Source organism: Afipia sp. OHSU_II-C1, assembly GCF_000497575.1.
Classification (GTDB): Bacteria; Pseudomonadota; Alphaproteobacteria; order Rhizobiales; family Xanthobacteraceae; genus Afipia.
The window spans coordinates 343,605-401,275 of record NZ_APJI01000013.1 but is presented as its reverse complement, the minus strand read 5'-3'; the positions used below and the strand labels follow the sequence as shown (position 1 = coordinate 401,275).

The following is a 57,671-nucleotide window of genomic DNA, read 5'->3' as shown; positions in this document are numbered from 1 at the left end:
CGTCTCGGTGACCTTGGTCTTGTAGGAAATGCGTTCCTTGTCGAACACGCACAGCGCACGCACCTGACCGGCGCGCCAGACTTCAAGATTTTCCGACGGGTTGTTGACGTTGGCTTCGGTGTGATTGCCGACGAGCTGGGTCGCCGCCTCGCCGCCCGACTTGTAGGGCAGATAGGAGAACTTCGCGCCGGTCTTCTTTTCCATGAAGACGGTGAGCACGTGGTCCTCACGCTTTGAGCCCGTGCCGCCCATCTTGAACGGCGAGCTTGAGGCCTTTGCGGCAGCAATGAAGTCCTTCACGGTCTTCGGGCCAGAGGCGTTGTCCCACAGCACGAACTGGTCCATCGCGATCACCGAGACCGGCGTGAGTTCGCGCCAGTTGAACGGAATCTTGGCCGACAGCGGCAGCATGTAGATCAGCGAATATGCGATCAGCACCTTGTTCGGATCGCCGTCGCTGCCCTTCATGTACATCAGGGCTTCGGCACCCGATGCGCCGCCCTTCAGCGACACGATGATCGGCTGCTTCATCAGATTGTTCTTCTGGATCGCAGCCTGCATCATGCGGGCCATCTGGTCGGAGGCGCCGCCGGCGCCGGCTGCAACCACGATTTCGACCGGCTTGGCCGGCTCCCATGCGAGAGCTGGCGTTGCCGCCAGCAGCGCAAGCACACTTGTCGCCTTGATGAGATTCTTCATGCAGTCTCTCCCTGTCGCATTTGTGAAGCCCGGCGCTGGCCGGACCTTGTTTTGGTTTCCGCTATCCTGCGGATTTTGAATTCAGATCGCAGACGCCGCCAACGCGGCGTTACGCCACTGCCGTCTTCGCCTGCGATGCCTTCGCATCGCGTCCGGTCAGAACACCCATCGCGGACATCACACCGCCCGAACGATGCGGCACTTTCGCGAGATCGAGCGCCATCTCGACGCCCGCCAGCGTGCCCATCAGCATCAGGTCGTTGAAATGGCCGAGATGGCCGATGCGGAAGACCTTGCCCTTGATCTTGCTGAGACCTGCGCCGAGCGACATGTCGAAATTGTCGAGCGTGACCTTGCGGAACTGGTCGGCATCATGCCCTTCGGGCATCACCACCGCGGTCAGGATCGGCGAATATTCGCGCGGATCGAGACACAGGTTTTCGAGGCCCCAGGTCTCCACCGCTGCACGCGTCGCCGCCGAATAGCGCTTGTGACGGGCGAACACATTGTCCAGCCCCTCTTCCATCAGCATCGCAATGGCTTCCTTCAGGCCATAGAGCATGTTGGTCGCGGGCGTGTAGGACCATGAACCGCCCTTGTTGGCGCCGATGATCTCGTGCCAGTCCCAATAGGACCGCAGCGAGGTGTTCTTCTTCGAGGCTTCCAGCGCCTTGTCGGACACGGCGTTGAAGCCGAGACCCGGCGGCAGCATCAGCCCCTTCTGCGAGCAGGACACGGTGACGTCCACGCCCCACTTGTCGTGCTCGTAATCAATCGAGCCGAGCGACGAAATGGTGTCGACCATCAGCAGCGCCGGATGTTTCGCGGCGTCGATGGCCTTGCGGATGTCGTGAATGCGGCTGGTGACGCCGGTGGAGGTCTCGTTGTGGACCACCATCACCGCCTTGAAGCTGTGGGCCTTGTCCTTCGACAGGCGGGCCTCGATGTCTTCGGGGGACGCACCATGACGCCAGTCACCCGGCACGAACTCGACATCGAGCTTCAGCTTGTCGGCCATCGCGCGCCACAGCGTCGCGAAGTGGCCGGTCTCCACCATCAGCACCTTGTCGCCGGGCGACAGCGTATTGACGATGGCGGCTTCCCACGCACCGGTGCCGGACGACGGATAGATGATGACGGGGTTCTTGGTCTTGAAGACCTTCTTGGAGCCTTCGATGACCTCGAGGCCGAGCTGCGCGAATTCAGGCCCGCGATGATCGATGGTCGGCATGTCCATCGCTCGCAGCACGCGATCGGGAACGTTGGTCGGCCCCGGAATCTGGAGAAAGTGCCGCCCGGTATGGACTGAGGCGTTGGACATCGATCGGCGCTCCCTCAAGATCTCGTTTACAATTTTGCATGCAATAAATTGTGCACCGCAAGATTTTCTTGAAATGGATTGTATTCAAAATTTCCTTCTTCACAACAGAAAAATCGAGTATCAATACACTTATCGGCACAAAGCGTGTCGCTGCTGGCTGATTTGGAATGAAATCCAGCTTGTCACCTCTCTGGAAGGCTTTGGATTTTGAATAATCTTTTGCGAACCAAGTCGCTGGAAATCGTCGAGACCTCGCCGGCCTCGCTGCACGACGACCTGCTGGGCCAGATCCGCGACTTTATTGTCGAGGGGCATCTGGAGCCGGGCAGCCGCATCCCCGAGCGCGAACTGTGCGAGCGCTTCGACGTATCGCGCACGCCGCTGCGCGAGGCATTGAAGGTGCTGGCATCGGAAGGGCTGATCGAACTGCTGCCCAACCGCGGCGCGCGGGTCCGCCAGTTCTCCGAGCAGGACATCCGGCATCTGTTCGAACTGATCGCCGGGCTCGACGCCCTCGCCGGCCGCGCGGCCTGCGAACGGATCTCGGACGAGGACATCGCCGCCATCGAGCGCATGCATCTGGAGATGTACACCCACTATATCCGCCAGGAACTGACCGACTATTTCCGCCTGAACCAGAAAATCCATCAGGCCATCGTCGATGCCGCGGCGAATCCGTTCCTGAGTTCGAGCTACGCCACCGCGAACGCCATGGTCCGCCGTCTGCGCTACTCCGCCAACCTTCTGCGGCGGGACCGGCTCAGCGACGCCATGCGCGAGCATGAAGCGATGGTCGATGCCCTGCGTCGCCGCAACGGCGAGGAACTCGGCAAGCTGATGTTCGATCACATGCGCGGCAAGTGCGATGCCGTGTGCGAGTACATGCGCGAACATCAGCCAAGCGGACGTGCGGTTGCCGAGGTGTCGGCGTTGCGCGAAACGACCTAAAGTATTTTTGTCATTGCGAGCGAAGCGACGAAGGCAGACAAACTCCCTCTCCCCGTCGGGGAGAGGGCCGGGGGTGAGGGGCTCTAAATGTCCAAATTGAAAATCGATCCCTCCTTACTCGATTCGCTTCGCTCACCGACCTCTCCCCGATGGGGAGAGGTGAAGAAAGAGCGAGTTCGCTTCGCTCGCAATGACGGCTTTTAGGGCCACCCAGAGTACCGAGAACCAAATGGCTCAGCAGAAGGCCGCAACCGGAAACGCCACCGCGCAGGACAGCGCCCTCGGCGCACGCCTCAGGCGCGAAGTCAGCGGCGATATCCTGTTCAATCCATTCGATCGCGGCCGCTACGCCACCGACGCGTCGTTCTACCAGATCAAGCCGCTCGGCGTGGTCGTTCCCCGCACCATGGACGACGCGCTGCGCGCCATGGCGATTGCGCGCGATGACGGACGCATCGTGACGCCGCGCGGGGGCGGCACCTCGCAATGCGGCCAGACTGTCAACAGCGGCATCGTGGTCGATGTCTCGAAGTATCTGAACAGAATCATCTCGCTCGATGTCGAGAAGCGCACCTGCGTGGTCGAGCCCGGCATTGTGCTCGACGATCTCAACCGGCAACTGAAGAAACACGGCCTGTGGTTTCCGGTCGACGTCTCCACCGCCTCGCGCGCCACCATCGGCGGCATGGCCGGCAACAATTCCTGCGGCGGCCGCTCGCTGCGTTACGGCACCATGCGCGACAACACCATCTCGATGGATGCCGCGCTGGCCGACGGCACCCTGCTGCATTTCGGCGAAGTACCGCGCGACATGGCTTGGCAGAACACCGAGATGCCGGGCCGCGATCTTTTTCGCGACATGCTGGCGCTCGGCGAACGCGAAGCAGCGGAGATCGACGCGCGGTTTCCGCATGTCCAGCGCCGGGTCGGCGGCTACAACCTCGATGCGCTGACACCGCAGCCCGTCAACAACATGGCGCACCTGCTGGTCGGCTCCGAAGGCACACTTGCCTTCACAACCCGCGTCGAGCTGAAGCTGTGGCCGCTGATCGGCGCGAAGGTGTTCGGCGTCTGCCACTTCGGCAGCTTCTATGAAGCAATGGACGCCACGCAGCATCTGGTGAAACTGAAGCCGATTGCCGTCGAACTCGTCGACAGCACCATGATCGCGCTCGGCCGCGATATCGCGATGTTCAGGCCGACTATCGAAGCCGTGGTGAAGGGTGAGCCGGAAGCGCTGCTGGTCGTCGAATTTGCGGAGGCCGATCAGGCCGCCAACCTCGCAAAGCTCAAGCAACTCGCCGACCTGATGGGCGATCTCGGTTTCGGCTGGGATCAGCCAAAGCGCAAATGGGGCGGTGTGGTCGATGTGATCGAGCCCGCAATGCAGGCGGCGATCACCGACTTCCGCACCTCCGGCCTCAACGTCATGATGTCGATGAAGCAGGAAGGAAAGCCGGTTTCCTTCATCGAGGACTGTGCAGTGCCGCTGCCGCAGCTCGCCGACTATACCGACCGGCTCAACCGGATTTTCGAGAAGTACGGCACGCGCGGCACCATGTATGCCCACGCCTCCGAAGGCTGTCTGCACGTCCGCCCGGTGCTGAATCTCAAGCTCGAGCACGACGTCAAGACCATGCGCGCCGTCGCCGAAGAGACCTTCGCGATGGTGCGCGAATATAAAGGCTCGCATTCCGGCGAACACGGCGACGGAATCGTGCGCTCGGAATTTCACGCGCAGATGTTCGGCGAGCGGATCGTTCATGCCTTCGAGGAAGTGAAAGAGCGCTTCGATCCCGGCAACACGCTCAATCCCGGCAAGATCGTGCATCCGCCGAAGATGGATGACCGTTCGCTGTTTCGTTATGCGCCCGGTTACAAGGTCGCGGACATCAGGACGGTGATGGACTGGTCGGCGTATCCCGGCGCGGCTGGCGGTTTCCAGAGCGCGGTCGAGATGTGCAACAACAACGGCGCCTGCCGCAAGCTGGAGGGCGGCGTGATGTGCCCGTCGTATCGCGCCACCCGCAACGAGAAGGACGTGACCCGCGGCCGCGCCAACACGCTGCGTCTTGCCATCTCCGGCCAGCTCGGTCCCGATGCGCTGTCGTCGGATTCCATGATGGAGACGATGAAGCTTTGCGTCTCCTGCAAGGCCTGCCGTCATGAATGCCCGACCGGCGTCGATATGGCGAAAATGAAAATCGAGGTGCTGGCCGCACGCGCCGCGAAACATGGACTCACCCTGCGCGACCGGCTGGTGGGTTACCTGCCGCATTACGCTGCGCTCGCGTCCCGTTTCGCCTGGCTGGCCAATCTGCGGAACCGCAGCGGCATTCTCCGTACCCTGTTCGAGAAAATCGCCGGCATCAGCGCCAGGCGTGATCTGCCGGAATTCCGCAGCGATGTGTTCGCGCCGGCTGGAATTGCCTTTGGCCCGGAAAATGGCCGCGAGGTGGTGCTGTTTGCCGACACCTTCAACCGCGCCTATGAGCGCGAAAATCTCGATGCCGCGCTGCGCGTTCTTGTCGACGGTGGCTATCGCGTTCACCTGCCCCGCGCGCTCGATGGCGGACGGCCGCTGTGCTGCGGCCGCACCTTCCTCTCGGCGGGGTTGGTCGAGAATGCGAAGGCCGAACTCACGCGCGTGGTCGAGACGCTGATCCCGTTTGCCGCGCGCGGCGTGCCCATTGTCGGCCTTGAGCCAAGTTGCCTCCTGACCCTGCGCGACGAACTGCTGTCGCTGCGCTCCGACGATGCCGCGAAGAAGGTCAGCGCTCATGCGCTGCTGTTCGAGGAATTCCTGGTGCGCGAGGCCGAGACCGGCCAGTTGAAACTGCCACTCGGCGCCATCGACAAGAGCGCGCATGTGCACGGCCATTGCCACCAGAAATCGTTCGGGGCGTTCGCGCCGGTGGAGAAGATTCTGCGGCTGGTGCCCGGCCTGAAAGTGGAAAAGATCGAGTCGAGCTGTTGCGGCATGGCCGGCGCGTTCGGCTATGGCGCCGACACCTATGACGTGTCGATCCAGATGGCGGAAGCATCCCTGCTGCCCGCTGTGCGCAAGGCTGCCGATGACGCGCTGATCGTGGCGGACGGCACCTCCTGCCGCCATCAAATCAAGGACGGTTCAGGCCGCGGCGCATTGCACGTGGCGCGCGTCCTTGCCATAAGTCTGGACAACGGCGCGGCGAAAGCCTCCGCTTCTTCCTGATCCCCTCCTCAAAGGACATATGATGACCGCCCTGACTCTTGACGTTGCCCGCAAGATTTCCGATGCCGCCCTCGCCAAGTGCCGGGAACTGAAACTAAAGCCGATGGCCATCGCGATCCTCGACGCGCGCGGCGCGCTCAAGACGTTCGTGGCGGAAGACAATACCAGCCTGCTGCGCGGCGAAGTCGCCCATGGCAAGGCTTACGGCGCGCTGGCGCTGGGCATGGGTTCGCGCGCGATCTTCAAGCGCGCCAACGAGCAGCCCTATTTCGTCGACGCCATCAACACCATGGCGCGCGGCGCGCTGGTGCCGGTACCCGGCGGCGTTCTCATCAATGACAAGGACGGCAACCTGCTCGGCGCCATCGGCATCAGCGGCGACACCTCCGACAACGACGAAACCGCGGCCCTCGCCGGCATCGCCGCCGCAGGCCTCGTCGGCAACGCCGGGTAATCTCTTCGGAGAAATCGATGACGTTTCCGCGCGCCTCGTCCGCCCTTTCGCGCTTCACGGTTCTGGATCTCACCCGGATTCGTTCCGGGCCGACCGCCGTGCGCCAATTGTCGGACTGGGGCGCGAACGTCATCAAGATCGAGGCGCCGACCGACCTCGCCGATAGCGAGCAGCCGGGCGGGCCGCGCAACGGCCCGGACTTCCAGAACCTGCATCGCAACAAGCGCGCGATGACGCTCAACCTGAAAGACCCGAAAGGTCTTGAGGTATTCAAGCGTCTCGCCGCCAAGGCCGACGTCATCGTCGAGAACTTCCGTCCCGACGTGAAGGACAAGCTCGGCATCGATTACGCAAGCATGCGCGCGATCAACCCGCGCCTCGTCTATGCCAGCATCTCCGGCTTCGGACAGGACGGGCCTTATGCCAAGCGCCCCGGTTTCGACCAGATCGCTCAGGGCATGGGCGGGCTGATGTCGATCACCGGACTGCCGGGACAAGGACCGGTGCGTGCCGGAATTCCCGTCGCGGATCTCACCGCGGGATTGTTCTGCGCGCTCGGCATCATGACTGCGCTGCTGGAGCGCGATGTCTCAGGCGAAGGCCAGTGGGTGCAGACCTCGCTGCTGCAGGCGCAGATATTCATGCTCGACTTCCAGGCCGCACGCTGGCTGGTAGACGGCGATGTGCCGCAGCAGGCCGGCAACAATCATCCGACCAGCATTCCGACCGGCGTGTTCAAGACCAGCGACAGTTTCATCAATATCGCCACCACCGGCGGGCGAATCTGGGAGCGCTTCGCGCAGGCGATCGAGGCCCCGGACCTGCTGACGCATCCCGACTACGCGACCATCGCGCTCCGCTCGAAGAACCGCGATGCGCTGAACGCCGCGATCGGAACGTACATGGCGAAGCGCACGACCGGCGAATGGGTCAGTATTCTCAACGATGCCGGCGTGCCGTGCGGCCCGATCTATTCCATCGATCAGGTCTTCGATGACACGCAGGTCAAGCATCTCGGCATCGCGCAAGCCTTACCCTATGGCGGCAAGCAGCTCGTCGGCCAGCCCTTCACGCTGTCGCGCACGCCGAGCCGCATGGCTGCGCGCCCGCCACTCGTTGGCGAGCAGACACATGACGTGCTGACGGAATTCGGTTTCAGTGAACAGGAGATCGCCTCGCTCCAAAAGAGCAAGGTCGTCTGAATTTTAAGGATACGCTCATGGCTTCGACCGACAAGGTGATCTCGCGCAAGGACGGCAACGTCGGTTACGTGATCTTCAACAATCCCGAACGACGCAATGCCATGTCGCTGGAGATGTGGGAAGCCACCACACGGCTGATGAGCGAATACGCAAAAGACGACAGCATCCGCGTCGTCGTGCTCGCGGGCGCGGGCGACAAGGCGTTCGTCGCGGGCGCGGACATCTCCAAGTTCGGCGATGAGCGCTCGACCGAGGAAGGCGTCCGGAAATACAACGATGCGGTGGAAGCCGCTTATGCCAGCGTCCATGAATTTCCGAAGCCCACCATCGCGATGATCCGCGGCTTTTGCGTCGGCGGCGGCATGGGCATCGCAAGCTGCTGCGACCTGCGCATTTGCTCCGAAGATGCGCGCTTTGCCGTTCCCGCCGCCAAGCTCGGCCTCGGCTACGGCTATCCCGGCGTGAAGCGGCTGATGGACGTCGTTGGCCCCTCCTTCACCAAGGAAATCTTCTTCACCGCGCGGCTGTTCGAGGCCATGGAAGCGGTCGAGATGGGCCTCGTGAACCGCATCGTCGAAAATGACGAACTCGAATTCTACGTCAAGAACTACGCCGCCACGATCGCCGCCAATGCGCCGCTGACGGTGGATTCGATCAAGTTCATTGTCGGCGAAGCCTGCAAGGATGAACTCAAGCGCGACATGAAGCGCTGTGAGGATCTTGTTGATGCGTGCTTCAAGAGCGAAGATTACAAGGAAGGCCGTGCGGCCTTCATGGAAAAGCGCAAGCCGCTGTTCAAGGGGCGCTGAGCGCGAAAACTTATTTCGCTTCCCATTTGCAGTCGGTCGGTAAAGCCGTCATTGCGAGCGAAGCGAAGCAATCCATTCTTGCAAGAAGCTGGATTGCTTCGTCGCTGCGCTCCTCGCAATGACGGTGTCAGGTCCGCCCTCGCGCTGCATCCATCACCTTTAGCTGGCGACGGACCTCTGCCGTGGTCGCCGGTTCGCCGCCAGCGGCGCGGACACGCCTGACAGCATCCTTCACTAACGCCGCATTGGTCTGCGGATTTCCCCAAAGCGCATCTTCAAGGCCGACGCGCACATGCCCACCCCGCGCGACCGTGTGTGGGATCAGCGGCGTGATATCGACGCCGAGGCCCGCGATCATCCACGGTGCGCCGGGCGCGGTCTCCGCCAGCAGATCGAGATGAATGTCGAGATATTTTTCCCGCGGCGGGAAGCCCCAGGCGAATTCGTCCGAGAACATGAAGCGATAGATCGGTGTCGGTGACGGCGGCGCAATCGCCGCCAGGGCCGCGCCCAGCCGCGTGAAACCGGGCTCATAGATCGCGTAGCTCGGATGGACATTGTGGGCGCGCGCGATCCGCATCCCTTCCATAATGTCGTCATGCGGGTTCATGTAGACGCCGCCATGGGCGAGATCGTCGAACCGCGAAATATGCACGGAGCCAGGATCGATCACCGCCCATTCGATCAGGCCGCGCTTTGCCAGCTCCAGCGTATGGCCGAAGCGATTGGTGTTCTGGTCCTGTCCGAGCCCCGGACTCGGAATGGTCGGATAGACGATCACATCCGCCTTTGCGCGGATGCCCTCGATGATCCGCGCATAAATCTCCCAGTCGTCCTTCTGGCGGCCGGTCGTCACATCATAGGCATGGGCATGGATGATCGCGGCACCCGCTTCCGCGCAGGCGATGCCGTCCGCAACAATGTCCTCGACGGCGACGGGAATGCCCGGCTGTTTGGCACGGGTCCATGGTCCGTTCAGCGCGGCCTCGATCCAGACCTTGGTCATGGCATTACTTTCCGGTCCACACCGGTTTGCGCTTCTCCGCGAATGCCGCAAGCCCCTCCTTCGCATCCTGCGTCATCGCCAGCAGCGCGATCTGGGATTCGGTGTACGCGATACCCTGATCGAACGACATCGAGGCCAGCGCGCGCATCGCATATTTGCCGCGGCGGATCGCGGTCGGCGACTTGTCGGTGAGCCGCCCCACCAGCCATTCGACCTTGGCGTCGAGGTCGGCAGCAGGCACCACATGATTGAGCAGCCCGGCCTCCTTCGCTTCCATCGCCGAGAACGGCTCGCCGGTAAAACACCATTCGCGCACCAGACGCGGCGGCGCGACCGCCTGCAACAGGCTCAGCACCTGCATCGGGAATACGCCGACCTTCACCTCTGGAAGTCCAAACACGACATTGTCCCCCGCCACTGCCATATCGGTCATGCACAGAAGCCCGATGCCGCCCGCCATGCAGACACCGTTGATGCGGGCGATGGTCGGTTTGGTCGCATTCTGCGCGGTGCGCAGCATGTCGGCATAGGCGAGATTGGGCTGCGACAGATCGAACGCAAAGCCTGCACCCGGCTGCAGGTCCGCGCCCGCGCAGAACGCCTTGTCGCCCGTGCCGGTCAGCACAATGACACGCACGTCATTGTCTTCATGTGCGCGACGGAAGCCATCGACGATCCCGGCGATCACCGAGGCATTCAGCGCGTTGCGCTTGTCGGGCCGGTTGATCGTAATCCAGAACGCATGCCCGCGTTTGTCATGAAGAACCGATGCGTCAGACATGGCTTCTCCTTTAAGCCGCGTCCTGCGCGGCCTCGATCTCCGCGACCACAAATCCGGTCGTGACCTGATCGCCCTCCGCGGCATTCAGGGCTGTGAGCCTACCCGACACCGGAGCCGCATGCACGTGCTGCATTTTCATGGCTTCCAGGACGATGACCGGCGCTCCGGCCGTGACAATATCTCCGGCTCTGGCGAGCACCGAGACCACGCGCCCGTTCATCGAGGCCCGCAGCTTGCCGTCCGACCCGGCATCGCCCGCCTTCATCACCGCAACATGAGACAGATCGCGCACATGCGAGGTTGTCCCGGCAAAGCTGAACCAGAGGTTCGCGCCTTCGCGAACGAAGGTGGCCGAGCCGAGAACACCGTCGCTGGTGAAATGAAGCACGTCGCCGTCGCGCGCGCCGAGCGTCAGCGTGTGTTCGTTGTCCCCCATCCCGACTTTGAAAATATCGCCGCGCTCGCGGCGCACCGTCGGCTCGACCACGTGGCCGTCGAGCTCGAAGCGCAGCGGGATGGGATAGCCGTGCGCGAGTCCCAGCCGCTGCTGCACATGAACCGGTCCGATCGACGCGGCGTGCACCAGCAGCGCGGCGACGGCGGCGCGAAGCCGGGCACTGGACTGCGGCGGAAGCAGATCGGCCGAATGTTCGGCGATGAAGGCCGTGGTCGCCTGCCCAGCCGCGAACGCGGGATGATCGAGACACCGCGCGAGGAACGACTGGTTGGTGGTGACTCCAAGCGCTGTCATGCGATCGAGACCGGCGATCAGCTTTCGCCGCGCCTCGTCGCGAGTTGTGCCGTGACTGATGATCTTGGCGATCATCGAATCGTAGAACGGCGGAATTTCGCCGCCGGATTCCAGCGCGTCCTCGACCCGCAGGCCTATTGGCGCGTGCCAGCGCAGCATCGTCCCTGACTGCGGCATGAAGTTGTGCGCGGCATCTTCGGCGCAGAGCCGGACTTCAATGGCATGGCCGGAGAACGACACGTCCTCCTGCTTGAGCGGCAGCGGTTCGCCGCCAGCCACACGCAACTGCAACTCGGCCAGATCGAGCCCGGTGATCGCTTCGGTCACCGGATGCTCGACCTGCAATCGCGTGTTCATTTCCATGAAATAGTAATTGCCCGCGCTGTCGAGCAGGAATTCCAGTGTGCCCGCGCCCTCATAACCGATCGCCTTGATGGCGGCGACGGCTGTGGCGCCCATCCGCGCGCGCAATTCCGGCGACACCGCTGGCGATGGCGCTTCCTCGATCAGCTTCTGGTGCCGGCGCTGCACCGAGCAATCGCGCTCACCGAGATGAATCGCGTTGCCATGACGATCGCCGAACACCTGGATTTCGATATGGCGCGGCTGGACGATCGCCCGCTCCAGAATGACCTGCGGATCGCCGAACGCGTTCTGCGCTTCCGAACGCGCGGCACGCAGCGCATCCGGAAATGCGGCGTCATCGGCGACAAGACGCATGCCGCGCCCCCCGCCGCCGGCGACAGCCTTGATCATCACCGGAAAACCGATGCGCTTCGCGGCGGTGAGCATCGTGGCGTCGCTCTGGTCTTCGCCCTGATAGCCGGGCACGCAGGGCACGCCCGCCTTCTCCATGATGTCCTTCGCGCCCGCCTTGTGGCCCATGGCATGGATCGCCTCAGGCGACGGGCCGATGAAGACAAGACCCACATCGCGGCAAGCCTTGGCGAAGTCTGCGTTCTCCGCGAGGAATCCATAGCCGGGATGCACCGCGTCCGCACCGCTCGCCTTCGCTGCCTGCATGATGGCGTCAATCCGCAGATAAGACTGCGACGGCTGCGACTCGCCGATCCATACCGCCTGATCCGCTTCGCGGACGTGGCGCGCATTGGCGTCGGCGGAGGAGTAGACCGCGACGGTCTCGTAACCGAGACGTTTGGCCGTGCGCATCACGCGCAGGGCAATCTCGCCGCGATTGGCAATCAGGATCTTGTGGAACGGCGTCAATTTTGCTCCGCTCATGGCCGCGCCACCGAAAACTGGACCTTCTGCGGATTTCGCCGCTCGGCCTCGCGACAAATCGCCAATACATTGGTCAACACAGCGCGGGTGTCGCGTGGATCGATCACGCCGTCATCAAGCAGCCGCCCGCTAGTGGCGAACACATCCATCTGACTGTCGAACACGTTGATGATGCGCGATTTCATCTCTTGCAATTTCGCCGGGTCCATCGGCTTGCCCTTCCGCGCGGCCCCCGCCTCTGCGACAATGGCCATGGTTTCCGCCGCCTGCTCGCCGCCCATCACAGCGGTTTTGGCGTTCGGCCATGAGAAACAGAAGCGCGGATGGAAGCCGCGCCCGCACATGCCGTAATTACCCGCACCGAACGATGCTCCGCAGTAAATGGTGATCTGCGGCACGGTGGCGTTGGTCACGGCCTGGATCATCTTGGAGCCGTGCTTGATCATGCCGGCTTCCTCATAGGCCTTGCCGACCATGTAGCCCGTGGTGTTGTTGAGATAGAGGATCGGCGTGCGCGACTGGCAGCAGGCCTGAATGAAATGCGTCGCCTTGTTGGCCCCGCTCGGATCCAGCGGGCCATTGTTGGTGATGATCCCGATCGCGTGGCCGCCGATGCGGCCATGGCCGCAGACCGTTGCAGGGCCGTAGTTCGCGCCAATCTCGAGAAAATCAGATCCGTCGAGAATGCGCGCAATGATCTGCTTCATGTCGACGGGCCGCTTGTGGTCCATCGGCATGATGCCGAGCAACTCTTCCGTGTCGTACAACGGCGCACGCGGCGGTTCACCGCTCGAAGGCGACGCACGGTCCCAGTTGAGATCGGCAACGATCTGCCGCGCGATGCCGAGCGCCTCGCGGTCGTCCTCGGCGAGATAATCGCCCAGGCCGGAAACGCTGGTGTGCATCTCCGCGCCGCCGAGTTCCTCCTCGGTTGCGATTTCGCCCGTGGCTGCTTTCAGCAGCGGCGGCCCCGCAAGGAACGCACGCGTCCGCCCGCGCACCATCACGATGTAGTCGGACAGGCCGGTCTGATACGCACCGCCTGCGGTGGACGAGCCATGGGTCACGGTGATGACCGGCAGTCCCGCTGCCGAGAGCAAGGCGAGATTGCGGAACGTCGTGCCGCCGCGAATGAAATCTTCGACGCGATAGCGCATCAGGTTGGCGCCGGCGCTCTCGACGAGTTGCACTGACGGTAGCTTGTTCTCCAGCGCGATCTCCTGCGAGCGCAGCCGCTTATCGAGACCCATCGGCTGCAGCGATCCCGCTTCGATGCCGGAATCGCTCGCCGTCACCATGCAGCGCACGCCGGACACGAAACCGATGCCCGCGATGGTGCCCCCGCCGGGAATGCTCTTGTCCGGGTCCGGCGTATCGAGACAGTATCCGGCAAGGGCCGAGAGTTCGAGAAACGGTGCACCGGCATCGAGCAACAGCGCGATGCGTTCGCGCGGCAGCAATTGCCCGCGCTCATGAAAGCGCTTTTTGGACAATTCAGACGCGGCAACCGTCCGCCCCACCACGGCATTGACCCGCGCAATCTGCGCCAGCATCCCCGCACGATTGGCCTGATAGCTCTCGCTCGTAGGCGAAATGGAATTCTCGATCACCGCCATGGATAATTGACTTTCAGGCCGCCGATGTCGTGTTGAAATGGTCGACGAACTGCTGCCGCAGTTCGACCTTGCGCAGCTTGCCGGTAGCGGTCATCGGCATCTCCTCCAGAATCCGCACCAGCTTCGGGATCTGGAAACCGCCAAGCGACTTACGGCAATGCTCGATGATCTCGGCTTCGCCCGTCTGTGTGCCGGGCTTGAGCTTGACGAAGGCGGAGACCGCCTCGCCCCATTGCGGATGCGGCAGGCCGACCACCGCGGCGTTCAGCACCGCAGGATGCGCCAGCAGCGTTTCCTCGATCTTCACCGAAGCGACGTTCTCGCCGCCGGACTTGATCATGTCCTTCTTGCGGTCGATGAACAGCACCTCGCCGTGCTCGTCGATCAGCGCCAGATCGCCGGTATGATGCCAGCCGAACTTTCGAGCGGCGGCGGTGGCTTCCGGGTCCTTGTAGTAGCCCATCATCACATTCGGTCCGCGATGGACGATCTCGCCGATCTGTCCGGGCGGCAGCAGATTGCCCTCGTCGTCCATGATGGCGGTCTCGTTGACGATCATCGACTCGCCCCAGTAGTTACCGAAGCGCGCAAGCTGCCGATCCGGCTGCGACATGGTGGTCGCCGGATACATTTCCGTTTGGCCGCTCGGCTGCACAAATGTCGGGCAAAGCTCTGCGATGCACCGTTCCAGCAACGGACGCGGCATCGGCGCCATGGTGTAAACGCAGGTGCGCAGGGTCGAAAGATCGAACTCCTTGCGGCGCGGATGATCGAGGATCGCCTGAAACATCGCCGGCAGGCCGATGAAGATCGTCAGCCTGTCGCGCTGGATCGCCTCCATGCAGGCGACGGGATCGAACCCGCGCATGATGGCCATCTTTCCGCCGACCGACAGATACGTCAGCAGCAGGACATGCGCCGCGCAGTGGAATAGCGGGAACTGTCCCGTGATGCCGTCGTTGCGATCGAGATGCATTTCGATGGCGTTGCTCATGGCCGCCATCACCACCGCAAGATGACAGTGCATCGCGCCCTTGGGCCGCGAGGTCGTTCCCGATGTGTAGATGATCATCGCCAGATCGCGGTCGTCGAAGGCGATCTCAGGCTCGATGTCGGAGTGCCCCTTGATCAGATCGGTGAAACTTCCGAGACCCTGCTCATTCGCCTTGCCAGTGAGGTCCACCGCAATGAGGTCGACGCCGCGTTTCTCCAGCGCCGCACGCCGCTCCGGCTGTGCATGCAGATTGTCGTCGATCAGCGCGAAACGCACCTCGGCATGGCCGAGGATGTAATCCATGTCGCCCGGCCCGAGCATGGTATTGATCGGGACCCAGACAAGGCCCGCGCGATGAATGCCGAACAGTGCTTTGACGAATTCGACCGAGTTGTTGCAGATGGTCGAAATCTTGTCGCCGGGTTTCAGGCCGCGAGCGAGGAGATAGTTGGCGAAACGGTTAGCGTCGTGATCGATCTCCGTAAACGTTACCTGCCGCGCACCGTCGGTCAGCGCGATGCGATCGGGAAATCGTTTAGCTGCGCGGCGCAAAATATCGCCGACAGCCACCCGCCCGATACGTCCAGGACCGGGCACGCCGCCCGTTGCAGTCAGATCGCTCATGACGTTATCTCCCCGTGTCAGCCTGCGGCGCTTTCTTGTCCGCTTCGGCTCAATGCATCAGCTTGAGAATCTTTCGCGCTTCGGCAGGCGATGCGATCTCGCGGCCGACATTCCGCGCGCACTTGACGATGCCTTCGATCAACTGCCCGTTCGACGTCACCTTGGTGCCGTCGCCGAGATAGAACGTGTCTTCAAGGCCGGTCCGCAGATGACCGCCGAGCTCGGCGCAGCGCTGATGCAGCGGCCAGATTTCCTCGCGGCCGATGGCGGTGACGCTCCAGTTGGAGTCGGCGAGCTTCAGCTTGAGCAGGATCGGCAGCAGATCGGGATCGGCCGGCATGCCGGAGGCCACGCCCATGACGAAGTTGTATTCGAGCGGGCCGGAATACATGCCGTTCTGCTTGTACATCGCGACGCTGCGCACGATGCCGACGTCGAAGCATTCGAACTCCGGCAAGGTCTTCGTGATCTTCATCACGTCGAGATATTTCTGGATCTTGTCCGGCGGATTGTCGAACACATGCGGCGGCCAGGCCCAGGACCCGTCGGCCTTCACCTTGAGATAGTTCAGCGAGCCGGCATTACACGCGGCCATTTCCGGCGCCGTCTCGCGCACGCAGTCGAGCGCGCCCTGATAGTTCGGGCCGCTGACACCGGTGGTATGATTGATGATGACGCCGGGGCACGCCTCGCGGATCGCCTGCTGCACTTCCTTCGACAGGTTGACGTCCCAGGACGGGATGTGCCCCTGATCCGGCTCCTGCCGCCGCAGATGCATGTGCATCACCGACGCGCCGGCCTCGAAGGCCGCTTTCGCTTCCCGCGCCATTTCCTCGGGCGTGACCGGAACATGATGCTGCTTCGGATTGGTCAGCACGCCATTGAGCGCGCAGGTAACGACAGCTTTATCCATTCCGGGTCCTCAGATTCGATCGCGACGTTGCTCCAAACGGTAAAAGGCGGGGGCTGCCAGCGTCTTGTGAAAACTAGCTAGGCTTGCCACAATTTTCGGGTGCATAATTTCAGAAGACATGGCGGCTTAACGCAAGTCTGCGCCGCGGGAACGGGCCATAATCTCCGACATGGAGGATGAAAATGGATGCCCCCGAGCGGTTTGCCGAGACTTCGGCCAGCCCCTTTCTGACCGCGGAACATCTGGCGTTCCGCGATATGCTGCGGCGCTTTGTGGCGACCGAGATCGAGCCTTTTGCAGCGCAATGGGACGAGGCCGGGGAATTCCCCCGCGAGCTTTATCTTAAAGCCGCCTCCATCGGCCTGCTTCAGCTTGGCTTCCCTGAAGAATATGGCGGCGTCCCCTGCGACCGCTTCATGTCCATGATCGCTGCGCAGGAGCTGGCCCGCGCCGGAGCCGGAGGCGTCAGTGCCAGCCTGAAAAGCCACACCATCGGCGCGCCGCCTATCGTGTATGGCGGCTCCGATGAACTGAAGGCCCGCGTGCTGCCGGACATTCTCGCGGGCCGGAAAATCTCCGCGCTCGCGATTACTGAACCCGGCGGCGGTTCGGACGTGGCCAACCTGCGCACCACCGCCAAGCGCGACGGCGACCATTACGTGGTCAAGGGCGAGAAAACCTTCATCACCTCCGGCATGCGCGCCGATTATTACACCGTCGCGGTGCGCACCGGCGGCGAAGGCGCGGGCGGTGTCAGCCTGCTGCTGATCGAGCGCGACACGCCGGGTTTCTCGCGCACACCGCTGAAGAAGATGGGCTGGTGGGCGTCGGATACAGCAACGCTCTACTTCGACGATTGCCGCGTCCCCGTCGGCAACCTGATCGGACAGGAAAACGCCGGCTTCAAGCTGATCATGAAGAATTTCAACAGCGAGCGGCTCGGCCTCGCGGCCGGCTGCACCGGCTTCGCGCGCGTCTGTGTCGAGGAAGCCATCGCCTATGCGCGCGAGCGCAAGACTTTTGGCAAGCGCCTCGTAGACCATCAGGTGATCCGCCACAAGATCGTTGACATGGCGCAGCGTGTGGCGGCGACGCAGGCGATGCTGGAAATGCTGATCTGGCGATTGGAGCAAGGTGACAACCCGGTGGCCGAAGTCTGCATGTGCAAGAACCAGGCGACGCAGACCATGGCCTACTGCGCCTCCGAGGCCGTGCAGATTTTCGGCGGCGCAGGTTTCATGCGCGGGCCGAAGGTGGAGCGCATCTACCGCGAGGTTAAAGTCAACGCCATCGGCGGCGGGACCGAGGAAATCATGAAGGATCTGGCGAGCCGCCAGATGGGACTTTAGCGCGCGGCCATGAGGATAGAATGCAAGAGCATAGACCTTTCTTCACCTCTCCCGTGGGGAGAGGTCGATGCACGAAGTGCATCGGGTGAGGGCGTACGCTCTCTCGATAGATTCTACGCCCTCACCCCGCCCCTCTCCCCACGGGAGAGGGAGTTGATCACGTTTGCAGCAACATCCAAGCAAATCGACTGAGCCAAAGCCGAATACCAGAAAACAAAGGAAAACATCAGGAAACGCAATGCAGTTCACGCAGGAACACGACGGCATCCGCCGCACCATGCAGCAGTTCATCAAGAACGAGATCAATCCGTTCGTTGATGAATGGGAGCGCGCGGGAATCTATCCGGCCCATCAGGTGTTCAAGAAGATGGGCGACCTCGGCCTGCTCGGCCTGTGCAAACCCGTGGAGTACGGCGGCTCGGGCCTCGACTACAGCTATGGCATGGTGATGGCAGAAGAACTCGGCGCCATCAATGCAGGCGGCGTCGGCATGTCGATCGGTGTGCAGACCGACATGGCGACGCCTGCACTCGCGCGGTTCGGCTCTGATGAGATGAAGCGCGAGTTTCTTGCGCCGTCCATTGCAGGCGACATGGTGGCCTGCATCGGCGTGTCCGAACCCGGCGCGGGCTCCGACGTCGCCTCGATCAAGACAACGGCCCGGTCCGACGGCGACGACTACATCATCAACGGCGGCAAGATGTGGATCACCAACGGCACGCAGGCGGACTGGATGTGCCTGCTTGCCAATACCGGCGATGGTCCGGTTCACCGCAACAAGTCGCTGATCTGCCTGCCGATGAAGACCAAGGGTGTCGAGGTGCTGCGCAAGCTCGACAAGATGGGGATGCATTGCTCGGACACCGCCGAAATCAAGTTTACCGATGTGCGCATTCCCAAGCGCAACCGCATCGGCGAGGAAGGCAAGGGCTTCACCTACCAAATGATGCAGTTTCAGGAAGAACGGATGTGGGCGATTGCCGCCTGCCTGAAGTCCCACGAAAAAACCATCGATGAGACCATCGACTACACACGTCAGCGCAAGGCGTTCGGAAAACCGCTGCTCGACAATCAGGTGATTCACTTCCGTCTTGCCGAGTTGAAGACCGAGGTCGAACTGCTGCGCTCCCTGCTCTATCGCGCCTGTGAGGAGTATATCGGCGGCAACGACGTGACGCCGCTGGCGACCATGGGCAAGCTGAAGGCCGGGCGCCTGGGCCGCGAAATTCCCGACGCCTGCCTGCAGTACTGGGGCGGCATGGGCTTCATGAACGAAACCCGCGTCAGCCGCGCCTATCGCGACCGCCGCCTGACCTCCATCGGCGGCGGCGCGGACGAAGTGATGCTCAGCATCCTCTGCAAATACATGGGGACGCTACCGGAGCAGTAAGTGCTTGCGTTACAGCATTTTCCGCGCTGTATAACGCCGAACATCTTCGCAGGACAAGCCGATATGCTCACGCTGTTTCACTGTTCGAGTGCCCGCTCCTTCCGTCCGCTCTGGACGCTGGAAGAAATCGGCATTCCGTACGAGCTAAAGATGCTGCCCTTCCCGCCACGGTTCCTGAAGCGTGAGTATCTCGAACTCAATCCGTTGGGCACCATTCCGTTCCTCATCGACGGCGACACGCGGATGACCGAGTCATCCGCGATCTGTCTCTATCTCGCAACAAAGTATGGTCCGACGCCGATCAACGTCACGGTCGATGAACCCGCCTATGGCGCCTATCTGAACTGGCTGTTCTTCGGCGAGGCGACGCTGACTTTCCCGCAGACGATCTACTTCCGCTATTCGCAGCTCGAGCCTGACGAGAAGAAGAACCCGCAGGCCGCCGCCGACTATGCGCGATGGTTTCTCGCCCGGCTGCGCGCGCTGGAGACAGCGGTCACCAATTCCGAGACGGTCTGCGCCGGGCGCTTCACAGCCGCCGATATTTCGGTCGGCTACGCGTTGATGTTCGCGCAGTCCAACGGACTGTCAGCGCAGTTCACGCCCGCCGTCGCGGCCTACTGGGAGCGGCTCAAGCAGCGCGAGGGCTTCCGCAGGGCTATCGCCGCACAGGATCGCGCCAGCGCCGAGCAAGGCGTCGCGCCAAGAGTCCCCGCTGCGACCTAGGCCCGCATTCCGATTGCGTCGCTCGCCACATCCCTGCCGTTGATAATCTGCAGGCGGCGCGATCCGGAAAACAGCGCGCTCGGCTGAAGTCCGTAAATGCGGCGCAGCGAGTGGCTGAAATGAGTCGAATCCGGATAACCGGCATCGAGCGCGAAATGCGCGAGGTTTCGCTCGACATTGACATGATGCAGGATATTCCGCGCCCGCTTCCAGGCGCGGAAGGTCTTGAAGTTCATGCTGGTCTCGTCCTTGAACAGATGCAGGAAGCGCGACAGCGAGAGCTTGACGCCGCTCGCGCAATCGTCGCCCGAAATGCTGCTGGACGGCTTCGCCTGAAACCGCGACACGATGGTCGATATGCGCGTATCCAAGTCCCGCTGCTTCAGGCGGCGCTGGAGAAATATCTGGTCGAAATCGGCGGACGTGAAGCCGCTGGTGCCGCTGAGCGCCATGGTCGCGTAGATTTCGCGGAAGCGGGCTGCAAGGTGGCTTGCCGCCGCCGGATCGTCGCACTGACGGATAATTTCGGCCAGATCCTCGTCGCAAACGGACTCCGGTTCGATCAGAAGTCCGAGAATTTCACGGGACTCAGAGGTGATCTTGTGCGGCAGATATGCCGGCACGGCAAGGATTTCGCCAACGCGCGGCGGCTGACCAGCGACCTCAAGGCATGCGGTACCATGCAGCGGCACGCAAATCGCCAGTGCGCCGAGCGTGCGCACCGAGGGCTTGCCGTGCAGCCCGGCGTAGAACACCCGCTCCGAACTGATCAGCATGAACCGGTCGGACCGGCCGGACGTAGATCTGCGCATCGTTTCCTCCAGAAACATTCGTCACGGGCGATTGTTCGCCTCTTGTGAAAACCTGAACTAACGGCTTTTCTCCGTCGTCTCGAATTTTCCCGCACCCATGTAGCCGAACAGAAACCCGGCGACCTTGCGCTTCTGGATTTCCTCGCTGCCCTCGGTGATGCGGTAACGCCGGTGATGGCGATAGATGTGCTCGAACGGCTTGTGCCGCGAATATCCCATGCCGCCATGAACCTGCATGGCGCGATCGGCCGCCTCGCAGCACAGCCGGTTCGCCCAAAAATTACACATCGACACCTTGTCAGAGAGCCGATGCTCGACATCGGCCTGGGTCATATGGTCCATTTCCCACGCCGTCTTGCGGATCAGAAGACGCAGCATCTCAGCCTGCGTCGCAAGCTCCACCAGCGGAAACTGGATCGCCTGATTTTCCGACAGCGCGTGACCGAACGGCTTGCGCTCGCGTGCATAGTGCACGCTCTCATTGATGCAATACACAGCGGCGCCGAGCGAACTGGCGGCCTGACGAATCCGGTTCTCGTGCACGAAACACTGCGCCAGCGACAGGCCACGTCCCACCTCGCCGAACAATGCATCATCCGGCACGAACACGTCCGTGAAGCTAACGCGCGGGTGATCGGTCGGCATATTGAAGGTCCAGAGATATTCCTCGACCTTCACGCCCTTCGTATTCGCCGGAACGAGAAAACACGTAATGCCGCGCGCATCGCCATCGTTGCCCGATGTGCGCGCAAACGTCGCGCAGTGGGTGGCGACATGCATGCCGGTGGTCCACATCTTTTCGCCGTTGATGACCCAGCCGCTAACGCCGTCGCGCGTGGCCCGCACCGCGCTCGTTTCCATGTGGGTCGCGTCCGAGCCGTGATCGGGCTCGGTCAAACCAAAGGTGATGCGGTACTTGCCGGTGAGCGCGCCTTCGATCATCGCCTTCTGGTCGTCTCGGCCATAGCGATCGAGCATCGTCACCAGCGGAAAATTTCCGACGATCGAATGCTCGTTCTGCAAATCGTTGTGCAGGCCGAGGCCCTTGGCGGCGAAATGCTCGCGGATCACCGCCATCCAGAGATTGGAGCCGTCCTTGCCGCCGTAGCGCTTGGGAATTGCGAAGCGCAGATGCCCAGCCTCATCAGCGAGATTTTTCGCCTGACGCAACAGGTCTTCCCATTCATGGCGCGGCAGGCCGCCCTTGTCGAAATCCGTGCGCGCCCATTCGCGACGGTGATCGAAGAAACGAATGTTGTCGTCGCGCTGCTCAAGCGGCTTGATGGTCTGATCGATGAAACGATCGAGCTCGGACAGGTACGCTGTCAGATCGTCAGGCAGCGAGAAATCCAACGCGCGACTCCCGAACGTCCATCCCGGACCTGGTTTTTTCATTGCGCCGCGCTGCTTGAGAGAGCCCGCGACGGATGGCGAATTAAGATAAGGGCCACGGCGTTAGTCAAGCGCTTAATTAATTTGTGAAGCGGCTTCTTTGCTGGTCTATTCTGGGCACGACAACATCGCTCAAATGTTGCAACGCAGCGTAAGAACCGTCCGAGGAAATCGCTCATGGCCTATGAATTCGCCAAAGTGGACCGCAAAGGTCCGCTGACCATCATCACGCTCAATCGCCCCGAGGTGATGAACGCCGTGCATTCGCCGATGCACTTTGAAATGCATCGCGTTTTTGACGAATTCAACAAGGACCCCGATCAGTGGATCGCGATCGTCACAGGCGCAGGCGACCGGGCGTTTTCCGCAGGCAACGATTTGAAGTGGCAGGCCCAGGGCGGTCAGCGCGGCTGGGACACCAGTGGCTTTGCCGGGCTGACCCACCGTTTCGACTGCGACAAGCCGATCATCGCCGCGGTCAACGGCGTCGCCATGGGCGGCGGCTTTGAAATCGCGCTGGCCTGCGACCTCATCATCGCCTCGGAAAACGCGACCTTCGCCCTGCCCGAGCCCCGCGTCGGCCTCGCCGCGCTGGCCGGCGGACTGCATCGCCTGCCCCGCCTGATCGGCCTCAAGCGCGCCATGGGCATGATCCTGACCGGGCGGCACGTTCCCGCGCGCGAAGGACTTGAACTTGGCTTCGTCAACGAAGTCGTGCCGAAGGGCGAAGCGCTCGCTGGCGCCGAGCGCTGGGCCAATCTCATTCTGCAGAACGGCCCGATGTCGATCCGCGCCTCGAAGCAGACCATGCATCGCGGTCTCGGCGTGTCGCTGGAACAGGCGCTGGCCGAACAGTTTGATTATCCGGCAGTCAAGGCGCTGGCTGCATCCGAGGATTATGTCGAAGGTCCGAAGGCGTTTGCGGAAAAGCGACCGCCGCAGTGGAAGGGGCGGTAAGTTTACGCAATGCAAGTCGACTCCCTCTCCCCGGTGGGGAGAGGGTTGGGGTGAGGGCCCTAAATCTATCGAGAGATTCTACGCCCTCACCCGGCACGCTTCGCGTGCCGACCTCTCCCCACGGGAGAGGTGAAGGAAGAATCCACATCAAATCTCGCTCTCCCGCTCGCGGCGATAGGACGCATAATTCGGCTGGTCGATGGCGAGCTTGTCCAGCGTGGTCGTCCAGACATGTTCGGTCAGTCCCGGCGTATCGAATCCGATCTCGCCGCTCGCGATGCGCGCCGACAAGAGACGGTTGAGGTCCTCCAGCGAACCGGACGCGCCGAGCAGCTTTGACAGCCGCTCAAGCTCGGCCGCATCACCGGATGCCTCAAGCGTGAGTTGACGCACGACAAGATCGAGCGCGTTCAGCCCGACGCGCAGCTTGAACGCGGCGTGGCCGGACAACTGCGGCGCGACATCGGCGCGAAGAAACTCCGCGACCGCGTTGATCAGTTCGACCGGTGTGGGTTGATCCTGCATCTCACACCCCTCCGTTATGCGCGTCGCGGCGCCAGCAGCCGCAACAGATCGATTTCGGTTTCCGAAGCGCGGCGGCCGATCATGGCGCGCTCCATCGAATGGTCGGGACCGGCGCGGAACCGCTGCATCATGCCGCAGCACATGATGCCCCACCGCAGCGTGCCGAGCGTTTCCCAGAACATCACCCGCGCCACATCCACCGGACGGCCGGATGCGGCTTCATAGGCCGCAAACAGGTCTTCACGCGACCCAAATCCCCCGACCGGCTTGTCGATCTCACCGAACCGCCACGAGTTCACGCAGATCCAGCCAAGGTCTTCCATCGGATCGCCGAAGTGCGCCAGTTCCCAATCCAGGACCGCGCGAACGCCTTCCGGGCCAATGATGAGATTGCCGTGACGGAAATCGCCATGAACCAGCGTCACCGTGTCGGACGTCGTCGGCGCATTGTCGCGCAGCCAGCGCAGCGCCAGATCGAACACCGGGCGCGGCCAGTCGAAGGATTTGTATTCGGCGGCAAGATCGTCGAGCTCGCCCGCCACCGTCATCAGCCGCAGCTTCGGCAAACGCGCCTTATCCAGCGCGTGAATGTCCGCAACCACCCTGCCAAGCTGACTCGCCAGCACCTTGCGCGCATTGGCAAACTCCGCATCGCGGAGGATCTTGCGCGGAATGGTTTCACCCTCGACGCGGTCCATGATAAATCCGCTGCCGAGACCGTCCTCCGCTTGCAAAACGTGGCGCACGCGCGGCGACGGGATCCCCGCCTCATAAGCCTGCTGCATCAGCACCGCTTCCGCCTCAAGCCCGGCTGCACGCCCCGGAGCCGCGCCGTAACCCGACGGCGCGCGGCGCAGAATGACGGCGATGTCACCGGAAGGATGCAGGACGTGGAACGACCAGGTTTCCTGGCTTGCCCCGCCGGAGAGCTGAGCGAGGCGATCGATGCCTGTGGCTCCCGGAAACCAGCGCGCGATGCCGGTCTTGAGCGTACTCTCAATCGTCATTTGGATTCTTGGGGCTTGTTGGCTCTCTTGTTGGAGCCGGACCGTAAATAAAATCGCGTGCGCGGGCAACCGCGCACGCGATGTCGTTTCAGAGCGGCCTGCTTAGAACATCAGGCCGTCCTTCACCAGCACCCAGCGGCCACCCTTGACCTGCTGAACCTGCGTCACCGTGCTGGCCAGATGATTGGTCTTGGAGAACTTGGTCGGCGGCGAAGCGAAGATATCCTGGAACACATCGCCGGATTCCATCGCATCGAGCACCTTCTGGCCGGTCAGATCCTTGCCCGCCTTGTTAACGTAATGCGCGAAGGTCATCATCGCATTGTAGCCGATGATCGCCTGCGTGTTCGCGTCAGTGCCGAACGCCTTCTTGTAGTTGTCCAGCCAGTCCTTGGCCTTGCCCTTCGCCGTGTCCGGATAGGGAATCTCGAAACCGGCGGCGGCATACAGACCCTCGACAGCCTCTTTGCCGAGCGCCGGAACTTCGAGGACGTTGGTCGGTGTTGCGCCGAGGAACGTCACATCCCAGCCGAGCTTCTTGGCTTCACCCATCGCGCCGATGGTTTCGCGGATCACGGTTCCAAGCACCACGAGATCGCAACCGTCAGATTTCATCTTCGCAACCTGCGCGCTGAAGTCGGATGCGCCCCGCTTGTAGCTGGTGACGGAAGCCGGTGTCAGCTTCATCGCAGCCGTCTGCTGGTTGAAGCCGTCGAGCACGCTTTTGCCGTATTCGTCATCCTGATGCATGATGCAGGGCTTGGCGAATTTCTTCCATTCGATCATGTGCTTGAGCGCGGCACGCGTACTTTCAACATAAGGAAGAATGTTGTTGAACTTCAGCCGTTCCTGCGGTTTCGCCGGATCGAACTTGAAGGTGAATTCGGCCGCGGTCAGCGGGAAAAGCTGCAACACGCCCGCGTCGAACAAAATGTCCTGCGCGGCAAGCACGGTGGGCGATCCCATCGGCCCGACCATGGCAAAGATCTTGTCCTTCTCGATCAGCTTCTGCGAGGCGAGCACCGCGCGCTTCGGATCGTAGCCAGAGTCTTCCACGATCAGCTTGATCTTGCGGCCGTTGATGCCGCCGGCGGCATTGATCTCATCGGCCGCCATTTTCAGGCCGTTGGCCACCGGCACGCCCCAGCCCTTGATCGGGCCGGACAAATCCTGATGCGATCCGACGACAATTTCGGTTGGCGAAATGCCTTCGTTGGTCACCTTGGTCTGTGCGAAGGCCGGCGACTGGGTCAGCGCGAGCGCCCCCACCGCAAGGCCAAGCGCCTTGAACGATTTCGACATAACGGTCTCCTTCCTGTTGGCCCATATTCAGCGAAGGCCGGGCCTTGCTACCTTCGCCGCTGAGCGGCCCTCGCGGGCCGCGGAATGCGCTTCTTGTGGTGTCGCAATGATGCGGAAGCTTATGCCATCGCTCCCGCCCGGTACATTGCATCGATTTCCGCTGCGTAGGACTTGTTCACGAAGCTGCGCTTCAGCTTCATGGTTGGCGTCAATTCCTCGTCCTCGGGCGTCAGTTGCCGCTCGATCAGATGGAACTTCTTGATGGTCTCGACGCGGGCAAAGTTCGCATTGACCGCCTCGATCTCGCGTCTGATGAGATCCTGGACCTCCGGCGCGCGGCACAGGCTCGCGTAGTTCGTGAACGGGATGTTGTAGTCCTGCGCGAACTTCTCGACGTTCTCGTGGTCGATCATCACCAGGCAGGTGAGGTACGGCCGCTTGTCGCCGATCACCACCGCGTCCGAAATATAGGGCGAGAACTTCAACTGGTTCTCGATCTCCGACGGCGTGATGTTCTTGCCGCCGGACGTGATGATGATGTCCTTCATCCGGTCTGTGATCTTGACGAAGCCTTCGTTGTCGATAGTCCCGACATCTCCGGTATGAAGCCAACCCTTTTCATCAATGGTTTCAGCGGTTTTCTCCGGCTGATTCAGATAGCCCATGAACAGGAAATCGCCCTTGATGAGGATTTCCCCTTTCGGACAGATCATGACCTCGCCCCACGGCGCGGCCTTGCCGACCGAACCGAGCTTGATGCGGTCGTTCGGCATCAGGGTCGCGACGCCGCAATTCTCGGTCTGTCCGTAGACCTCGCGCATGTCGAGGCCGATGGCGAGATACCAGCGGATCAGGTCCGGCGAGATCGGCGCAGCGCCGGTGAAGGCGATGCGAACCCGATCCAGCCCGAGCATTCGCCGGATATTGCGGAACACCAGCCAGTAAGCCGCCTTGCCGGCGAGGCGCAGCGACAACGGCGGCGTTTCACCCTCGAGCCTGTACTCGGTCAGGCGCTGGCCGATGCCCAGCGCATGGCGGTACATCCACTGCTGGAGCGGCGTCGCGTCCTTCAGGGCAATGGTGATGGCCGAGTAGAATTTCTCCCAGATGCGCGGCACGGCGAGGAACGCGGTCGGCTGCACCTCGCGCAGGTTGTCGGGCACAGTCTCGGGGCTTTCCGCGAAGTTCATTACAGAGCCGACGGCGATCGATAGATAGTAGCCGCCGATGCGCTCGGCGACATGGCACAGCGGCAGGAACACCAGCCGCTCCTCGTGATCGGTCGGGACCAGCAGATAATCGGCGTAGCGCATCTGATGCGTGACGCTGCGATTGGAATGCATCGCACCCTTCGGAGGGCCGGTCGTCCCCGACGTATAGACGAGAATGGCGAGATCGTTCGTCCCGCGGCTGGCAATCATCTCATCCCACAGCGCGTCCCGGCCCTGCATATGATTGCGGCCAAGCGCCGTGAACTCGTCCAGCGACATTACCATCGGATCGCTGAAACCGCTGAGACCCTCCATGTCGAACACGACAATCTTTTCCAGGGTCGGGCAGCGCGCGCGGCAGGCCAGAATCTTGTCGAGTTGCTCGTCGTCCTCGGCGAAGATCACCTTGGTTCGGGAATCGTTGATCAGATATTCGACCTGCGAGGCCGAGTCCGTCGGATAGATGCCGGATGACACACCGCCTGCGCAAAGCACGCCCATATCGGCGAACACCCACTCGGGTGTCGCGTTCGAGATGATGGACGCAACGTCGCCCGGCTTGAACCCGGACGCATGAAGCGCATAGGCGATCTCCTTCGCCGTCTGCAACCATTGCCGCCAGCTCGTGGACTGCCAGACGCCGAGATGCTTTTCCCGGATTGCCGTCTTGTCGCCGCGCGTTTCAACCGCCAGCAGAAAACTCTTCGCGATGGTGTCCGCGACGGTGATCACTGCGGGTCTCGCCATAGCTCGCTCCCTGTCCTCGCCGCGGATCACGCGGTGTGCGTTCTCTCCTGTTCTTTTCCACCCGGTCTTGGTGCCGAGCTTCCTATTCGCCGTGCCAAGCCTATCGCGAATTTCTTAGCGCCACGTCTTCTTTTTCTTCCAGCGCCGTTCGCCCCGCGCGCCGTCTTCCTTGGCGCCGAGGTAGAACTCCTGAATGTCCTGCGACTGCATCAGCCGTTCGCAGGTGTCGTTCATCACCACGCGGCCGATTTCCAGCACATAGCCATAGTGCGCCGTCTCCAGCGCGACCTTCGCGTTCTGCTCTACCAACAGGATCGACATGCCCTGTTCTTCGTTGACGCGCTTGATGATGGTGAAAATCTCTTTCACCAGCAGCGGCGACAGGCCAAGCGACGGCTCATCCAGCAGCAGCAAGGCCGGGCGGTTCATCAGCGCGCGGCCGATGGCCAGCATCTGCTGCTCGCCGCCGGACAATTGTCCCGCCGGCTGGTTGACGCGCTCGCGCAGGCGCGGGAAATAGCCATAGACACGCTCAAGGTCGGCGGCCACGCCGTCACGATCCTTGCGCGGATAGGCGCCCATCATCAGGTTTTCGCGCACACTGAGGAACGGAAACACCTCGCGCCCTTCGGGCACATGGCTGAGACCAAGACGCACGATCCGATCGGCTTCCATGCGCTGGATCGGCTGCCCCTTGAATTCGATGGAGCCCTTCTGCGGATCGAGGATGCCGGAGATGGTCTTGAGTACGGTTGTCTTGCCTGCGCCATTAGCGCCGAGCAGCGTGACGATCTTGCCGCGCGGCACTTCAAGGCTGATGCCGCGAATGGCCATGATCGGCCCATAGTAGCTTTCGATATTGGAGAGCTTGAGAATAATGTCGGGGCTGCTCATGACATCGCCCTCAGGTGCCCAGATACGCTGCGACGACATCGGGATGCGCCTGCACCTCGGCGGGCGCGCCCATCGCCAGCACACGGCCATAGTTCAGCGCGATGACTCGGTCGGAGACGCGATTGACCAACGTCATGTCGTGCTCGACCATCAGCACGGTAATGCCGAGCTCGGTTTTCATGTCGCGGATCCAGAACGACATGTCGTCGGTCTCCTCCACATTCAACCCGGATGACGGCTCATCCAGCAGGATCAGCTTCGGCTCGGTGCACAGGGCACGGGCCAGCTCGATCACCTTGCGCACGCCATAGGGCAATCCGGAGATCAGCTTGTCCCGATGGGCGGCAAGGTCAAGGAAATCGATCACCTGCTCAACGCGGCGGCGATGCGCTTTTTCGTCGCGGCGGACGTTCGGCAGAAACAGCAGCTCCTGCCACAGGGTCGTGGTGGAGTGGCGGTGCCGTCCGACCAGAAGATTGCTCAAAACGGTGGCATTCTCGAACAATTCGATGTTCTGAAAGGTGCGCGCTATGCCGAGTTTTGCGATGTCGTACGGCGGCGCGGCGGTAATGTCCTGATCCTCAAAATAGAGTTTTCCCGAGGTCGGCTCATAGAGCCGCGAAATCAGATTGAAGATCGAGCTTTTGCCGGCTCCGTTGGGGCCGATGATCGAGAGGATTTCGCCCTTCTCCACGGCGAAGCTGACGGAATCCACCGCCTTCAGGCCGCCGAAGTGGAGCGAGAGGTTTTCCGCGCGGAAGCAGCTCATCGGTTCCGCTCCGATTTCACGTAGATCTTCTGCCGCTTGAAGGTGGCACGCTTGTAGAGCGGGAAGAGCTGGAAGAAGAGCTTGATCTTCAGCCATCGGCCATAGATTCCGTACGGCTCGAACAGGATGAACAGCATGATGATCAGGCCGTAGATCGCGCCCTTGAGGCCGTTGGCCGAGGCAATCGCTGCGACGTTCGCCTTGATATGCGCCGCCTGCTCGGTGCCCGCGCCGAACGTCGCCGCAAGCCCCGCGATCACGCCGGGAATATCGTCCTTCAGGAAGGTCAGGAACGGATCGACCATAACGATGAAGATCGCGCCCAGCACTGCGCCGTGCAGGCTGAGCACGCCGCCGATGATAATCACCATGATGAATTCGATGGACAACTGGAGCGTGAACATCTCCGGGCTGATGAAGGACATCTTGTGCGCGAACAGACAGCCCGCGAAGCCGGTGATCGCAGCACTCAGCGCGAACGATTTCACCTTGTAGCGCGAAACGTTGATGCCCATGCTCTTGGCGGCGGTTTCGCTGTCCCGGATCGCGACGAACGCGCGGCCTGTTGGCGAACGCATCAGGTTCAGCGTGCCGACTATGACAAGGATCAGAAGCCCGAGGCAGAGGTAGTAGAATGTCGGGCTGTCGCGCGGCACGCTGTTGCCGAGTAGCTGGATAGTCTTGATCCGCATGCCGTCATTGCCATGGGTGACGCTTTCCCACCGCGCGAGTACTTCTTCCACGATCAGCGCGAAGGAAATCGTGGCTATCACGAGATAGATGCCCTGCAGCCGCAGCGCCGGAAATCCGACCATCGCGCCGATGATCCCGGTCAGGATTCCCGCGGCGAGGAAATACACCGGAAACGGCACGCCGAGCTGTTGCAGATACCCGGTCGTGTAGGCGCCAATGGCGAGGAACGCCGCATGCCCCAGCGACGCCTGCCCGGTGAAGCCGGTGAGGATCATCAGCCCGACGCCCACGGTGGCGTAAATGCAGACAAACACAAGCTGGCTCATCAGATAGCTTGAGAGCGTGAACGGCGCGATCACCAGCAGGATCAGCAATGCCCCATAGGACCAGAGGTAACCGCTATGCGGCACCAGCCGGATATCGTCGTTGTAATCGGTCTTGAACAAAAACCGCATGCGGCGCCCCTCAGACTTTCTTCCGCACGTGAATCCCGAAGATGCCTTCCGGCTTCAACAGCAGGACCACGAGCAGCACGATGTACGGGGCGACGTCCTTCCATCCCTGCGGCAGATAAAATCCGGCCATGCTCTCGATCACGCCGATCAGGATTCCGCCGACCACTGCGCCGGGAATCGAACCAAAGCCTCCGAGCACCGCCGCCGGGAATGCTTTCAATCCGAGTACAAGCCCGACATTCGAGTGAATGAAGGTGATGGGTGCAAGCAGCACGCCCGCGCAGGTTGCGACCGCCGCGCTGATCGCCCAGACAATGGACACCACGCGCTTGACCGGAATGCCCATGTAGTAGGCAGCGAGCATGTTCTCGGAGCTTGCACGCATCGCAGTGCCGAGAGTCGTCTTGTTAAAGAAGAGGTAGAGCACGCCGCAAAGAATGACCGTGGCAGCGATCACCGACAGCTTGTCGTGGGCCAGCACCAGGCTGCCGAGCCGTAGCACCCCATGGCTGAACGGCGTTTCGATCTTGAGATCGTCGGTTCCCCAGATCATGCCCGCGACCGAACGCAGGAAGAAACCAAGACCGATGGTGGCCATGATGATGGAGAACTGCGGATAGCCGAGGATCGACCGCACCACGAGGCGTTCGGCGAGCATGCCGAACAGTGCCATCGCCGCGACAGCGGCGACAAAGCCAAGCCAGTAATTGAAACCCAAAAGGCTGATGAAGGTGAAGGCGAAGAACCCGCCCAGCATCATCAGGTCGCCCTGCGCGAAGTTGACGACTTCGGTGGCCTTGTAAACAAGAACAAAGCCAAGCGCGATCAGGCCATAGACACAGCCGAGCGCAATACCGCTCACCAACTGCTGAACAAAGTCCAGCATTCCTGGTCACCCTCCCCCACGTGCCGCGATTCTAACGATCGCATTTGGTCACGCCGCGATCCTATCGATCGCCTTGTTTAGTTCTTGTGTCGACTTGCTATGCGTTTTTGCACGAGCATTTTCAGCAATCAGACCCCAAACGGTGACGGCGTGTCAACAACACCCGCAAGAGTGCGCTGCATCAAATGGAAAAAGGCCGGGATTTCTCCCGGCCTTCAAGTTGTGCGCAATTGTTAAGCGCGCAGGGAGGTTGGTTGAGCTTACTTCGCTTCGGCCCGCTTCGGCGGGGTGGCCGGCCACGACTTGATCAGGGTGTCGTAGTCGACGGTCTCGCCCTTCGGCTTCTCGTTCGCCAGCTTGCGCTGCGGAGCGATGTTGCCGTCCTTCTCCGACTTGGCGAACCAGAACTCGGCGGTTTCCTTCTTGTTGAGCTTCGGTCCGCAGGCGCCCTGTACGCCCGACTTCTCGAGGCGTTCAAGCACCGAGTCCTGCGCCGCAGCCAGCGAGTCCATCGCAGCCTGCGCTGTCTTCGCACCGGACGACGCATCGCCGATGTTCTGCCACCAGAGCTGAGCCAGCTTCGGATAGTCAGGCACGTTGTTGCCGGTCGGGGTCCATTGCACGCGCGCGGGCGAGCGGTAGAATTCGACCAGACCACCGAGCTTCGGCGCACGCTCGGTGAACGACTTGTCCCAGATGTCAGACTCGCGGGTGAACGTGAGACCGACGTGGCTCTTCTTCAGGCTCACCGACTTGGAGTTGATGAACTGGAGGTAGAGCCAGGCAGCCTTGCGGCGGTCTGCCGGCGTTGACTTGAGCAAGGTCACGGAGCCGGCGTCCTGATAGCCGAGCTTCATGCCTTCCTTCCAGTACGATCCGTGCGGCGACGGAGCCATGCGCCACTTCGGCGTGCCGTCGGCATTCACCACCGGCAGACCAGGCTTGACCATGTCAGCGGTGAAGGCGGTGTACCAGAAGATCTGCTGGGCAATATTGCCCTGCGCAGGAACCGGGCCGGCTTCGGAGAAGGTCATGCCCTGCGCCTGCGGCGGGGCATACTTCTTCAGCCAGTCGAGATACTTGACGATCGAGTAGACCGCCGCGGGTCCATTGGTGTCGCCGCCGCGTTCCACGGATGAACCGACCGGACGGCAGCCTTCCATACGGATGCCCCATTCGTCGACAGGCTTGCCATTCGGGATGCCCTTGTCGCCGTTGCCCGCCATCGACAGCCAGGCGTCGGTGAACCGCCAGCCGAGCGATGGGTCCTTCTTGCCGTAGTCCATGTGGCCATAGACCTTGACGCCGTTGATTTCCTTGATGTCGTTGGTGAAGAACTCGGCGATGTCTTCATAGGCCGACCAGTTCACCGGCACGCCGAGCTCGTAGCCATACTTGGCCTTGAACTTCGCCTTGTAGTCCGGATTGGTGAACCAGTCGTACCGGAACCAGTACAGGTTCGCGAACTGCTGATCCGGCAACTGATACAGCTTGCCGTCCGGTCCGGTGGTGAACGACTTGCCGATGAAATCATCGACGTCGAGCATCGGATCGGTGACGTCCTTGCCCTCGCCCGTCATGTAATCCGACAGAACCACGGTCTGGTTGTAGCGGAAGTGGGTGCCGATCAGATCGGAGTCGTTGATCCAGCCGTCATAGACGTTCTTGCCCGACTGCATCTGCGTTTGCAGCTTCTCGACGACGTCGCCTTCCTGGATCAGGTCGTGCTTGACCTTGATGCCGGTGATTTCGGTGAACGCCTTCGCCAGCGTACCGGCTTCATACTCATGCGTCGTGATCGTTTCCGAGACGACATTGATGTCCATGCCCTTGAAAGGCTCAGCGGCCTTGATGAACCACTGCATCTCCTTCATCTGGTCTTCCTTCGACAGCGTCGAAGGCTGGAACTCGGCATCGATCCACTTCTTCGCCGCAGCTTCGTCTGCGAAAGCCGGCGCGCTGATCGCGGCCGACGCCGCAATCAGTGCCACCGCGCTTGTCATCGTCAAAAGACGATTCCTTTTTGTAACGTGTCGCATGGTTTCCTCCGTTGAAAACACAACTTCAGGTCCGGGTTGATCCACGGATCTGCCTTTTCTCCACCCGCTAGACGTTGCGAAATATGACAACGGCCGACACGATGGAAATTACGGTAGCGATCCACAAACTCGAGACCTCGACGCCCTCGCCGATCGGGAGCGTCGCAATCGGGTTTGTGCCCGCAAATGCAATCCACAAAAGATGGATGACCGCCGTGGCGATCAGCGAAATGAACAGCCTGTCGCCGCGCGTGGTCGGAATATGCAGGATTCCGACGCGCTCGGCCTCGGGGTAACGCACCGCGAGCCAGGTCATGACTCCAAGCGTTCCCGCCAGCAGGCAGAAGAAGATCGCCGTTGGTGCCGTCCAGGCCATCCATGCGATATGTTCCATGGTTACACCCGTCCCAGCGCGAAGCCGCGCGCGATATAATTGCGGACAAACCAGATCACCAGTGCGCCGGGAATGATGGTCAGGACGCCGGCGGCGGCCAGCAACCCCCAGTCCATGCCGGATGCCGAGATCGTGCGCGTCATGGTCGCGGCGATCGGCTTGGCGTTCACCGATGTGAGCGTGCGCGCCAGCAGCAGTTCGACCCACGAGAACATGAAGCAGAAGAAGGCCGCGACGCCGATGCCGCTTGCAATCAGCGGCATCAGGATCTTCACGAAGAAACGCGGGAACGAATAGCCGTCGAGAAACGCGGTTTCGTCGATTTCCTTCGGCACGCTGGAGATAAAGCCTTCGAGAATCCAGACCGCCAGCGGCACATTGAACAGGCAGTGCGCCAGCGCGACCGCCCAGGGCGTATCGAACAGGTTGATCGCCGAATAAAGATTGAAAAACGGCAGCGCGAACACCGCCGGCGGCGCCATACGGTTCGACAGCAGCCAGAAGAACAGATGCTTGTCGCCGAGGAAGCGATAGCGCGAGAACGCATAGGCCGCCGGCAGCGCGAACGAAATCGAGATGATCGTATTGATGATCACGTACTTCAGCGAATTGATGTAGCCGGAATACCAGCTCGCATCGGTGAAGATGCGCTTGTAGTGCGCCAGCGTCGGATTATTCGGCCACAACGTCATGGTTGTGACGATTTCCGTGTTGGTCTTGAAGCTCATGTTGACGAGCCAGTAGATCGGCAACAGCAGGAAGATCAGGAACAGGCCGAGAATGATGCGGCGTCCGGGAATGGTATGCATCATGCGCCTCCCGCCGGCTGCGCGCGCTCGTTGTCGGCGTTCGTCATCACGGTGTAGAACACCCAGCACACGATCAGGATGACGAGATTGTAGACGATCGACAGCGCGGCCGCCTTGCCGAGGTCGAATTGCCCGAGCGCGATCTTGACCAGCTCGATGGACACAAAGGTCGTTGAATTTCCGGGACCCCCGCCGGTGACGACGAACGGCTCGGTGTAGATCATGAAGCTGTCCATGAAGCGCAGCAGCACCGCGATCAGCAGCACGCGCTTCATCTTCGGCAACTGGATCGCGGTGAACACCGCCCAGCGCGACGCGCCGTCGATCTGCGCTGCCTGATAATACGCATCGGGAATGGACTTCAGGCCGGCGTAACACAGGAGAGCCACAAGGCTGGTCCAGTGCCAGACATCCATGACAATGATGGTGCACCACGCGTCGAAGCTGTTTGACACGTAGTTGTAGTCGAACCCCATCTTGTTCAGCACGTAGCCCATCAGGCCGATGTCGGGACGGCCGAAGATCTGCCAGATAGTGCCGACCACGTTCCATGGAATGAGCAACGGCAACGCCAGGATCACAAGGCACGCCGCAACCCGCCAGCCTTCGCGCGGCATCGACAGCGCAACCAGAATGCCGAGCGGCACCTCGATGGCGAGGATGATCGCCGAGAACAGCAGGTTGCGCCCGAGCGACGCGAGGAAGCGGTCGCCAAGGTCGGTCGAGGGATCGAGCAGTTCCTTGAACCAGCCGACTCCATTCCAGAAGAACTGATTGTTCCCGAAAGTGTCCTGCACCGAATAGTTGACAACGGTCATCAGCGGCAGGATCGCGGAGAACGCCACGATCAGGAATACCGGCAGTACCAGGAACCAGGCCTTGTTGTTGATCGTCTTGTCCATCACGCGCGCCCTTCAACCAGACGACTGTCGGCATAGACGTGAATATGGGCTGGATCGAACACCAGTCCGGCGGTGTTGTCGGGTAAGGAGAAACCGTTCGGCACGCGGGCAGCGAATTTCACATCGCCGATGCGCACACGCGCGAAACGCACGCGGCCAAGATCGTCGATCCGCTCAATCTGCGCCGACAGCAGACCGGGCGCAGGCGCCGCGACATGAACGAATTCGGGCCGGACGCCAATCTCGATTTTCGCGCCAAGCGGCAGGCTGTCGTAGGTCCGGTTCAGCCGGATGGTGTGACCGTCGATCCTCGCCTCATTGCCCTTCACCTCGGCAGGCACGATATTCATGCCGGGCGACCCGATGAAATAGCCGACGAAGGTATGCGCGGGCTTTGCGAAGAGTTCTTCCGGCGTCCCGCTCTGCACCACGCTGCCGTCGTGCATCACCACGACGGTGTCGGCAAAAGTCAATGCCTCGGTCTGATCGTGAGTGACGTAGATCATCGTCAGATCGAGCGCCTGGTGCAGCGCCTTGAGCTTCGAGCGCAGCTCCCATTTCAGATGCGGATCGATCACCGTCAGTGGCTCATCGAACAGCACCGCCGCCACGTCGGAGCGGACCAGGCCTCGTCCCAGCGAAATCTTCTGCTTGGCGTCGGGACTGAGCCGCACGGCCTTGCGGTTCACATACGGCTTGAGGTCGAGCAGCGTGGCGATCTCTGTCACCCGTGCATCGATCTCGTTTCGCGGCAGCCCGCGATTCTTGAGCGGAAACGCGAGGTTCTCGCCCACGGTCATCGTGTCGTAGATCACCGGAAACTGGAACACCTGCGCGATGTTGCGCTCGCGTGTGGTGGCGTGAGTAATGTCCTTGCCGTCAAACAGCACCTTGCCGTGCGACGGCGTCACGATCCCGGAGATAATATTCAGCAGCGTGGTCTTGCCGCAGCCGGACGGACCCAGCAGCGCATAGGCGCCGCCCTGCCGCCAGGTCATGGTCATCGGCTTCAGCGCATAGGACGCCCGGTCCGCAGCGTTGCCGCCGTAGGAATGCGCCAGATCGACAAGATCGATGCGAGCCATGGTATGCCCTCACCGCGCCGCCGGCGCGGCGACGAGCCGGCCGGATTGATCGAAAATGAACAGGTCGTTCGGATCGAGCACGGCATCGAGTTCCTGCCCCGGCAGAAATTCGTGGATGCCCGACAGCACCGCGACCCAGTTGTAACCTTCGCGCTTGAGATGCACGAAGCTTTCGGAGCCGGTGATCTCGGTCACGCTGACGGTGGTGACGAATGCATGGCGACCGTTGGGTGGGGTCGCCACTTCAAGTTGATGCGCGCGGAATCCGACCTGGTAGGCGCCGTCGCTCAAGCCCTCATAGAGACCCGCCACCGACGCGCGTTCGCCGCCGGAATAGAAGATCGATCCGTTCTTCTTCTCGATGCCGACGGTGTTGAGCGGCGGATCGGAAAACACCTCCGCCACTTCCACCGTGTCAGGACGCCGGTAGACTTGCGGCGTCGCACCGGCCTGCAGCACCCGCCCTTCCCCCATGCAGATGGTCCGGCCCCCCAGCAACAGGGCTTCCGAGGGTTCTGTCGTCGCATAGACAAAGATCGCGCCGGACTCCTCGAAGATGCGCGGCAGTTCGGTGCGCAGCTCCTCGCGCAACTTGTAGTCGAGATTGGCGAGCGGCTCATCGAGCAGCACGAGGTCCGCGCCTTTCACCAGCGCGCGGGCGATGGCGGTGCGCTGCTGCTGACCGCCCGATAGCTGCAATGGCGTCCGGTTGAGATAGGGCTCGAGCTTCAGCAGCTTCGCTGCGCTCCTGACGCGGGTTTCGATCTCGTCGCGCGCGACGCCTTGCACGCGCAGCGGGGACGCGATGTTTTCGTAAACCGTCAGCGTCGGATAGTTGATGAACTGCTGGTAGACCATCGCCACCGAGCGCTTGCGCACATCGAAGCCGGTGACGTCGTTGCCGTCGACCAGCACGCGGCCGGATGTCGGCTTGTCGAGCCCGGCGAGCAGCCGCATGATCGATGTCTTGCCCGCCAGCGTCGGGCCAAGCAGCACGCTCAATGTTCCGCGCTCAAGTGTCAGCGAGACATCCCGAATCCAGGGAACCCCGTTGACCTCGCGCGAAACCTTATCGAGGGTGACGCTCATGCACGGCCTCCCGCTTCCTTCAGCGGCCGGTCGAGGCCGCTGCGATGCGTGTCGATCCAGTCGTCGAGCGCCTTCACTTGATCGGCGGACAGACGCAGGCCCAGCTTGGACCGTCGCCAGACAATGTCCTCGGCGGTGCGCGCAAATTCATGCGCAATGAGATAGCGGACTTCGCGTTCCGTCAGCGTGTCGCCGAACAACTGCCCGAGATCCGCCGCAGACGACGCCTTATCGAGAACCTTGCTGGCGCGCGTACCATAGGCGTGCGCGAGACGAAGCGCGAGGGAGCGCGACAGGAACGAATTGTCGCGGATCAGTTCATCCGCCAGTGCCGGGATCGCGGACACATCGAGATCGCCGCCGGGCAGCGGCGCGGTGGCGGTCCAGCCGGCGGGTTTGGCCTTGCCGGGCAGATATTGCTCCAGCCGCTCCAGCGCCTCTTCGGACAGGCGGCGATAGGTCGTGATCTTGCCGCCGAAGATCGACAGCAACGGCAACCCGCCCGGTGCATCGAACTCGAACACATAATCGCGCGTCGCAGCCTTCGCCTCGCTGGCGCCGTCATCGTACAGCGGACGCACGCCCGCATAGGCCCACACGACATCGGCGGGCGTCACCTGTTTGGCGAGATAGTCGTTCACCGACTGGCACAGATAGGCAATTTCCTCAGGCGAGGCTTTCACCTTGGATGGATCGCCGTCGTAGTCGCGATCGGTGGTGCCGATCAGCGTGAAATCGTTCTGGAACGGAATGACGAACACGACGCGGCCATCGGCATTCTGGAACGTGTAGGCGTTATCGTGGTCGTACAGGCGCGGCACGACAATGTGCGAGCCCTGCACCAGACGCACCTTGGCCTTGGCGTTGATTCCGGCACGCCGGCTCAGTACATCCTCGACCCACGGACCGCCGGCATTGACCAGCGCCCGCGCCTTGATGCTGCTCTGTGCCCCGGTGATGGTGTCTTCGAGCATCACCTGCCAGCAGTCATCCAGCCGCCGCGCCTCGACTGCGCGGGTTCGCGTGCGGATCACCGCGCCGCGATCCGCCGCGTCGCGCGCATTGAGCACCACGAGGCGCGCGTCATCGACGAAGCAGTCCGAATATTCGAAGCCCTTTGTGAAGCGGCCCGGAGCCAGCGGCTGACCCACCGGATCACGCGCCAGATTGACGGTGCGCGTCGCCGGAAGCAGCCGCCGCCCGCCAAGATGGTCGTACATGAAGAGGCCGAGCCGCAGCAGCCAAGCGGGGCGCAGCCCGGCGTGATGCGGCAACACAAAACGCAGCGGACGGATGATGTGCGGAGCGATCTGCCACAGCACTTCCCGCTCCAGCAGCGCCTCCCGGACCAGCCGGAATTCGTAATACTCGAGATAGCGAAGGCCGCCGTGAATGAGCTTGCTCGACCAGGATGAGGTGCCGCTGGCGAGATCGTTCATTTCGCAAAGGAACACGGAATTGCCGCGGCCCGCGGCGTCGCGGGCGATGCCGCAGCCGTTAATACCTCCGCCGATGATTGCGAGGTCGAAAACCTTGTCCAACGTTTCTCCCCGGCGCTCGCTATTTTCACTTATAGCGATTTCGCTTTCGTATTGGATTAAATCACAACTTAAAGCGAAAGCAAGCAGCGTGATGAATGCGCAGGCAGACGTGCCAGCGCTCGGGAAAAGTGAAGATATGTGAGTGAGTTACGGCTCAAAGGCCGACAGATAAGAAGCGGGCGCCAACTGTCCACAAGCCGAACCAGCAAGCCGCGGAATCGGCTGAAGGCCGTCAGGCCACGTCAGCGGGCTTGTCGGGCATCGCCGCGATGACCTCGATGCCCCGGCTGCTGCAAATGGCCTGAAGGCCGGCGGGCAGCGGCAGGTCCGTCACGAAGGTGTGGATCTGGCTGAGATGCGCGATGCGAACCGGCGCATTGCGGCTGAGCTTGGTGCTGTCGGCCACCAGCATCACGCTGCGCGCATTTGCGATGATGGCCTGCGCGGCCTGCACCTCGCGATAGTCGAAGTCGAGCAGCGCGCCCTCCTCGTCGATCGCAGATGCACCGATGATGGCGTAATCGACCTTGAACTGCGTGATCAAATTGTTCGCCGTCGAGCCGATCACCGCACCGTCCGCACGGCGAACCGTGCCGCCGGCGACAATCACCTCGATGCGCGGATGGCGATAGAGCAGCATCGCCACGTTCAGGTTGTTGGTAATGACCAGCAGGTCTTCATGCGCCGTCAGCGCGCTGGCGACCTCTTCCGTCGTGGTGCCGATATTGATGAACAACGAGCAGCCATTGGGAATCTGCGCTGCCGCCGCCGCACCGATGGCCTTCTTTTCCTCCGCCGCGACGAACCGTCTCGCCTCGTAGGCCAGGTTTTCGACGCCCGAGGCGATGATCGCGCCGCCATGAACCCGCGTCATCGAACGGCGGTCGCACAGATCGTTCAGGTCCTTGCGAATGGTCTGCGCCGAGACTTCAAAACGCCGAGCCAGGTCCTCCACCGTCACCCGGCCGGAGGCGCGCGCAATGTTCAGGATGTCGGACTGGCGGTTGGAAAGCTCGGTCATTCAGCACCTTAACCCGTATGGGCCAATGGTGCTGCGGTTGCCGCGTCGGGTCAACTCGGCATTTCACCGGTCACCTCGCGGATGCCTCGCGTGGTTAAAAGCCGCGCCGAGCGCCTATCACACCGCCATCTTGCGATGCCTGATCGGCGAACCGAACGTCAGCCCCGCCGCCGCATCGATGATGGTGTTGGCATCGAGGCCGTAGTGCGCATAGAGGTCGCCGACGGTGCCGGTCTGGCCGAACTTCTCGACACCAAGCGCCTCCACGCGATGGCCATGCACACTGCCAAGCCACGCCAGCGTCGCCGGGTGACCGTCAATCACAGTGATCAGCCCGCAGTCGCGCGGCAGCGGCGCAAGCAACCGCTCGATATGGCTCGGCTCACGCGGACCTCCGTTGCGGCGAAGCTTCCGCGATGCGCTCCAGCCGGAGTGCAACCGATCCGCAGACGTAATCGCAAGCAGGCCGATGTCCCGGCGTGACTCGCCAAGCAATCCCGTCGCCTCGATGGCCTCCGGCGCAACGGTGCCGGTGTAAGCGATCACCAGTTCGGCATTCGGCCCCGGCTTGCGCAGCCAGTAAGCGCCCGCGGCAATGTCGCTCGCAAGTTCCGGCGTCATCGTTCGCTGCGGCTGATCCAGCGTGCGTGTCGACAGCCGAAGATAGACCGATCCGCCATCGTCATCGCGCTGCATGTGATCGAAGCCCCAGCGCATGATGACCGCGAGTTCGTCCACGAATGCAGGCTCAAATGACGAGAGTCCATCCTGCGCCATGCCGATCAAGGGCGTCGCAATCGACTGGTGCGCGCCGCCTTCCGGCGCCAGCGTGATGCCTGAAGGCGTCGCCGCCACCATGAAACGCGCATCCTGATAACAGGCATAGTTCAGCGCATCGAGGCCGCGCTCGATGAACGGATCGTACAGCGTGCCGACCGGCAGGAGCCGTTCGCCATTGATGGAATGGGACAGGCCGAGCGCGGACAGCATGATGAAGAGATTCATCTCCGCGATACCAAGTTCCATGTGCTGGCCCTTCGGCGAGTAATCCCATGCGAAAGTCGACGGAATCTTCTCCTTGCGGAACAGGTCGGTGTTCTCGGCCATCGCAAACAGGCCGCGCCGGTTCACCCACGGGCCGAGATTGGTCGAGACCGTGACGTCTGGCGACGTGGTGACAATGCGCCCTGCGAGTTTTGTATCGCCGCGCGCCAGTTCATTGAGGATCAGGCCAAAGCCCTGCTGCGTCGCCATGCGCGGCGTCAGCGTCACATTGAGTTGTGCAGGCACCTCGATCTTCGGTGCATCGAACCGCCGTGCGCCATCCCGCGCGAAGGTCACATTCTTCAGGAATTTTTCGATGCGCGCATGATCGAGCGACAAGCCTTCCAGCCGATCCCATTCGTGACCCGGACGGATGTTTTGCGCCGTGCGGAAGGTTTCCATCTGAGAAACCGTCATCAGCCCGGCATGATTGTCTTTGTGTCCCTGGAACGGCAGGCCGACGCCCTTGATGGTGTAGGCGATGAAGCACACCGGTCGATCGTGATCGATCGCCTCGAAGGCTTCCAGCATGCTCGCCATGTCGTGCCCGCCGAGATTGGACATCAGCGCCAGCAGTTCGTCATCGCTGCGCTTCTCGATCAGCTTTGTGACTGCGCCCTGATCGCCGATGTCGTCGAGCAGGTGTTTGCGAAATGCAGCACCGCCCTGGAAGCACAGAGCCGCATACATCTGGTTCGGGCAGCTATCGATCCACTTGCGCAGCGCCTCCCCGCCCGGCTCCGCGAACGCAGCCTGCAGCAGCTTGCCGTATTTCACGATCACCACATCCCAGCCGAAATTGCGGAACATGGTCTCCAGCTTTTCCCACAATCCTTCGTGGATCACCGCGTCGAGACTCTGGCGGTTGTAGTCGATGATCCACCAGGTGTTGCGCAGGCCCTGCTTCCAGCCCTCCAGCAACGCCTCGAAAATGTTGCCTTCATCGAGCTCGGCGTCGCCGACCAGCGCGATCATGCGGCCTTCGGGCCGGTCCTTCATCCAGCCATGGGACTTCACGTAGTCCTGTACCAGCGACGAGAACAGCGTCTGCGCCACGCCGAGGCCAACCGAGCCGGTGGAGAAGTCGACGTCGTCGATGTCCTTCGTGCGCGAGGGATAGGACTGCGCGCCCTTGAAGCCGCGGAAATTCTCCAGCTTCTCGCGGGTCTGCTGCCCGAGCAGATACTGGATCGCATGAAACACGGGACTGGCGTGAGGCTTCACCGCGACGCGGTCCTCAGGTTTCAGCACGCCGAAATACAGCGCCGACATGATGGTCGCCAGCGACGCCGATGAGGCCTGATGGCCGCCGACTTTCAACCCATCGGAATCCGGACGGATGTGATTGGCATGATGGATGGTCCACGACGACAGCCACAGCGCCTTGCGGGCGAGCGCGGACAGGATTTCAAGACGAGAGGGGTCGATGGGCATGGCGTTCACCGGAATGAAGGGGTCCGGCGCCAATGCTAGTCCTCACCGGGAGCTGAAAAATCTCAAATCATCTCGACCGGTATAGAAATATTGGTATATCATACCAATATTTCGCAAATTATTGAGATTTTGCACCAATGACAGACCTCGACGCAATCGACCGCAAGATCCTGGCGATTCTTCAGTCCGATAGCCGCGTCACCATGCAGGACCTTGCCGATCGGGTCGGACTGTCAGTCTCGCCCTGCCACCGCCGGGTGAAACTGCTCGAGGAGCGCGGCGTGATCTCGCGCTATATCGCGATGGTGGACCAGAAGTCGGTCGGGCTTCCAGTCAGCGTCTTCATTTCGATCAAGCTGGAGCGGCAGAAGGAAGAGGATCTCAACCGCTTCGCCAAGGCGATCTCGAAATGGGAAGAAGTGCTGGAATGCTACCTGATGACCGGCAATCGCGATTACCTGCTGCGTGTCGTCACCGCCGACCTTCCGTCCTATGAAGCGTTCCTCAAGACCAAACTGACGCGGCTCGATGGCATCGCCTCGATCGAGTCCAGCTTCGCGCTCAGTCAGGTGAAATACTCGATCGCGCTGCCAGTCTGACGCCGCGCTAGAGATCGAAGAACACGGTTTCCCTGTCGCCCTGCAGATGGACGTCAAGCCGGTAGGTCGCGACGTCACCCCGCTCGCGTTTCGCAATCAGCGTTGCGCGCCGCTCCGCCGGCACCAAGGCGAGGATCGGATCAGCGGCGTTGGCGGCCTCGTCTTCGAAATAAATCCGCGTGATCGCCTGCTGCGTCATGCCACGCGCGAACACCGCCAGAAGGATGTGCGGAGCTTGCTGTTTGCCGCCCGGACCCGGCACCGGACCGGGCTTGATGGTGCGAAATTCAAAACCGCCCTTTGCGTCGGTGCCGCAGCGGCCAAAGCCCTTGAACACGGCGTTCGGAGCGGCGCGCGTGTCCTGCGGATCGGCGAAGCGTCCCTGCGCATCGGCCTGCCAGATTTCGAGCATGGAATCGGGAATGACCTTGCCCTCGCCGTCGAACACTTGCCCGACGATGCGGATGCGGTCGCCCGACACGTCAGGCGTCACCAGATCGTTGCTGAACGCGTCATTCCACGCGTAATCGTTGCCGGGCGTCAGGCCATACTTGAAATAAGGGCCGACGGTCTGCGAAGGCGTGATGTTGCTCATCAGTCGTTATCCAGCGGTGTGGCGTTGCGCCCGCGCAATACAATGTCGAAACGGTAGCAGAGCGCCCAGTCGGGCCTGGTGTGTTCCAGGTCGAAGCTCGACACCATCCGCATCCGCGCCTTCTCGTCCGTCACCGAATTGAAGATCGGGTCGTAAGCGAACAGCGGATCGCCGGGGAAATACATTTGCGTCACGAGGCGCGATATGAAGGAGTGCCCGAACACCGAGAAATGGATATGGGCGGGCCGCCATGCATTGGGATGATTGCCCCACGGATACGCGCCGGGCTTGATGGTGATGAAGCGGTAGTAACCCTTTGCGTCCGTTTGTGCGCGGCCTGCGCCGGTGAAGTTCGGATCGAGCGGCGCGGGATGCTGATCGACAACGTGGATGTAGCGGCCACAGGCGTTGGCCTGCCAGACTTCGAGCAATGTATTCGGCACACCGCGGCCATCCTCATCCCGGACATGGCCGTGGACAATGATGCGCTCGCCGAGCGGCTCGCCCTTGTGCTGAATGGTGAGATCGTTGTCATTCTCGCGCACCGTCTCATGGCCGTAGACCGGCCCGGTCAGTTCCGACAGCGTATGCGGGACAATGACAAGCGGCTTCGTGGGCGAACGCAGCACCGTGCTCTTGTAGGCCGGCGACAGTCGCGGCGCGTGGACGGCGTTGCTTTCCCGCGGATAGATCAGAGTCATGGGCGTCTTCTTTTCGTTGTTCCCGCCAGCATATCAATTCAGTCAGTGGATGCCCACACCGAGCAACCGGTTCACCAGCGCCCGGTCCGATTTCAGTTCCTCGGACAGGCCTTCCCAGACCGCGCGGCCGCGCTCGACCACCATGACGCGATCCGCGAAGTTGAGCGCTCGCTCGATCTGCTGTTCGACCAGGATGATCGTCATGTCGCCGCTGGTCGCGAGCCGGGAGATGGTTTCCATCAACTGGTCGCAGATCACCGGCGCAAGCCCTTCCAGCGGCTCATCCAGCAGCAGGATCGACGGCTTTCCAAGCAACGTTCGCGCCATCGACAGCATCTGCTGCTCGCCGCCGGACAGTTGCAGCCCGAGATGCCGTCGGCGTTCCGCCAGGCGTGGAAACATCTCGTAAATTCCGGCCAGCCCGTCCCGCTCGTGCGTCTTGAAACCTGTCGACAGGTTTTCTTCCACCGTCAGCGAGCCGAAAATATCGCGCGTCTGCGGCACATATCCCAGACCGCACAGCGCCCGCGCCGATGTCCGCAATGCGCTGATGTCTTTTCCGTCCGCAAGAATTTTTCCCTGGTGCCGCGTCGAAAGCCCCATCAGCGTCGCGAGCAGGGTCGTCTTGCCAACGCCGTTGCGCCCGAGGATCGCAAGGCGCCCACCGGCCGGCACGGCGAACGACATGTCGGAGACGATCTGCGTCGGGCCGTAGCCCGCGCTCAGGCATTCGACCTCAAGCCGTGCGGCTGGCATCGGCGTAGCTCCCCAGATAGGCGCGGCGGACTTCATCATCCTTCGTGACGTCCTGCGGACTGCCTTCGAAAATCAGACGGCCGTTGGCCAGCACGAGCACGCGTTTCGCGAACCTGAACACAAGGTCCATGTCATGCTCGATCATCAGAACGGCGATGTCGGACGGCAGGCGATTGATCGCGTCGAGAATCTTCGGCGCTTCGTCGTGCGGAACGCCCGCCGCCGGCTCGTCCAGCATCAGCACCTTCGGCGTTAACGCGAGACCGATGGCGAGATCAAGCAGACGCTGCTGGCCATAGGCCAGTTTCGCGACGGGAAGCTGCGCCAGATGTGCAATGCCGAGCATTCCCAGAATGTGCATCCATTCGTCGCGCACCTGCGGCGCGAACGTCTCCACCGAGAAGAACCGGCGCGTGAGACCCTTCCGCTGCATCACCGCCAGCGCAACGTTTTCCGCAACCGTCAGACTCGTGAACAACCGGGTGATCTGGAATGTGCGCGCCAGTCCCTGCCGGACGCGCCCGGGAATCGAGACCGCCGTCAGGTCATTGCCCTCGAAGAAGATATTGCCGTCGGATGGCGAGAGGTCACCGGAAATCACGTTGACCAACGTCGTCTTGCCCGCGCCGTTCGGACCGATCAGCGCCACACGATCGCCTTTGCCGAGACTGAAGGAGACGTCGCGGTTGACATGCAAACCGCCGAACGACTTCGAGACGTTTCGCAATTCGAGCAGCGGACTCATGAGCGAGACCTCCGCTGCGAGACCGATGCCCAGAGCGAGGCAATGCTGTGCCCAAGGCCGCGCGGCGCGAAAATGACGATGATAATGAGCAACAGCCCGACCAAGGTCATCCAGTGGAACGGATTGGCCGCCGAGACAATGTGCTCGAAGATCTGGAAGATCACCGCGCCTGCCAGCGCGCCCCACAGGTTCCCAGCTCCGCCCAGCACCAGCATGACCAGCACTTCGGCCGACCGCTCGAAGCTGACGCTGTCGAGACCAACGACGCCGGTGTTGATCGCCATCAGCGCTCCGCCGATTCCTGCAACGATTCCGGACACGCCGTACATCACGACAAGCCGCGGATAAGCCGATGCCCCGATCATCAGCGCACGGAGGCTGTCGTCCTTGATGCCGCGACACAGCAGGCCGAAGGGCGAGCGCACAAACCTCAGCAACAGCACCATCACGACGGCGAGCGTTACCAGTGAGAAGATGTACGACGTCCGGCTGTACATATCGAACGCGAACACGCCAAAGATTTTCCCCGGCGTGATGCCCGACAGGCCGTCGCTGCCGCCGGTCAGCGATGACAGCTTGTTGGCTAGCGAACTGACGAGCTGGCCGATCGCAATCGACAGCACGAGCTGCGGCAAACCGTGAAAGCGCGTGATCAGCGCGCCGGAGATCAGACCCATCACCGAGCCGGAGAAGGCGCCAATGGCGAGCAGGATCAGCGGATTTGTGATGCCGGCGATACAAGCGTTGCCGACCGCATAGGCGCTGACACCGAACAGCGCCGCCTGCCCCAGCGTGGCAACACCGCAATAGCCCGTCACGAGATCGAGCGAGAGCACCAGAAACGTGATGCTGATCAGCCGCGTCAGGAATGCGAGATCATCGGGAAACGCGAAATAGCCGATCGCGCCAACGACTGCGACTGTGAGAAGGCCAAGGATCTCCTGCTGGAGCGGAAATCCCGGCCGCGGCATGTCGTATTTGATGGCCTGCTCGGTCATGTCAGTGCGCCCGTCCGAGAAGACCGCGCGGGAACAGGAACACCGTCAGGATCACCGCAAGATAGAAGAAGAACTCGCCGAACTCCGGCGCCAGATATTTGCCGGTGGTATCCGCGAGCCCGAGAAACAACGACGCCGCCAGTGCGCCAAGGATCGACCCCGCGCCGCCCACCGACACGACCACGAGAAACGTGACCATGTAGCGGAGCGCATAGAACGGTTCGATCGGCAGCATTTCCGCGCCCAGCACGCCGCCGAAGGCCGCGAGGCCCACCGCCAGCGCAAAGGTCGCCGAATAAATCCACTGCGTCCGAATGCCGAGCGATTCCGCCATATCGCCGTTGTCGACGGCGGCGCGCATCCGCACGCCGAACTCCGTCTTGTCGATCAGCAGCCATAGCGCCAGCGCCGTTATCAGCCCGCACGCGATCACCAGCAGCCGATGTGTCGAGATCATGCGGAAGCCGAGATCGAACGGACCGCTGAGCGCCGCCGGAAGTGGGATCGGCTTTGATGTCGGCCCGAGGGTGAAGTTCGCCAACCCGATGATGACGAAGGTGATGCCGATGGTGAGCAGGAGCTGGGTCAGCGCATCAGAATGGCGGTAGATACGGCGATACAGCAGGACTTCGAATGGAATCGAGATCAGGATTGTGCCGATCACGGCAATGACAATGGCGATCGGATAACTGATACCGAGCGTTTTCAGCGCATAGGACGCCAGATAGCCGCCGATCATCGCGAACGCGCCATGGGCGAGGTTTACCACGCGCATCAGGCCCATCATGATCGACAGGCCGATGGAGATGGTGAACAGCACCATTCCGTAGGATATCGCGTCCAGCAGGATGCTCAGCGCGGTCAGCATCAGTGCACCCCCGCCTGCATCTCGGCAGCAGCCGACAGCGTGTCATGGCGCACCGCGCCGCGAAGTACCGTCATCAGCACGTTAGTCACAGCGAGATCGGTAGAAGCGTCGAACGGATCACGATCAAGCGCGACGAAATCAGCCGCCATGCCCGGCACAAGCGTCCCGCGCCAGTCTTCCTGCTTCATGGCGAAGGCGCCGCCATGGATATAACTGCCGACGGCCTGCCGGCGTGTCAGAGCCTCATCCGCTCCAATCGGAGACCCGAGCGACGCTCCGCGGTCCACGGCATTCGCCATGCCAATCCATGGCGAGACGTGCCCGGTCGGCGCATCGGAGCTTCCGACATAGGTGACACCGGCATCGATCACCGATCGTGCAGGATATTTGCTGTGGGCATCCGGGCCGAATGCTTCCAGGATCGAGCGCCGCATCCGCGTCAGGAAGCTCGGCTGGGTGACAACCAGGGCGCCGAGCGCTTTCATGCGCGCGAGACCGCCATCGGGCGGACAGAAATAGTGCTCGATTCGGTGACGCGGCTGTTGTCCGGGCAGCGCCTTTTCGGCGCGTTCAAACGCGGAGATCACCCGCGCGGACGCGCGGTCGCCCACACAATGAGTCGCCGTCTGCCAGCCATCGAGATGCGCTTCAACGATGGCGCGCTCCAGGTCCTCTTCGCCGCGCATGAAAAAGCCGAGCGAATTGGTGTCGGCAAACGGCTTGCTCACCGCGGCGGTACGCGCGCCGACAATGCCGTCGGCGAAAAACTTCAGCGTCATCGCCTGCCAGTCAGGATCGCGGCGCGGTATGAAGCCGCGCATTGCGGCGTCTTTCGGATCGAGCTGATACATGAATCCGAGGCGGATCGGTGAGAACGAGGACTCCTGACGAAGCAACTTCCATACCGCGAATTCGTCGTCGAACCCGCTGGTGAAACCGACGGCGGCTTCGACAGCGGCAGTCAGGCCCATCCGCATGCTGTCTTCGATGGTTTCGCCCAGCGAAGCAGCCATCGCAGCCGGATCGATGGCCGGGATCGCGCGAAATACCGCTTCCGCAGCGCTTTCCTTGGCGCTGCCATCCAGGCGCCCCGTGGCGTCGCGACCGAACGATCCGCTCGGCGGATCGGAAATACCCTCACCGATCTGAAGCAGATTCAACGCGGCGCTGTTGAGGATCGCGGTGTGCCCACAAAAGCGGCGAATAATGACCGGATGATCGGGTGCAACCGCGTCGATCTCATCCCGTGTGGGATAGCGATGTTCGGCGAGATTGTTCTCATCGAACCCGACCGCCCTGATCCATTGCGCGGGTGCCGAACTTCGCACGGCTCCTGAAATGCGATGGAGGACGTTGGCAATGCTGCGCACATCCGGTCGATTCAGCGAAATCTGTTGCCGCTCATTGGCGATGGCGAACAGATGGACATGCGCATCGGTCAGGCCCGGAATGATCGTCGCGCCCTGCATGTCGATGGTGCGGGCCGCCTCCGGCGCGTCCTCTCTATCCCCAACCCAGTGGATCGCCCCCTTTCGGGTGACAAGAGCATTGGCCGGCCGCGTGTCATCGGCGGATCGGTAGATCCGCGCATTGATGAATCGCAGGGAGTCCGGGCTGTGCGGCATTGCTCGGCCAATATGTCCGTTAGTTAAAAGATTGGCGCGAGCGAACTCGCGCCAATCCTTGAGAGGCAAGTGTGTGGTTTAGTTCTTGACCAGCGCCCAGTCGGGCTGAGCTTCGAATGTCTGAAGCTCCTTGTTGATCAGTTTGCCATTCTCTTTCGCGACTTCGCGCAGATAGACATTCTGCGTGATGTGCCGCGTGGTCGGGTCAATCGACACCGGCCCGCGCGGGCTGACCCACTTCATGCCCTTGACCGCGGCAACGGCCTTCTCCGGATCGCGCTGGCCTTTGGTGGCCTCGATCATCTTGTAGATCACGCGTGCGCCGTCATAGGCCGCCACCGACGTCATCGTGACGTTGTCGGCATTCGTTCCGACCTTGGCCATCCGCTCGAGGAACGCCTTGTTCTCTGGTGACGCATGCGACACCGCATAGTGATAGGTGGACAGGATACCGAGGCCGTTGTCGCCGATATTCGGAAGATCCGGCTCCGTCACCACGTCACCGGTCGAGATAAGCTTGACGCCAGCCGCCTTCAAACCGTTGTCGATATAACCCTTCACGAAGCCCAGCGTCGGAGGGCCGGCCGGCAGGAAGGTGAAGATGGTGTCGGCGCCCGAGCTCTTGATGCGCTGCATGATCGGGCTGAAATCGGTGGTGGCGATCGGCATGCGGATGGCTTCGACGATCGTTCCGCCATCGGCTTCAAACGTCTTTTTGAATGCGGCCTCTGCATCGATGCCCGGACCGTAATCGGTGACGGCGATCGCGACCTTCTTCGCGCCCTTTGCCTTCGCGACCTTCGCGGCAGGAACCGTGTTCTGCCACATGGTGAAGGAGGTGCGGACGATGTACGGGCTCTTCTCGACAATCGCAGACGTCGCAGCATTGAAGACGATCATCGGCGTCTTGGCTTCTTCAAGCAGCGGCGCGACGGCCATGGCATCGGGCGTGAAATAAAGGCCCGCGATGTACTGCACCTTGTCCTTGACGATCAGTTCCTGCGCCAGCGCCTTGGACTTCGCAGGATTCGGCGATTCCTCGTCGCGGTAGATGAACTCGACGTCGTGACCCGCGACCTTCGAGCCGTTCTCCGCCACCCAGGCATCGATACCCGCCTTGAAGTTCTGGCCGAACAGCGCATAGGGACCCGACATGGTGCCGATGACGCCAACCTTGATCGTATCCGCCTGGGCTGCTCCCGACATCAGTCCGGCGACAGTCAGCGCACACGCGTATTTAAATGCCTTTTTCATTGTGGTCCCCTGCTCCTGTTTTTGTTTTATTCGATCTCGCTTGGCGCCAGCGATCAAAACATCCCGAAATACTCGCGCTGCTCCCATTCGGTGACTTCAGCCTGGAAGCGCTCGATCTCGGCGTTCTTGATGTGGACGTAATAGTCTACCAGTTCCGCGCCCATTGCGTTCCTGAAAAAGGGATCGTCGTTCAGCGCGAAAACCGCTTCGCGCAGCGACTTCGGCAGCAGGCTGGCCTTGGTCTCATAAGGTGTATCGGCGGAGGGGCCGGGGTCAATGCCGCGGTCCACGCCGTCCAGCCCCGACAGGATTTGCGACGCCATGTAAAGGTACGGGTTTGCCGCCGGCTCGCCCACCCGGTTTTCGAACCGCGTGGCCGGGTCCCTCGGCCCACCCAGAACGCGGATCATCACGCCGCGGTTGTCCCGTCCCCAGATCGCGCGATCCGGTGCCAGCGAATAGGACCGGTAACGCTTGTAGCCGTTGATGGTCGGCGTCGTGAACACGGTCGCCGCGCGGGCATGTTCGAGCAATCCGCCGAGATAGCCCTTGCCGAAGTCCGAGAGGAATTCGCCGTCAGCATCGGACATAAAGGCACTGCGGCCATCGGCGCGCGACAGCAGCGACTGGTGCAGATGCCATCCCGACGACACGACGTTGGGAATGCGCGGGCGGCACATGAAGGTTGCGTGATAGCCGTGCCGGTGACAGATCTGCTTCACCGCACTGCGGAACAGCACCATCGTATCGGCCGGATCAAGCCCAACGGTCGGAGCGAAGGTGAACTCGCACTGGCTGGGGCCGAACTCAACCTCGATCGAGCGCAGCGGCAGACCGAGCGCCACCACGTCGCGCCGGATCAGTTCGAGCACCGGCTCCATCTCGTCGTAGCGTTGCTCGGTCAGATACTGATAGCCGTGGGACAGCAGGCTGACATCCGGCGGCTCGCCGGGCTGGCCCGCATGGGCCGGCTGCATCTTCGGATCGTTGACCTTGAAGACGTGAAACTCGACCTCAAGCCCGGCCATGAAATCATAGCCGCGCGCGGACAGCTTGTTCAGCACGGACCTATACAGACCGCGCGTTGCGAACGGCACCGCGCGTCCGTCGGCGAAATGAACATCGCACAGAATCCAGCCGGTGGTCGGCGCCCAGGGCAGCACCCGGAAGGTCGATGGATCGGGGATCATCAGGACGTCGGCGGCGCCCTGCATCTCCGGCATGCCGAAACCGCCGCCGGCGGTGAACACCGGAAACACCGTTCGGTGTGACGTGTCCTTCGCCAGCATCGTGGTCGTGATCGTACAGCCGTTTTCAAGGATGCGCAGAGCTTCGCTCGCGACCAGCGTCTTGCCGCGTAGAATCCCGTGCTGATCGGGGAACGACAAACGGATGGTGTCGAGCCCCTTCTCCTCAACGATCCGTCGAAGACGAACCGCCGCTTCGTTCTGTTCCTCCGACCAAAGACGATGTCGCGCGACAAAGCTCAATGACGTTGCTTTCCCTGACATTGGCTCAGCAGATCCTTACTCGGCCGCGGTGAGATGCGGCACCTTCTCGGCGATCTCGGTCGGGATCGGCGCAGCCCACGGTGCACCGCGCCGCCGCTTCACGTCGACCTCCATCCAGTAGATTTCCCAGCCGCGCGTCGGCCCGATGCCGTCCATCGTCGCGGGCCCCTGGATGCTGCGCGCATGCGCTTCATCGAGGAACAGCAGCGGCTTGCCGCCGGCAACGGCCTTCTCGATTTCCTGACGCAGCAGGCGGCGATACTGCACGATCGCCTTGTCGGACTGCCCGAGATGCTCGCGCGTGCGATCCTGGATCGCGCCCATGGATTCCACGGCCCACTGGTCGTGCACGTTGATGTCGAGGCCCATGCCGGTATAGGTCTCGGTGGCCTGCTCGTGCGGATCGAAACCGTAATCGTTGGTCTTGTTGCGGCGCGACTTGTAGTCCGGCAGTTCATACAGATCGAGGCGCTGCTCGCGCATCTTCTTCTTGTCGACCGGCGTCGTGTAGCTGGTGAAGATCGCGTACCAGTAGCAATGGGTGTCATCGACCGGCACGTGCCACTGCGTGATCGTCATTTCCTGGCTCATCGGAATGACGAAGCCGTGCGGGAACAGCTGATTGGTGACACGCACATGAGTGCGCTCGTCATCGATCTGGCGCAGCGCCACGAGCCGCAAACCGTACTCGGTTTTCTCGACATTGATGATCGGGCGGTCGTATTCGCGCAGGATCTTGGTCATCGGCATGTCGCTTCCCGCGGACGCGCCGCGGAATTGCTTGCCGTAGGACTTCTCGAGGTCTTCGTCTTCAAAGAAGCGATGCAGGAACGAGGCATGCGCCGGGTCGATGCCGACTTCAAGCGCCTGAAGCCAGTTGCATTCGATCAGCCCCTTGAATGCAAACGTATAGGCATCCGGCGCGACGAAACAGTCGATCTCCGGAAACGCGGGCGGCTCGCCTTCGCCCAGATACGCCCACAGAATGCCGCCCTTCTCGAGGACGGGATAGGCGCGCTGCTTGATGTTCTTGCACAGGACCGAACCGACCGGCTCGGCCGGGGTCTCAAGACAATTACCCTGAACGTCGAACAGCCAGCCATGGAAGGCGCAGCGCAGGCCGCCGTTTTCAAGCCGGCCGAAGGCGAGGTCCGCGCCGCGATGCGGGCAGTCGCGATCCATCAATCCGTAACGGCCCTGCTCGTCGCGAAACAGCACGAAGTTCTCGCCGAGCAACCTGACGGCCCTGATCGGCCGCGGGCCCTCGAGTTCATCGACCAGCGCCGCCGGCTGCCAGTACATCCGCAGCAGTTTTCCCGCAGGATCGGCCGGGCCCGTGCGGGTGATCAGATCATTCTGCTCTTGGCTCATCATGGCGTTTCTTCCTTCCGGTCCCGAGACGATTTTCTTGCCGAAAACATCGATGACCCGCGCAGGGCCAGATTGAAGCCGTGAAGCTCCAACGATTGAAAACCTTTCCACCGCAACACGCGAGCCCAGGCAGATGAAAAATTGCCTTACGCGGCAACTCCCCCGACCTGGCCGCGCACCCAAGAGCCTTGCTTTGGCTCTCGAGCTCGCGCTCCCACTTCGATATGTTCGATGAACGAACATATGTGCGATATTCGTTAGACTGTCTCCAAATTGGAAAACGTGCAAGCGCAATCTGCAGGCTGTCATCGCCTATTTATGCTGCAAATGCGAAGCCAAAAGAAAGGTATCTCATGCGTCGCTCGCTTGATATGTTCGTTCAACGCCCATATGTTCGTTAAATGAACTTTATGGACGGCGCTCAGCAACGGACATGGTCATGGCCCGGATCACATTCATTCAGCCCGACGGTTCAGAGACTGTCGTGAACGTCGACAGCGGCACGAGCGTCATGCTCGCCGCCATCCGAAATGGCGTTTCTGGAATCGATGGAGAGTGCGGCGGCTGCCTCGACTGCGCCACGTGCCATGTCTACATAGACGTCAGTCATTCGGGGAGTCTGGCACCACCGCAGCCGGAAGAACTCGAGCTGCTCGGCTCGGTCACCGCCACCCGCAAACCCACCAGCCGGTTGAGCTGTCAGTTGAAACTCCCGCCATCGATCACGGCCCTGACCGTCCATATTTCCGGGACGCAATCATGAGCGGCCTCGTTGTCGTGGGCGCATCGTACGCCGGCATCCAGGCCGCATTGTCGGCACGCGACAGCGGATACGCGGAGCGCATCACGGTCGTCGCCGACGATCATCTGCTGCCCTATCAGCGCCCTCCGCTGTCCAAGGATTTCCTGCTCGACAAGGTCACGCAAGATGGCCTCGTTCTTCGCGACGACGCATTCTTCAGGCTCAAGCAGATCGATCTCATTCTCGATACGCGCGTGCATGCAATCGACCGGCATGCGCGGCAGCTTTCGATCAATGGCAGCACAACGCTCGCTTTCGACAAGCTGTTCATCGGCACAGGCTCTCACGCGCGGCGGCTGGCCCTTCCCGGCGCGAATCTCGACGGCGTATGCTATCTGCGCTCCATCCGTGACGCGATCGAACTGAAAGAACGACTGCGCAATGCAGCCGAGATCGTTGTCATCGGCGGCGGCTTCATCGGCCTTGAGGTCGCGGCATCGGCCAGCAAGCTCGGCAAGAAAGTCACCATTATCGAAAGTGCTTCGCGGCTGCTCGAACGTTCCGTCTCGCCGGTCGTCTCGCAATTCCTGCTCGACCTGCACAGCCGCCACGGCGTCGATGTGCGGCTCAACGAGAGCGTCGCGGGAATCGAAGAGCACAATGGCCGCGCGGGCTTCGTGACCACGCAAGGCGGCGCACGGCTGCGCGCGGATCTCGTTCTGGTGGGAATCGGCGGCGTTCCGAACGACCAACTGGCGCGCGATGCTCAGTTGAACTGCACCGACGGGATCGTCGTCGACGACCACGGCCTGACCAGCGATCCCGATATCTTTGCAGCCGGCGACTGCGCCAATCACTACAACGCCCACGCGCAGGGCTGGCTTCGTCTGGAATCTGTCCAGAATGCACAGGATCAAGCCAAGGCGGCCGGACTCGCCATCGCGGGAAAAACCGGACCTTACGACAGCGTGCCGCGCTTCTGGTCGGATCAATACGACGCGAAATTGCAAACCGTCGGACTGTCCCGGAATTTCAACCGCTACGCCATTCGCGGGTCGCTGGAAGACGGTCAATTCTCGGTTTTCTACTATCGCCAGGACAAGCTGTGCGCCGTGGACAGCGTCAACCGCGCCGGCGATCAAATGGCCGCCAGGCGGCTGATCGGCAGCGGCATTTCGCCGACGCCGGAACAGGCGGCTGACCTCTCCTTCGACTTCAAGTCGCTTTTGACACCAATCAAAGCGGTGGGTGCATAATTCGGCGAATTATGGTCTCGTCTGGGCAGATCGACTCATGACCGGAAAGAACGGCCGACCGAGCATGCCCCGCGTAAAGCGCACCGCAGAGGAAGAAGAAGCCAGACGCGACGGCGGCGAGTTCATCGAAAGCCTCGACCGCGGCCTTCGGGTGCTGCAGTCGTTCGGCACCGAACACCGCCCGATGACCCTGAGCGATATCGCCAAGGCATCCAATCTGCCGCGCGCCACCGCCCGCAGAATTCTGCTGACCCTCCAGAAATCCGGCTTCGTCGCAGGCGACGAGCGGCTGTTTTCGCTGACACCGCGCGTGCTGGCGCTGGCTTCGGCCTATCTGTCGTCCAACCAGATCGTCGCCGTCTTGCAGCCGCTGATGGACGATATTTCCACAAAAGCGAGGGAAGTCTGCTCGCTCGCGATTCTGGATGGACAGGAAGCCGTGTTCGTTGCCAGAGCCAGTCCAGCGCGGGTTTTTTCCGCCGGCATCGACATCGGCTACCGGCTGCCGGCCTATTGCACGTCGGTCGGCCGTGTTCTGCTCGGCCGCCTCTCCAATGACGAATTGACGTCGGCCATCGGCGCCATGACGCTGACGGCGCAGACGCCGGAAACCGTCACGGACAAATCCACCGTCATCGCCACCATCATCAGCGACCGCAGCAAGGGCTATTCGCTGGTCGATCGCGAGGCCGAGCCCGGCTTCCGCTCGATCTCGGTGCCGATCCATCGCTACGATGGCACGGTGGTCGCGGCGGCAAATATCGGCGCGCATGTCGACCGCATCACCACCGGCGAGATGATCGACCGCTTCCTTCCGCTGCTCAAGGACATGGCCGTGACGGCCAAACCGCTGCTGGTTTAGGCCTGCCGTGCGGAACGGGACGGAATGTCGAGCAGCCGTTTCTTGTAAGCCAGCGGATCCATATCGCGGATGTCGATGCTGATGCTGGTGATGCCCGGCAAAAGCTCCGAGAGTTCCTGACGCAGCGCGATGCTGAGACGCTCCTTCTGTTCCGGGGTCCTCCCGGCCAGAAGATACAGCGCGACATGGAAGAACGATCGCTCCTCGCCGGCGACGAGATAATCCGCGAACGACTGCGCCCGGATCTTGAGATCATCGGCCTGAACCACACCGGTCGAGGCGGCGGCGCGATGAAGCCCCAGCATCACATCACCAAGCGGCGGCATATCGGACGATGCGGAGTAATGGCAAACGATGTGAGGCATGGCATCTCTCCTGGCAGATGCCTGAATTCGCATCTGCCAGGGCACCGGTCAATCGGCGAGTGACCGGCTGCTACTTGATCCGGGCTTGCTGAATGCAGGTCTTGAACAACTTGCTCTGCCTGGAAACGATATCCTCGTCCTTTCCGTCGCCCATGTCGTGCTGGTTGCGGCGCGCAAGCTCAAATCCGTCTGGATGTTCGGCAAGAACAGCAGGCAATGCCTTGCTTTCCAGACCGGCATCCCTGCGCTTCTTCGCTCGCTCGTCAGACGTGCCCTGAGCGACCTTCGAGCTTCTCCAGTTCAGAAAATGCGCAAAAGCAACCTTGGCGGAAATTCTCTTGTCCCAGAGCGCGTCCGGCTCATTGAGCAAGAACTT

Annotated in this window: 52 protein-coding genes (2 of these 52 cut by a window edge); 13 read left to right on the top strand and 39 right to left on the bottom strand. The window is 61.8% G+C overall.

Going from position 1 to position 57,671, the window contains the following annotated elements:
• Both I554_RS0115135 and I554_RS0115130 read right to left on the bottom strand, forming a co-directional pair.
• Nucleotides 1–699, bottom strand: partial view of a tripartite tricarboxylate transporter substrate-binding protein gene (locus I554_RS0115135; protein ID WP_024576254.1) — the 5' portion only. Its footprint begins 282 nt before the window's first position; the window shows 699 of its 981 coding nt (coding positions 1–699); its start codon is at nt 697–699; its stop codon lies off the left edge, out of view.
• 109 nt (nt 700–808) lie between these two features.
• The gene (locus I554_RS0115130) at nt 809–2,020 is read right to left on the bottom strand and encodes an aminotransferase class V-fold PLP-dependent enzyme (RefSeq protein ID WP_024576255.1); all 1,212 of its coding nucleotides are present in this window, start codon (nt 2,018–2,020) and stop codon (nt 809–811) included.
• A 207-nt stretch (nt 2,021–2,227) separates the two neighbouring features.
• Between I554_RS0115130 and I554_RS0115125 the strand changes: the two genes are divergently transcribed.
• The 5 genes from I554_RS0115125 to I554_RS0115105 all read left to right on the top strand — a co-directional run bounded on the left by I554_RS0115125 (nt 2,228) and on the right by I554_RS0115105 (nt 8,647).
• The gene (locus I554_RS0115125; protein ID WP_024576256.1) at nt 2,228–2,968 is read left to right on the top strand and encodes a GntR family transcriptional regulator; all 741 of its coding nucleotides are present in this window, start codon (nt 2,228–2,230) and stop codon (nt 2,966–2,968) included.
• 229 nt (nt 2,969–3,197) lie between these two features.
• A complete protein-coding gene (locus I554_RS0115120) occupies nt 3,198–6,182 on the top strand; it encodes an FAD-binding and (Fe-S)-binding domain-containing protein (RefSeq protein WP_024576257.1) in 2,985 nt (994 codons plus the stop codon).
• A 22-nt stretch (nt 6,183–6,204) separates the two neighbouring features.
• Nucleotides 6,205–6,636, top strand: coding sequence for a heme-binding protein (locus I554_RS0115115; RefSeq protein WP_024576258.1), 432 nt, complete (start codon nt 6,205–6,207; stop codon nt 6,634–6,636).
• A gap of 17 nt (nt 6,637–6,653) precedes the next feature.
• Nucleotides 6,654–7,838 (top strand): CoA transferase, encoded by a 1,185-nt coding sequence (locus tag I554_RS0115110; RefSeq protein ID WP_024576259.1) that lies wholly within the window; start codon nt 6,654–6,656, stop codon nt 7,836–7,838.
• Nucleotides 7,839–7,855: 17 nt separating this feature from the next.
• On the top strand, nt 7,856–8,647 hold the full coding sequence (locus tag I554_RS0115105) for an enoyl-CoA hydratase (protein WP_024576260.1): 792 nt from the start codon (nt 7,856–7,858) through the stop codon (nt 8,645–8,647).
• Nucleotides 8,648–8,774: 127 nt separating this feature from the next.
• Here the strand turns inward: I554_RS0115105 and I554_RS0115100 are convergent, their stop codons facing one another.
• Genes I554_RS0115100 through I554_RS0115075 form a run of 6 tightly spaced genes read right to left on the bottom strand, consistent with a single transcriptional unit; the run spans nt 8,775 to nt 16,574 of the window.
• The gene (locus I554_RS0115100) at nt 8,775–9,653 is read right to left on the bottom strand and encodes a 3-keto-5-aminohexanoate cleavage protein (protein WP_024576261.1); all 879 of its coding nucleotides are present in this window, start codon (nt 9,651–9,653) and stop codon (nt 8,775–8,777) included.
• Nucleotides 9,654–9,657: 4 nt separating this feature from the next.
• A complete protein-coding gene (locus tag I554_RS0115095) occupies nt 9,658–10,434 on the bottom strand; it encodes an enoyl-CoA hydratase/isomerase family protein (RefSeq protein ID WP_024576262.1) in 777 nt (258 codons plus the stop codon).
• A gap of 10 nt (nt 10,435–10,444) precedes the next feature.
• Complete coding sequence (locus I554_RS0115090) at nt 10,445–12,427, bottom strand: acetyl-CoA carboxylase biotin carboxylase subunit (RefSeq protein ID WP_024576263.1); 1,983 nt, start codon at nt 12,425–12,427, stop codon at nt 10,445–10,447.
• Entirely contained in the window at nt 12,424–14,043 is a 1,620-nt protein-coding gene (locus tag I554_RS0115085) for an acyl-CoA carboxylase subunit beta (protein WP_024576264.1), read from the bottom strand. The genes I554_RS0115090 and I554_RS0115085 overlap by 4 nt, the downstream gene beginning before the upstream one ends.
• A gap of 13 nt (nt 14,044–14,056) precedes the next feature.
• Complete coding sequence (locus I554_RS0115080; protein ID WP_024576265.1) at nt 14,057–15,661, bottom strand: AMP-binding protein; 1,605 nt, start codon at nt 15,659–15,661, stop codon at nt 14,057–14,059.
• Nucleotides 15,662–15,710: 49 nt separating this feature from the next.
• Nucleotides 15,711–16,574 (bottom strand): 3-keto-5-aminohexanoate cleavage protein, encoded by an 864-nt coding sequence (locus tag I554_RS0115075; protein ID WP_024576266.1) that lies wholly within the window; start codon nt 16,572–16,574, stop codon nt 15,711–15,713.
• 182 nt (nt 16,575–16,756) lie between these two features.
• On the opposite strand from I554_RS0115075, the gene I554_RS0115070 reads away from it, so the two are divergent.
• The 3 genes from I554_RS0115070 (at nt 16,757) to I554_RS0115060 (ending at nt 20,039) form a co-directional block, all read left to right on the top strand.
• Nucleotides 16,757–17,923: an acyl-CoA dehydrogenase family protein gene (locus tag I554_RS0115070; protein WP_024576267.1), complete on the top strand. Its 1,167-nt coding sequence runs from the start codon at nt 16,757–16,759 to the stop codon at nt 17,921–17,923.
• A 238-nt stretch (nt 17,924–18,161) separates the two neighbouring features.
• The gene (locus I554_RS0115065) at nt 18,162–19,313 is read left to right on the top strand and encodes an acyl-CoA dehydrogenase family protein (RefSeq protein WP_024576268.1); all 1,152 of its coding nucleotides are present in this window, start codon (nt 18,162–18,164) and stop codon (nt 19,311–19,313) included.
• A 63-nt stretch (nt 19,314–19,376) separates the two neighbouring features.
• A complete protein-coding gene (locus tag I554_RS0115060) occupies nt 19,377–20,039 on the top strand; it encodes a glutathione S-transferase family protein (RefSeq protein ID WP_024576269.1) in 663 nt (220 codons plus the stop codon).
• Here the strand turns inward: I554_RS0115060 and I554_RS0115055 are convergent.
• Both I554_RS0115055 and I554_RS0115050 read right to left on the bottom strand, forming a co-directional pair.
• Entirely contained in the window at nt 20,036–20,851 is an 816-nt protein-coding gene (locus I554_RS0115055) for an AraC family transcriptional regulator (protein ID WP_024576270.1), read from the bottom strand. The two genes, I554_RS0115060 and I554_RS0115055, sit on opposite strands and share 4 nt — an antisense overlap.
• 57 nt (nt 20,852–20,908) lie before the next feature.
• Nucleotides 20,909–22,204, bottom strand: coding sequence for an acyl-CoA dehydrogenase family protein (locus I554_RS0115050; protein ID WP_024576271.1), 1,296 nt, complete (start codon nt 22,202–22,204; stop codon nt 20,909–20,911).
• Between the two features lie 216 nt (nt 22,205–22,420).
• Between I554_RS0115050 and I554_RS0115045 the strand changes: the two genes are divergently transcribed.
• Complete coding sequence (locus tag I554_RS0115045) at nt 22,421–23,200, top strand: enoyl-CoA hydratase-related protein (RefSeq protein ID WP_024576272.1); 780 nt, start codon at nt 22,421–22,423, stop codon at nt 23,198–23,200.
• Between the two features lie 147 nt (nt 23,201–23,347).
• Here I554_RS0115045 and I554_RS0115040 read toward each other — a convergent pair whose 3' ends face one another.
• The 17 genes from I554_RS0115040 to I554_RS0114960 all read right to left on the bottom strand — a co-directional run bounded on the left by I554_RS0115040 (nt 23,348) and on the right by I554_RS0114960 (nt 43,047).
• Nucleotides 23,348–23,725 carry a DUF6285 domain-containing protein gene (locus I554_RS0115040; RefSeq protein ID WP_024576273.1) on the bottom strand — a complete coding sequence of 126 codons (378 nt, stop codon included), beginning with the start codon at nt 23,723–23,725 and terminating at the stop codon, nt 23,348–23,350.
• 14 nt (nt 23,726–23,739) lie between these two features.
• Entirely contained in the window at nt 23,740–24,732 is a 993-nt protein-coding gene (locus I554_RS0115035) for a phosphotransferase family protein (protein WP_024576274.1), read from the bottom strand.
• 102 nt (nt 24,733–24,834) lie between these two features.
• The gene (locus tag I554_RS0115030; RefSeq protein ID WP_024576275.1) at nt 24,835–26,034 is read right to left on the bottom strand and encodes an ABC transporter substrate-binding protein; all 1,200 of its coding nucleotides are present in this window, start codon (nt 26,032–26,034) and stop codon (nt 24,835–24,837) included.
• A 119-nt stretch (nt 26,035–26,153) separates the two neighbouring features.
• A complete protein-coding gene (locus tag I554_RS0115025) occupies nt 26,154–27,992 on the bottom strand; it encodes an AMP-dependent synthetase/ligase (protein WP_024576276.1) in 1,839 nt (612 codons plus the stop codon).
• A 114-nt stretch (nt 27,993–28,106) separates the two neighbouring features.
• Nucleotides 28,107–28,886: an ABC transporter ATP-binding protein gene (locus tag I554_RS0115020; protein ID WP_024576277.1), complete on the bottom strand. Its 780-nt coding sequence runs from the start codon at nt 28,884–28,886 to the stop codon at nt 28,107–28,109.
• 10 nt (nt 28,887–28,896) lie between these two features.
• Nucleotides 28,897–29,655, bottom strand: coding sequence for an ABC transporter ATP-binding protein (locus I554_RS0115015; RefSeq protein WP_024576278.1), 759 nt, complete (start codon nt 29,653–29,655; stop codon nt 28,897–28,899).
• Complete coding sequence (locus tag I554_RS0115010) at nt 29,652–30,803, bottom strand: branched-chain amino acid ABC transporter permease (protein WP_024576279.1); 1,152 nt, start codon at nt 30,801–30,803, stop codon at nt 29,652–29,654. Before I554_RS0115010 ends, I554_RS0115015 begins: the two co-directional genes overlap by 4 nt.
• Nucleotides 30,804–30,813: 10 nt before the next feature.
• Nucleotides 30,814–31,689 carry a branched-chain amino acid ABC transporter permease gene (locus I554_RS0115005; RefSeq protein WP_024576280.1) on the bottom strand — a complete coding sequence of 292 codons (876 nt, stop codon included), beginning with the start codon at nt 31,687–31,689 and terminating at the stop codon, nt 30,814–30,816.
• A 260-nt stretch (nt 31,690–31,949) separates the two neighbouring features.
• Nucleotides 31,950–33,692, bottom strand: a complete 1,743-nt coding sequence (locus tag I554_RS0115000; protein ID WP_024576281.1) for an ABC transporter substrate-binding protein — start codon at nt 33,690–33,692, stop codon at nt 31,950–31,952.
• 103 nt (nt 33,693–33,795) lie between these two features.
• Entirely contained in the window at nt 33,796–34,122 is a 327-nt protein-coding gene (locus I554_RS0114995) for a DUF2160 domain-containing protein (RefSeq protein ID WP_006021618.1), read from the bottom strand.
• A 2-nt stretch (nt 34,123–34,124) separates the two neighbouring features.
• On the bottom strand, nt 34,125–34,931 hold the full coding sequence (locus tag I554_RS0114990; protein WP_024576282.1) for a carbohydrate ABC transporter permease: 807 nt from the start codon (nt 34,929–34,931) through the stop codon (nt 34,125–34,127).
• Nucleotides 34,931–35,833: a sugar ABC transporter permease gene (locus I554_RS0114985; RefSeq protein WP_024576283.1), complete on the bottom strand. Its 903-nt coding sequence runs from the start codon at nt 35,831–35,833 to the stop codon at nt 34,931–34,933. The genes I554_RS0114990 and I554_RS0114985 overlap by 1 nt, the downstream gene beginning before the upstream one ends.
• Nucleotides 35,833–36,918 (bottom strand): ABC transporter ATP-binding protein, encoded by a 1,086-nt coding sequence (locus I554_RS0114980; RefSeq protein ID WP_024576284.1) that lies wholly within the window; start codon nt 36,916–36,918, stop codon nt 35,833–35,835. The genes I554_RS0114985 and I554_RS0114980 overlap by 1 nt, the downstream gene beginning before the upstream one ends.
• A gap of 9 nt (nt 36,919–36,927) precedes the next feature.
• Nucleotides 36,928–38,007 carry an ABC transporter ATP-binding protein gene (locus I554_RS0114975; protein ID WP_024576285.1) on the bottom strand — a complete coding sequence of 360 codons (1,080 nt, stop codon included), beginning with the start codon at nt 38,005–38,007 and terminating at the stop codon, nt 36,928–36,930.
• Nucleotides 38,004–39,548: a glycerol-3-phosphate dehydrogenase gene (glpD, locus tag I554_RS0114970; RefSeq protein ID WP_024576286.1), complete on the bottom strand. Its 1,545-nt coding sequence runs from the start codon at nt 39,546–39,548 to the stop codon at nt 38,004–38,006. Before glpD ends, I554_RS0114975 begins: the two co-directional genes overlap by 4 nt.
• A gap of 232 nt (nt 39,549–39,780) precedes the next feature.
• Nucleotides 39,781–40,569: a DeoR/GlpR family DNA-binding transcription regulator gene (locus tag I554_RS0114965; RefSeq protein WP_024576287.1), complete on the bottom strand. Its 789-nt coding sequence runs from the start codon at nt 40,567–40,569 to the stop codon at nt 39,781–39,783.
• A 117-nt stretch (nt 40,570–40,686) separates the two neighbouring features.
• Nucleotides 40,687–43,047 (bottom strand): transketolase, encoded by a 2,361-nt coding sequence (locus I554_RS0114960; protein WP_024576288.1) that lies wholly within the window; start codon nt 43,045–43,047, stop codon nt 40,687–40,689.
• Between the two features lie 137 nt (nt 43,048–43,184).
• Between I554_RS0114960 and I554_RS0114955 the strand changes: the two genes are divergently transcribed.
• Nucleotides 43,185–43,646 (top strand): Lrp/AsnC family transcriptional regulator, encoded by a 462-nt coding sequence (locus I554_RS0114955; RefSeq protein ID WP_024576289.1) that lies wholly within the window; start codon nt 43,185–43,187, stop codon nt 43,644–43,646.
• Nucleotides 43,647–43,653: 7 nt separating this feature from the next.
• On the opposite strand, the gene pcaG is transcribed toward I554_RS0114955, so the two are convergent.
• The 10 genes from pcaG to I554_RS0114905 form a co-directional block, all read right to left on the bottom strand.
• Nucleotides 43,654–44,241 carry a protocatechuate 3,4-dioxygenase subunit alpha gene (gene pcaG, locus I554_RS0114950; protein WP_024576290.1) on the bottom strand — a complete coding sequence of 196 codons (588 nt, stop codon included), beginning with the start codon at nt 44,239–44,241 and terminating at the stop codon, nt 43,654–43,656.
• The gene (gene pcaH, locus I554_RS0114945; protein WP_024576291.1) at nt 44,241–44,942 is read right to left on the bottom strand and encodes a protocatechuate 3,4-dioxygenase subunit beta; all 702 of its coding nucleotides are present in this window, start codon (nt 44,940–44,942) and stop codon (nt 44,241–44,243) included. Before pcaH ends, pcaG begins: the two co-directional genes overlap by 1 nt.
• 42 nt (nt 44,943–44,984) lie before the next feature.
• A complete protein-coding gene (locus I554_RS0114940; RefSeq protein WP_024576292.1) occupies nt 44,985–45,698 on the bottom strand; it encodes an ABC transporter ATP-binding protein in 714 nt (237 codons plus the stop codon).
• Nucleotides 45,679–46,443: an ABC transporter ATP-binding protein gene (locus I554_RS0114935; protein ID WP_024576293.1), complete on the bottom strand. Its 765-nt coding sequence runs from the start codon at nt 46,441–46,443 to the stop codon at nt 45,679–45,681. The genes I554_RS0114940 and I554_RS0114935 overlap by 20 nt, the downstream gene beginning before the upstream one ends.
• A complete protein-coding gene (locus tag I554_RS0114930) occupies nt 46,440–47,441 on the bottom strand; it encodes a branched-chain amino acid ABC transporter permease (RefSeq protein ID WP_024576294.1) in 1,002 nt (333 codons plus the stop codon). Before I554_RS0114930 ends, I554_RS0114935 begins: the two co-directional genes overlap by 4 nt.
• A gap of 1 nt (nt 47,442) precedes the next feature.
• Entirely contained in the window at nt 47,443–48,309 is an 867-nt protein-coding gene (locus tag I554_RS0114925; RefSeq protein ID WP_024576295.1) for a branched-chain amino acid ABC transporter permease, read from the bottom strand.
• Nucleotides 48,309–49,934: an amidohydrolase gene (locus I554_RS0114920; RefSeq protein ID WP_024576296.1), complete on the bottom strand. Its 1,626-nt coding sequence runs from the start codon at nt 49,932–49,934 to the stop codon at nt 48,309–48,311. The genes I554_RS0114925 and I554_RS0114920 overlap by 1 nt, the downstream gene beginning before the upstream one ends.
• Nucleotides 49,935–50,012: 78 nt before the next feature.
• The gene (locus I554_RS0114915; RefSeq protein WP_024576297.1) at nt 50,013–51,188 is read right to left on the bottom strand and encodes an ABC transporter substrate-binding protein; all 1,176 of its coding nucleotides are present in this window, start codon (nt 51,186–51,188) and stop codon (nt 50,013–50,015) included.
• A 53-nt stretch (nt 51,189–51,241) separates the two neighbouring features.
• Nucleotides 51,242–52,678 (bottom strand): glutamine synthetase family protein, encoded by a 1,437-nt coding sequence (locus I554_RS0114910; RefSeq protein WP_024576298.1) that lies wholly within the window; start codon nt 52,676–52,678, stop codon nt 51,242–51,244.
• Nucleotides 52,679–52,714: 36 nt separating this feature from the next.
• Nucleotides 52,715–54,073, bottom strand: a complete 1,359-nt coding sequence (locus tag I554_RS0114905) for an aromatic ring-hydroxylating dioxygenase subunit alpha (RefSeq protein ID WP_024576299.1) — start codon at nt 54,071–54,073, stop codon at nt 52,715–52,717.
• 436 nt (nt 54,074–54,509) lie between these two features.
• Between I554_RS0114905 and I554_RS0114900 the strand changes: the two genes are divergently transcribed.
• From I554_RS0114900 to I554_RS0114890, 3 genes are all read left to right on the top strand, one after another.
• Entirely contained in the window at nt 54,510–54,833 is a 324-nt protein-coding gene (locus tag I554_RS0114900) for a 2Fe-2S iron-sulfur cluster-binding protein (protein WP_024576300.1), read from the top strand.
• The gene (locus I554_RS0114895) at nt 54,830–56,068 is read left to right on the top strand and encodes an FAD-dependent oxidoreductase (RefSeq protein WP_024576301.1); all 1,239 of its coding nucleotides are present in this window, start codon (nt 54,830–54,832) and stop codon (nt 56,066–56,068) included. The genes I554_RS0114900 and I554_RS0114895 overlap by 4 nt, the downstream gene beginning before the upstream one ends.
• A 64-nt stretch (nt 56,069–56,132) precedes the next feature.
• Nucleotides 56,133–56,930: an IclR family transcriptional regulator C-terminal domain-containing protein gene (locus tag I554_RS0114890; protein WP_024576302.1), complete on the top strand. Its 798-nt coding sequence runs from the start codon at nt 56,133–56,135 to the stop codon at nt 56,928–56,930.
• Here I554_RS0114890 and I554_RS0114885 read toward each other — a convergent pair.
• Nucleotides 56,927–57,295: a 5-carboxymethyl-2-hydroxymuconate isomerase gene (locus I554_RS0114885; protein WP_024576303.1), complete on the bottom strand. Its 369-nt coding sequence runs from the start codon at nt 57,293–57,295 to the stop codon at nt 56,927–56,929. The genes I554_RS0114890 and I554_RS0114885 overlap by 4 nt on opposite strands.
• A 70-nt stretch (nt 57,296–57,365) precedes the next feature.
• Nucleotides 57,366–57,671, bottom strand: the 3' portion of a protein-coding gene (locus I554_RS0114880; protein ID WP_024576304.1) for a hypothetical protein. The gene runs 2,940 nt beyond the window's last position; only the last 306 of its 3,246 coding nucleotides appear in the window; the start codon falls outside the window, past its right edge; it ends in the stop codon at nt 57,366–57,368.

Coding starts and splice junctions, on each gene's coding strand:
- I554_RS0114915 (WP_024576297.1), bottom strand. CDS start 51,188: ATGAAAAAGGCATTTAAATACGCGTGTGCGCTGACTGTCGCCGGACTG.
- I554_RS0115085 (WP_024576264.1), bottom strand. CDS start 14,043: ATGGCGGTGATCGAGAATTCCATTTCGCCTACGAGCGAGAGCTATCAG.
- I554_RS0115090 (WP_024576263.1), bottom strand. CDS start 12,427: ATGAGCGGAGCAAAATTGACGCCGTTCCACAAGATCCTGATTGCCAAT.
- I554_RS0114920 (WP_024576296.1), bottom strand. CDS start 49,934: ATGCCGCACAGCCCGGACTCCCTGCGATTCATCAATGCGCGGATCTAC.
- I554_RS0115095 (WP_024576262.1), bottom strand. CDS start 10,434: ATGTCTGACGCATCGGTTCTTCATGACAAACGCGGGCATGCGTTCTGG.
- I554_RS0114925 (WP_024576295.1), bottom strand. CDS start 48,309: ATGCTGACCGCGCTGAGCATCCTGCTGGACGCGATATCCTACGGAATG.
- I554_RS0114960 (WP_024576288.1), bottom strand. CDS start 43,047: ATGCCCATCGACCCCTCTCGTCTTGAAATCCTGTCCGCGCTCGCCCGC.
- I554_RS0115100 (WP_024576261.1), bottom strand. CDS start 9,653: ATGACCAAGGTCTGGATCGAGGCCGCGCTGAACGGACCATGGACCCGT.
- I554_RS0115130 (WP_024576255.1), bottom strand. CDS start 2,020: ATGTCCAACGCCTCAGTCCATACCGGGCGGCACTTTCTCCAGATTCCG.
- I554_RS0114995 (WP_006021618.1), bottom strand. CDS start 34,122: ATGGAACATATCGCATGGATGGCCTGGACGGCACCAACGGCGATCTTC.
- I554_RS0115000 (WP_024576281.1), bottom strand. CDS start 33,692: ATGACAAGCGCGGTGGCACTGATTGCGGCGTCGGCCGCGATCAGCGCG.
- I554_RS0115045 (WP_024576272.1), top strand. CDS start 22,421: ATGGCCTATGAATTCGCCAAAGTGGACCGCAAAGGTCCGCTGACCATC.
- I554_RS0115110 (WP_024576259.1), top strand. CDS start 6,654: ATGACGTTTCCGCGCGCCTCGTCCGCCCTTTCGCGCTTCACGGTTCTG.
- I554_RS0115070 (WP_024576267.1), top strand. CDS start 16,757: ATGGATGCCCCCGAGCGGTTTGCCGAGACTTCGGCCAGCCCCTTTCTG.
- I554_RS0115025 (WP_024576276.1), bottom strand. CDS start 27,992: ATGGCGAGACCCGCAGTGATCACCGTCGCGGACACCATCGCGAAGAGT.
- I554_RS0114900 (WP_024576300.1), top strand. CDS start 54,510: ATGGCCCGGATCACATTCATTCAGCCCGACGGTTCAGAGACTGTCGTG.
- pcaG (WP_024576290.1), bottom strand. CDS start 44,241: ATGAGCAACATCACGCCTTCGCAGACCGTCGGCCCTTATTTCAAGTAT.
- I554_RS0114980 (WP_024576284.1), bottom strand. CDS start 36,918: ATGGCTCGCATCGATCTTGTCGATCTGGCGCATTCCTACGGCGGCAAC.
- I554_RS0114905 (WP_024576299.1), bottom strand. CDS start 54,073: ATGATGAGCCAAGAGCAGAATGATCTGATCACCCGCACGGGCCCGGCC.
- I554_RS0115065 (WP_024576268.1), top strand. CDS start 18,162: ATGCAGTTCACGCAGGAACACGACGGCATCCGCCGCACCATGCAGCAG.
- I554_RS0114895 (WP_024576301.1), top strand. CDS start 54,830: ATGAGCGGCCTCGTTGTCGTGGGCGCATCGTACGCCGGCATCCAGGCC.
- I554_RS0114885 (WP_024576303.1), bottom strand. CDS start 57,295: ATGCCTCACATCGTTTGCCATTACTCCGCATCGTCCGATATGCCGCCG.
- I554_RS0114955 (WP_024576289.1), top strand. CDS start 43,185: ATGACAGACCTCGACGCAATCGACCGCAAGATCCTGGCGATTCTTCAG.
- pcaH (WP_024576291.1), bottom strand. CDS start 44,942: ATGACTCTGATCTATCCGCGGGAAAGCAACGCCGTCCACGCGCCGCGA.
- I554_RS0115005 (WP_024576280.1), bottom strand. CDS start 31,689: ATGCTGGACTTTGTTCAGCAGTTGGTGAGCGGTATTGCGCTCGGCTGT.
- I554_RS0115055 (WP_024576270.1), bottom strand. CDS start 20,851: ATGCGCAGATCTACGTCCGGCCGGTCCGACCGGTTCATGCTGATCAGT.
- I554_RS0114930 (WP_024576294.1), bottom strand. CDS start 47,441: ATGACCGAGCAGGCCATCAAATACGACATGCCGCGGCCGGGATTTCCG.
- I554_RS0115040 (WP_024576273.1), bottom strand. CDS start 23,725: ATGCAGGATCAACCCACACCGGTCGAACTGATCAACGCGGTCGCGGAG.
- I554_RS0114990 (WP_024576282.1), bottom strand. CDS start 34,931: ATGCATACCATTCCCGGACGCCGCATCATTCTCGGCCTGTTCCTGATC.
- I554_RS0114940 (WP_024576292.1), bottom strand. CDS start 45,698: ATGCCAGCCGCACGGCTTGAGGTCGAATGCCTGAGCGCGGGCTACGGC.
- I554_RS0114965 (WP_024576287.1), bottom strand. CDS start 40,569: ATGACCGAGCTTTCCAACCGCCAGTCCGACATCCTGAACATTGCGCGC.
- I554_RS0115080 (WP_024576265.1), bottom strand. CDS start 15,661: ATGAGCGATCTGACTGCAACGGGCGGCGTGCCCGGTCCTGGACGTATC.
- I554_RS0114975 (WP_024576285.1), bottom strand. CDS start 38,007: ATGAGCGTCACCCTCGATAAGGTTTCGCGCGAGGTCAACGGGGTTCCC.
- I554_RS0115105 (WP_024576260.1), top strand. CDS start 7,856: ATGGCTTCGACCGACAAGGTGATCTCGCGCAAGGACGGCAACGTCGGT.
- I554_RS0115020 (WP_024576277.1), bottom strand. CDS start 28,886: ATGAGCAGCCCCGACATTATTCTCAAGCTCTCCAATATCGAAAGCTAC.
- I554_RS0115010 (WP_024576279.1), bottom strand. CDS start 30,803: ATGCGGTTTTTGTTCAAGACCGATTACAACGACGATATCCGGCTGGTG.
- I554_RS0115115 (WP_024576258.1), top strand. CDS start 6,205: ATGACCGCCCTGACTCTTGACGTTGCCCGCAAGATTTCCGATGCCGCC.
- I554_RS0115030 (WP_024576275.1), bottom strand. CDS start 26,034: ATGTCGAAATCGTTCAAGGCGCTTGGCCTTGCGGTGGGGGCGCTCGCG.
- I554_RS0115120 (WP_024576257.1), top strand. CDS start 3,198: ATGGCTCAGCAGAAGGCCGCAACCGGAAACGCCACCGCGCAGGACAGC.
- I554_RS0115060 (WP_024576269.1), top strand. CDS start 19,377: ATGCTCACGCTGTTTCACTGTTCGAGTGCCCGCTCCTTCCGTCCGCTC.
- I554_RS0114890 (WP_024576302.1), top strand. CDS start 56,133: ATGCCCCGCGTAAAGCGCACCGCAGAGGAAGAAGAAGCCAGACGCGAC.
- I554_RS0114935 (WP_024576293.1), bottom strand. CDS start 46,443: ATGAGTCCGCTGCTCGAATTGCGAAACGTCTCGAAGTCGTTCGGCGGT.
- I554_RS0114985 (WP_024576283.1), bottom strand. CDS start 35,833: ATGGACAAGACGATCAACAACAAGGCCTGGTTCCTGGTACTGCCGGTA.
- I554_RS0115035 (WP_024576274.1), bottom strand. CDS start 24,732: ATGACGATTGAGAGTACGCTCAAGACCGGCATCGCGCGCTGGTTTCCG.
- I554_RS0115075 (WP_024576266.1), bottom strand. CDS start 16,574: ATGGATAAAGCTGTCGTTACCTGCGCGCTCAATGGCGTGCTGACCAAT.
- I554_RS0115015 (WP_024576278.1), bottom strand. CDS start 29,655: ATGAGCTGCTTCCGCGCGGAAAACCTCTCGCTCCACTTCGGCGGCCTG.